The sequence below is a fragment of the Mesorhizobium sp. M0848 genome, assembly GCF_040319805.1.
Classification (GTDB): domain Bacteria; phylum Pseudomonadota; class Alphaproteobacteria; order Rhizobiales; family Rhizobiaceae; genus Mesorhizobium.
The window spans coordinates 110,378-165,892 of the sequence record NZ_JAMYOM010000011.1; the positions used below are offsets into that span (position 1 = coordinate 110,378).

The 55,515-nt window shown below is 62.5% G+C and carries 56 protein-coding genes and 2 tRNA genes (2 of these 58 only partly in view); 26 read left to right on the forward strand and 32 right to left on the reverse strand.

Annotated elements, in window-relative coordinates; genetic code table 11:
• The 4 genes from erpA to NKH95_RS14870 all read left to right on the forward strand — a co-directional run.
• On the forward strand, positions 1-116 hold the final stretch of the coding sequence (gene erpA / locus NKH95_RS14855; RefSeq protein ID WP_013531288.1) for an iron-sulfur cluster insertion protein ErpA. Its footprint begins 232 nt before the window's first position; only the last 116 of its 348 coding nucleotides appear in the window; the start codon falls outside the window, past its left edge; it ends in the stop codon at positions 114-116.
• A 1-nt stretch (position 117) separates the two neighbouring features.
• Entirely contained in the window at positions 118-513 is a 396-nt protein-coding gene (locus NKH95_RS14860) for a VOC family protein (protein WP_128304007.1), read from the forward strand.
• A 17-nt stretch (positions 514-530) separates the two neighbouring features.
• Entirely contained in the window at positions 531-1,325 is a 795-nt protein-coding gene (gene xth, locus NKH95_RS14865) for an exodeoxyribonuclease III (RefSeq protein ID WP_023812197.1), read from the forward strand.
• 89 nt (positions 1,326-1,414) lie between these two features.
• On the forward strand, positions 1,415-1,714 hold the full coding sequence (locus tag NKH95_RS14870) for a hypothetical protein (RefSeq protein WP_023812198.1): 300 nt from the start codon (positions 1,415-1,417) through the stop codon (positions 1,712-1,714).
• 49 nt (positions 1,715-1,763) lie between these two features.
• On the opposite strand, the gene NKH95_RS14875 is transcribed toward NKH95_RS14870, so the two are convergent.
• The 8 genes from NKH95_RS14875 to NKH95_RS14910 form a co-directional block, all read right to left on the reverse strand.
• Positions 1,764-2,624 (reverse strand): tetratricopeptide repeat protein, encoded by an 861-nt coding sequence (locus tag NKH95_RS14875; protein WP_031213511.1) that lies wholly within the window; start codon positions 2,622-2,624, stop codon positions 1,764-1,766.
• Positions 2,611-4,335 carry a dihydroxy-acid dehydratase gene (gene ilvD / locus NKH95_RS14880; protein ID WP_352751376.1) on the reverse strand — a complete coding sequence of 575 codons (1,725 nt, stop codon included), beginning with the start codon at positions 4,333-4,335 and terminating at the stop codon, positions 2,611-2,613. The genes NKH95_RS14875 and ilvD overlap by 14 nt, the downstream gene beginning before the upstream one ends.
• 307 nt (positions 4,336-4,642) lie before the next feature.
• On the reverse strand, positions 4,643-5,863 hold the full coding sequence (locus NKH95_RS14885; protein ID WP_128304005.1) for an OmpP1/FadL family transporter: 1,221 nt from the start codon (positions 5,861-5,863) through the stop codon (positions 4,643-4,645).
• A 357-nt stretch (positions 5,864-6,220) separates the two neighbouring features.
• Positions 6,221-9,004, reverse strand: coding sequence for a valine--tRNA ligase (locus tag NKH95_RS14890; protein WP_128304004.1), 2,784 nt, complete (start codon positions 9,002-9,004; stop codon positions 6,221-6,223).
• A 220-nt stretch (positions 9,005-9,224) separates the two neighbouring features.
• Positions 9,225-10,043, reverse strand: coding sequence for a PopZ family protein (locus NKH95_RS14895; protein WP_128304003.1), 819 nt, complete (start codon positions 10,041-10,043; stop codon positions 9,225-9,227).
• A gap of 214 nt (positions 10,044-10,257) precedes the next feature.
• The gene (locus tag NKH95_RS14900) at positions 10,258-11,649 is read right to left on the reverse strand and encodes a TolC family outer membrane protein (RefSeq protein ID WP_023812204.1); all 1,392 of its coding nucleotides are present in this window, start codon (positions 11,647-11,649) and stop codon (positions 10,258-10,260) included.
• A 181-nt stretch (positions 11,650-11,830) separates the two neighbouring features.
• Positions 11,831-12,499, reverse strand: a complete 669-nt coding sequence (locus NKH95_RS14905) for a protein-L-isoaspartate O-methyltransferase family protein (RefSeq protein ID WP_023812205.1) — start codon at positions 12,497-12,499, stop codon at positions 11,831-11,833.
• Positions 12,500-12,589: 90 nt separating this feature from the next.
• Positions 12,590-12,663: transfer RNA gene (locus NKH95_RS14910), tRNA-Cys, on the reverse strand.
• A 220-nt stretch (positions 12,664-12,883) separates the two neighbouring features.
• Here NKH95_RS14910 and NKH95_RS14915 point away from each other — a divergent pair.
• Positions 12,884-13,087 (forward strand): hypothetical protein, encoded by a 204-nt coding sequence (locus NKH95_RS14915; protein WP_128304002.1) that lies wholly within the window; start codon positions 12,884-12,886, stop codon positions 13,085-13,087.
• Positions 13,088-13,111: 24 nt separating this feature from the next.
• On the opposite strand, the gene NKH95_RS14920 is transcribed toward NKH95_RS14915, so the two are convergent.
• On the reverse strand, positions 13,112-13,369 hold the full coding sequence (locus tag NKH95_RS14920; protein ID WP_023812207.1) for a hypothetical protein: 258 nt from the start codon (positions 13,367-13,369) through the stop codon (positions 13,112-13,114).
• Positions 13,370-13,592: 223 nt separating this feature from the next.
• Between NKH95_RS14920 and NKH95_RS14925 the strand changes: the two genes are divergently transcribed.
• A tRNA-Asn gene (locus NKH95_RS14925) sits at positions 13,593-13,667 on the forward strand.
• A gap of 443 nt (positions 13,668-14,110) precedes the next feature.
• Entirely contained in the window at positions 14,111-14,359 is a 249-nt protein-coding gene (locus tag NKH95_RS14930) for a hypothetical protein (protein ID WP_023812208.1), read from the forward strand.
• Positions 14,360-14,739: 380 nt separating this feature from the next.
• On the opposite strand, the gene NKH95_RS14935 is transcribed toward NKH95_RS14930, so the two are convergent.
• The 4 genes from NKH95_RS14935 to NKH95_RS14950 all read right to left on the reverse strand — a co-directional run bounded on the left by NKH95_RS14935 (position 14,740) and on the right by NKH95_RS14950 (position 16,534).
• On the reverse strand, positions 14,740-14,985 hold the full coding sequence (locus tag NKH95_RS14935; protein ID WP_352891894.1) for a hypothetical protein: 246 nt from the start codon (positions 14,983-14,985) through the stop codon (positions 14,740-14,742).
• 194 nt (positions 14,986-15,179) lie between these two features.
• Positions 15,180-15,476 carry a DUF982 domain-containing protein gene (locus tag NKH95_RS14940; protein WP_352891922.1) on the reverse strand — a complete coding sequence of 99 codons (297 nt, stop codon included), beginning with the start codon at positions 15,474-15,476 and terminating at the stop codon, positions 15,180-15,182.
• Between the two features lie 44 nt (positions 15,477-15,520).
• Positions 15,521-15,976, reverse strand: coding sequence for a hypothetical protein (locus NKH95_RS14945; RefSeq protein WP_023812211.1), 456 nt, complete (start codon positions 15,974-15,976; stop codon positions 15,521-15,523).
• Positions 15,977-16,045: 69 nt separating this feature from the next.
• A complete protein-coding gene (locus NKH95_RS14950; protein ID WP_352891924.1) occupies positions 16,046-16,534 on the reverse strand; it encodes an Hsp20 family protein in 489 nt (162 codons plus the stop codon).
• Positions 16,535-16,818: 284 nt separating this feature from the next.
• Between NKH95_RS14950 and NKH95_RS14955 the strand changes: the two genes are divergently transcribed.
• From NKH95_RS14955 to NKH95_RS14965, 3 genes are all read left to right on the forward strand, one after another.
• A complete protein-coding gene (locus NKH95_RS14955) occupies positions 16,819-17,250 on the forward strand; it encodes a cupin domain-containing protein (protein ID WP_023812214.1) in 432 nt (143 codons plus the stop codon).
• 98 nt (positions 17,251-17,348) lie between these two features.
• Positions 17,349-18,107 carry a copper homeostasis protein CutC gene (locus NKH95_RS14960; protein ID WP_352891896.1) on the forward strand — a complete coding sequence of 253 codons (759 nt, stop codon included), beginning with the start codon at positions 17,349-17,351 and terminating at the stop codon, positions 18,105-18,107.
• Positions 18,104-18,601, forward strand: a complete 498-nt coding sequence (locus NKH95_RS14965) for a GNAT family N-acetyltransferase (protein ID WP_128304001.1) — start codon at positions 18,104-18,106, stop codon at positions 18,599-18,601. The genes NKH95_RS14960 and NKH95_RS14965 overlap by 4 nt, the downstream gene beginning before the upstream one ends.
• A gap of 28 nt (positions 18,602-18,629) precedes the next feature.
• Here the strand turns inward: NKH95_RS14965 and NKH95_RS33455 are convergent, their stop codons facing one another.
• From NKH95_RS33455 to NKH95_RS14990, 6 genes are all read right to left on the reverse strand, one after another.
• Complete coding sequence (locus NKH95_RS33455) at positions 18,630-18,746, reverse strand: MFS transporter small subunit (RefSeq protein ID WP_128304000.1); 117 nt, start codon at positions 18,744-18,746, stop codon at positions 18,630-18,632.
• 109 nt (positions 18,747-18,855) lie between these two features.
• Complete coding sequence (locus tag NKH95_RS14970; RefSeq protein WP_128303999.1) at positions 18,856-20,235, reverse strand: L-lactate MFS transporter; 1,380 nt, start codon at positions 20,233-20,235, stop codon at positions 18,856-18,858.
• Between the two features lie 247 nt (positions 20,236-20,482).
• Positions 20,483-21,505, reverse strand: coding sequence for an acyltransferase family protein (locus tag NKH95_RS14975; RefSeq protein ID WP_023812219.1), 1,023 nt, complete (start codon positions 21,503-21,505; stop codon positions 20,483-20,485).
• Between the two features lie 273 nt (positions 21,506-21,778).
• Positions 21,779-22,576 carry an FAD binding domain-containing protein gene (locus tag NKH95_RS14980; RefSeq protein ID WP_023812220.1) on the reverse strand — a complete coding sequence of 266 codons (798 nt, stop codon included), beginning with the start codon at positions 22,574-22,576 and terminating at the stop codon, positions 21,779-21,781.
• A 90-nt stretch (positions 22,577-22,666) separates the two neighbouring features.
• Complete coding sequence (locus NKH95_RS14985; RefSeq protein WP_023812221.1) at positions 22,667-25,015, reverse strand: xanthine dehydrogenase family protein molybdopterin-binding subunit; 2,349 nt, start codon at positions 25,013-25,015, stop codon at positions 22,667-22,669.
• A gap of 125 nt (positions 25,016-25,140) precedes the next feature.
• Complete coding sequence (locus NKH95_RS14990) at positions 25,141-25,638, reverse strand: (2Fe-2S)-binding protein (RefSeq protein WP_023812222.1); 498 nt, start codon at positions 25,636-25,638, stop codon at positions 25,141-25,143.
• A 264-nt stretch (positions 25,639-25,902) separates the two neighbouring features.
• Here NKH95_RS14990 and NKH95_RS14995 point away from each other — a divergent pair, with 264 nt between their 5' ends.
• The 3 genes from NKH95_RS14995 (at position 25,903) to NKH95_RS15005 (ending at position 29,429) form a co-directional block, all read left to right on the forward strand.
• Positions 25,903-27,087: an FIST signal transduction protein gene (locus NKH95_RS14995; RefSeq protein WP_050592709.1), complete on the forward strand. Its 1,185-nt coding sequence runs from the start codon at positions 25,903-25,905 to the stop codon at positions 27,085-27,087.
• Positions 27,088-27,101: 14 nt separating this feature from the next.
• On the forward strand, positions 27,102-28,442 hold the full coding sequence (locus NKH95_RS15000; protein ID WP_023812224.1) for a hybrid sensor histidine kinase/response regulator: 1,341 nt from the start codon (positions 27,102-27,104) through the stop codon (positions 28,440-28,442).
• A 489-nt stretch (positions 28,443-28,931) separates the two neighbouring features.
• The gene (locus NKH95_RS15005; RefSeq protein WP_352891898.1) at positions 28,932-29,429 is read left to right on the forward strand and encodes a hypothetical protein; all 498 of its coding nucleotides are present in this window, start codon (positions 28,932-28,934) and stop codon (positions 29,427-29,429) included.
• Positions 29,430-29,549: 120 nt separating this feature from the next.
• Here NKH95_RS15005 and NKH95_RS15010 read toward each other — a convergent pair whose 3' ends face one another.
• Positions 29,550-30,233 (reverse strand): response regulator, encoded by a 684-nt coding sequence (locus NKH95_RS15010; protein ID WP_023812226.1) that lies wholly within the window; start codon positions 30,231-30,233, stop codon positions 29,550-29,552.
• 175 nt (positions 30,234-30,408) lie between these two features.
• On the opposite strand from NKH95_RS15010, the gene NKH95_RS15015 reads away from it, so the two are divergent.
• From NKH95_RS15015 to NKH95_RS15025, 3 genes are read left to right on the forward strand one after another with little or no spacing between them, the layout of a single operon-like run.
• Positions 30,409-31,104: a fumarylacetoacetate hydrolase family protein gene (locus tag NKH95_RS15015; protein ID WP_128303997.1), complete on the forward strand. Its 696-nt coding sequence runs from the start codon at positions 30,409-30,411 to the stop codon at positions 31,102-31,104.
• A 4-nt stretch (positions 31,105-31,108) separates the two neighbouring features.
• Positions 31,109-31,759 (forward strand): maleylacetoacetate isomerase, encoded by a 651-nt coding sequence (maiA, locus tag NKH95_RS15020; RefSeq protein ID WP_128303996.1) that lies wholly within the window; start codon positions 31,109-31,111, stop codon positions 31,757-31,759.
• Positions 31,749-32,222, forward strand: coding sequence for a DUF4262 domain-containing protein (locus tag NKH95_RS15025; RefSeq protein ID WP_023812230.1), 474 nt, complete (start codon positions 31,749-31,751; stop codon positions 32,220-32,222). Before maiA ends, NKH95_RS15025 begins: the two co-directional genes overlap by 11 nt.
• A gap of 2 nt (positions 32,223-32,224) precedes the next feature.
• Here the strand turns inward: NKH95_RS15025 and NKH95_RS15030 are convergent, their stop codons facing one another.
• On the reverse strand, positions 32,225-33,466 hold the full coding sequence (locus tag NKH95_RS15030; protein WP_128303994.1) for an MFS transporter: 1,242 nt from the start codon (positions 33,464-33,466) through the stop codon (positions 32,225-32,227).
• Positions 33,467-33,565: 99 nt separating this feature from the next.
• Here NKH95_RS15030 and NKH95_RS15035 point away from each other — a divergent pair, with 99 nt between their 5' ends.
• Both NKH95_RS15035 and NKH95_RS15040 read left to right on the forward strand, forming a co-directional pair.
• The gene (locus tag NKH95_RS15035) at positions 33,566-34,027 is read left to right on the forward strand and encodes a winged helix-turn-helix transcriptional regulator (RefSeq protein ID WP_352891901.1); all 462 of its coding nucleotides are present in this window, start codon (positions 33,566-33,568) and stop codon (positions 34,025-34,027) included.
• Positions 34,028-34,125: 98 nt separating this feature from the next.
• Complete coding sequence (locus tag NKH95_RS15040; RefSeq protein WP_023812233.1) at positions 34,126-35,166, forward strand: zinc-dependent alcohol dehydrogenase family protein; 1,041 nt, start codon at positions 34,126-34,128, stop codon at positions 35,164-35,166.
• Positions 35,167-35,184: 18 nt separating this feature from the next.
• Here the strand turns inward: NKH95_RS15040 and NKH95_RS15045 are convergent, their stop codons facing one another.
• Complete coding sequence (locus NKH95_RS15045; protein WP_023812234.1) at positions 35,185-36,075, reverse strand: DMT family transporter; 891 nt, start codon at positions 36,073-36,075, stop codon at positions 35,185-35,187.
• 104 nt (positions 36,076-36,179) lie between these two features.
• Between NKH95_RS15045 and NKH95_RS15050 the strand changes: the two genes are divergently transcribed.
• Both NKH95_RS15050 and cml read left to right on the forward strand, forming a co-directional pair.
• Complete coding sequence (locus NKH95_RS15050; RefSeq protein ID WP_352891904.1) at positions 36,180-37,583, forward strand: aminotransferase-like domain-containing protein; 1,404 nt, start codon at positions 36,180-36,182, stop codon at positions 37,581-37,583.
• A gap of 231 nt (positions 37,584-37,814) precedes the next feature.
• Positions 37,815-39,011 carry a CmlA/FloR family chloramphenicol efflux MFS transporter gene (gene cml / locus NKH95_RS15055; protein ID WP_352891905.1) on the forward strand — a complete coding sequence of 399 codons (1,197 nt, stop codon included), beginning with the start codon at positions 37,815-37,817 and terminating at the stop codon, positions 39,009-39,011.
• A gap of 49 nt (positions 39,012-39,060) precedes the next feature.
• Here the strand turns inward: cml and NKH95_RS15060 are convergent, their stop codons facing one another.
• Entirely contained in the window at positions 39,061-39,954 is an 894-nt protein-coding gene (locus NKH95_RS15060; RefSeq protein ID WP_023812237.1) for a LysR family transcriptional regulator, read from the reverse strand.
• Positions 39,955-40,081: 127 nt separating this feature from the next.
• Between NKH95_RS15060 and NKH95_RS15065 the strand changes: the two genes are divergently transcribed.
• Positions 40,082-41,521 carry an MFS transporter gene (locus tag NKH95_RS15065; RefSeq protein ID WP_352891906.1) on the forward strand — a complete coding sequence of 480 codons (1,440 nt, stop codon included), beginning with the start codon at positions 40,082-40,084 and terminating at the stop codon, positions 41,519-41,521.
• 55 nt (positions 41,522-41,576) lie between these two features.
• Here the strand turns inward: NKH95_RS15065 and NKH95_RS15070 are convergent, their stop codons facing one another.
• From NKH95_RS15070 to NKH95_RS15080, 3 genes are all read right to left on the reverse strand, one after another.
• On the reverse strand, positions 41,577-42,074 hold the full coding sequence (locus NKH95_RS15070) for a MaoC family dehydratase (RefSeq protein ID WP_352773750.1): 498 nt from the start codon (positions 42,072-42,074) through the stop codon (positions 41,577-41,579).
• A 192-nt stretch (positions 42,075-42,266) separates the two neighbouring features.
• Positions 42,267-42,695 carry a phasin family protein gene (locus tag NKH95_RS15075; RefSeq protein WP_128303992.1) on the reverse strand — a complete coding sequence of 143 codons (429 nt, stop codon included), beginning with the start codon at positions 42,693-42,695 and terminating at the stop codon, positions 42,267-42,269.
• A gap of 110 nt (positions 42,696-42,805) precedes the next feature.
• Positions 42,806-44,101 carry a DUF445 domain-containing protein gene (locus tag NKH95_RS15080; RefSeq protein ID WP_352891908.1) on the reverse strand — a complete coding sequence of 432 codons (1,296 nt, stop codon included), beginning with the start codon at positions 44,099-44,101 and terminating at the stop codon, positions 42,806-42,808.
• A 276-nt stretch (positions 44,102-44,377) separates the two neighbouring features.
• Here NKH95_RS15080 and rirA point away from each other — a divergent pair, with 276 nt between their 5' ends.
• The gene (gene rirA / locus NKH95_RS15085; RefSeq protein ID WP_352627958.1) at positions 44,378-44,842 is read left to right on the forward strand and encodes an iron-responsive transcriptional regulator RirA; all 465 of its coding nucleotides are present in this window, start codon (positions 44,378-44,380) and stop codon (positions 44,840-44,842) included.
• Positions 44,843-44,956: 114 nt separating this feature from the next.
• Here rirA and NKH95_RS15090 read toward each other — a convergent pair whose 3' ends face one another.
• The 5 genes from NKH95_RS15090 to hemP are packed head-to-tail and all read right to left on the reverse strand — an operon-like array spanning position 44,957 to position 49,074.
• The gene (locus tag NKH95_RS15090) at positions 44,957-45,748 is read right to left on the reverse strand and encodes a heme ABC transporter ATP-binding protein (RefSeq protein ID WP_352552414.1); all 792 of its coding nucleotides are present in this window, start codon (positions 45,746-45,748) and stop codon (positions 44,957-44,959) included.
• 6 nt (positions 45,749-45,754) lie between these two features.
• Positions 45,755-46,852, reverse strand: coding sequence for a FecCD family ABC transporter permease (locus NKH95_RS15095; protein ID WP_128303990.1), 1,098 nt, complete (start codon positions 46,850-46,852; stop codon positions 45,755-45,757).
• 11 nt (positions 46,853-46,863) lie between these two features.
• The gene (locus NKH95_RS15100) at positions 46,864-47,772 is read right to left on the reverse strand and encodes a heme/hemin ABC transporter substrate-binding protein (RefSeq protein WP_023812245.1); all 909 of its coding nucleotides are present in this window, start codon (positions 47,770-47,772) and stop codon (positions 46,864-46,866) included.
• 10 nt (positions 47,773-47,782) lie between these two features.
• The gene (locus NKH95_RS15105) at positions 47,783-48,844 is read right to left on the reverse strand and encodes a hemin-degrading factor (protein ID WP_023812246.1); all 1,062 of its coding nucleotides are present in this window, start codon (positions 48,842-48,844) and stop codon (positions 47,783-47,785) included.
• Positions 48,845-48,867: 23 nt separating this feature from the next.
• Complete coding sequence (gene hemP / locus NKH95_RS15110) at positions 48,868-49,074, reverse strand: hemin uptake protein HemP (protein ID WP_023757683.1); 207 nt, start codon at positions 49,072-49,074, stop codon at positions 48,868-48,870.
• Positions 49,075-49,272: 198 nt separating this feature from the next.
• On the opposite strand from hemP, the gene NKH95_RS15115 reads away from it, so the two are divergent.
• From NKH95_RS15115 to hmuQ, 4 genes are all read left to right on the forward strand, one after another.
• Positions 49,273-51,483: a TonB-dependent hemoglobin/transferrin/lactoferrin family receptor gene (locus tag NKH95_RS15115; protein ID WP_352609578.1), complete on the forward strand. Its 2,211-nt coding sequence runs from the start codon at positions 49,273-49,275 to the stop codon at positions 51,481-51,483.
• A gap of 5 nt (positions 51,484-51,488) precedes the next feature.
• Positions 51,489-51,932, forward strand: coding sequence for a hypothetical protein (locus NKH95_RS15120; RefSeq protein ID WP_023812248.1), 444 nt, complete (start codon positions 51,489-51,491; stop codon positions 51,930-51,932).
• A 91-nt stretch (positions 51,933-52,023) separates the two neighbouring features.
• Positions 52,024-53,037: a TonB family protein gene (locus NKH95_RS15125; protein WP_348625595.1), complete on the forward strand. Its 1,014-nt coding sequence runs from the start codon at positions 52,024-52,026 to the stop codon at positions 53,035-53,037.
• 60 nt (positions 53,038-53,097) lie between these two features.
• Complete coding sequence (hmuQ, locus tag NKH95_RS15130) at positions 53,098-53,412, forward strand: heme-degrading protein HmuQ (RefSeq protein WP_023812250.1); 315 nt, start codon at positions 53,098-53,100, stop codon at positions 53,410-53,412.
• Positions 53,413-53,425: 13 nt separating this feature from the next.
• On the opposite strand, the gene putA is transcribed toward hmuQ, so the two are convergent.
• A protein-coding gene (gene putA, locus NKH95_RS15135) for a bifunctional proline dehydrogenase/L-glutamate gamma-semialdehyde dehydrogenase PutA (RefSeq protein WP_023812251.1) crosses the window boundary here: on the reverse strand, positions 53,426-55,515 show its 3' portion. Its footprint extends 1,522 nt past the window's final position; 2,090 of the gene's 3,612 nt are visible here — the last part of the coding sequence; the start codon falls outside the window, past its right edge; the stop codon is at positions 53,426-53,428.

A 55,515-nucleotide genomic window follows, 5' to 3' on the forward strand; every position in this document is an offset into this window, starting at 1 on the left:
TCTATATGGGCGGCTCTGTGATCGATTTCGTCGACGATCTGATGGGCCAGTCGTTCCAGATCCGCAATCCGAACGCCGTCGCCTCCTGCGGCTGCGGCACGAGTTTCTCCATATAGAATGCCTGCTATCGGTGCGGTCCGTCAGATCGCGCTGTCGGCTGGCCGTGATCTCGACGCCACGCTGGCTTTCTGGCGCGACGTGCTCGGCATGGCGGTTCATGCGCGCTTCGACCCGCCGGGCATCGCCTTCATCATGGCCGGCGATATCAGGCTGCTGTTCACCGACGGCATACCGGCCGGAACCGTCTATCTCGACATATCGGGCCTCGATGACTTCCATGCCTCTGCGGTCGCGGCAGGCGTACCCTTCACCGCGCCGCCAACACTTGTCCATCGCGACACAGAGGGCCAGTTCGGTCCAGCGGGGGAAAGCGAATGGATGGCCTTCCTAAAGGACCCGGCTGGCAATACGATTGGCCTCGTCGAACGCCATCCGCCGCAAGAATCCAACTGAACAGCATCGAGACCGCCATGAAAATCGTCACCTGGAACATCAACGGTGTCCGCGCCCGCATTGGCAACCTCACCCATTGGCTGACCGAGAGCGCACCCGACATCGTCTGCCTGCAGGAGATCAAGTCGGTCGACGAGCAATTCCCGCGCGCCGAGATCGAGGCGCTTGGCTACAATGTCGAAACCCACGGCCAAAAGGGTTTCAACGGCGTCGCCCTGCTGTCGAAGCTGCGCTTCGACGAGGTGATCCGAGGCCTGCCCGGCGACGATGCCGATGAACAGGCGCGTTTCATCGAAGGGGTTTTCTCGACTGACAAGGGCGCGCTGCGCGTCGCCTCGCTCTATCTGCCGAACGGCAATCCGATCGATGACGAGAAGAAGTTTCCTTACAAGCTGTCCTGGATGGCGCGGCTGGAGCGCTGGGCCGAAGAACGGCTGAGACTGGAGGAGGCTCTGGTGCTCGCCGGCGACTACAACGTGATTCCCGAGCGGATCGACGCGCGGTTTCCGGAGAACTGGCTGGGCGACGCGCTGTTCCAGCCGCAGACGCGACAATCCTTCCGGCGGCTGCTCAACCTTGGTTTCACCGAGGCGGTGCGCGCGGTCACCGACGCACCCGACACCTACACATTCTGGGACTATCAAGCCGGCGCGTGGCAGAAGAACAACGGCATCCGCATCGACCACCTGCTCTTGTCGCCGGAAGCCGCCAACCGGTTTTCTTCCGCGTCGATCGAAAAGCACGTGCGCGCCTGGGAAAAACCGTCCGATCACGTGCCGGTGGCGATCGATCTCGCACTTCAGCCGGCCTGAGAGAACCCTCGCCGGGCACGTCTGCGCTGGACCTCATATCGCCACATTTCGCGCCGCTCATTGCGGGCCAGCATGGCGGCTGGGGTTCCATGAGCACACGATTTCATCTTTGTCCGATCGGCCTGGCATTTGCCATGGCCGCTCCCGGTGCGGCATTTGCCGACCAGGAATGCCTGGCCAATGGAAAATCCTACCAGCTTGGCCAGGTCGCCTGCCTGACGCTTGCCGACCGGAGCCATCTGGCTCGCTGCGACATGGTGCTCAACAACACATCGTGGACGAAGATCGGGGATAGCTGCCCGGAAAACACGCTGGCGCCACAACCCCATGTCACGCCGATCTCGACGCCGGCGCCCAGCATGGTGCCGACGGAGCCGATCGAGAACTGATCACGATCGAAAATCGAGTGCTGCTGGTGAAGCTGACGCGGCCGCGAGATTACTGATCCGCGTTGTTGCCCTTGGTGAGGATATCATCGGCCAGCGAGATGGCGGTGCGGCGGTCGGCCTCGCCGGCGGTGGCAAATGCCTCTTCCTGCATGCCGCGGATCCAGGGCTGGTCAGCCGGCGAAGCGCGTTCGAGCGCTGCCGTCATCATCGCCAGGCCACGAACGATCTTGCCGCTCTGGAACAACAAATGGCCCAGTGTCGCCTGTGCGCCGGCATGGCCTTTCTCGGCGGCGAGTTGGAACCAGCGCCCGGCCTGCTTGACGCTGGCCTTCACGCCGCCCTCGCCCTTCAGGAACATCTGCCCCATTTCGAACTGCGCGTTCGGATTGCGGTAGTTGGCGGCGGCGCGCATGTAATATTCCTGGGCCGCCACCTCGTTCTCGGCGACCGGGCTGCCGGGAATGCCCGTGCGCAAATAGTCGCCAAGCGCCACCAGCGCGTCGGAGACATAGCTTTCCTCAGGCGAGCCGGGCTCGACGTCCTGATCGACGATCTCGGAGAAGAACTTGAACGCCTCGTAGTCGTCACGCGCCACGCCGTCGCCCTCGGCATACATGCGGGCAAGCTTCCAGGTGGCGCCGATCTGGCCGTTTTCGGCGGCGTATTTGTAGGCCTCGGCAGCCTGTTCCTTGTGGCCGTTCTTGTAGGCGGAGAAGCCGAACTGGAAGACCGCCCATGGGCTGGATTGCGGCTTCACCCCGGTCTTGTCGTCGAACACCTTGTCGTCGAAGGCCATGGCCTGGCCCACGGCGCCAAAGGTCGCGCCAAAAGTGGCGATCACGACCAGTGCCGAAAAGACAGACGACCTCAACAACTCTGGTGTTGACTTCAACAACTCAGATGTCCGCATAACAGTGTGTTTCTTTCGCACCGCCTGGATGGGTCACCGCGCCATCGCGCGCCGGCCCTACCGTCTGTGCATATTTCCATATCGCGCCCGACTGATAATCGGTCGCGCGCGCCTTCCATGTCTTTGCCCTCGCCGCCAGTTCGCTATCGGACAACGCCACGTCGATCGTGCCGTTCACCGCGTCGATCGAGATCACGTCACCATCCCTGAGCAGTCCGATCGGGCCGCCTACGGCTGCTTCGGGGCCGACATGGCCGATGCAGAAACCGCGCGTCGCGCCCGAGAAGCGCCCGTCGGTGATCAGCGCCACCTTGCCGCCCATGCCCTGGCCGTAAAGTGCTGCCGTCGTCGACAGCATCTCGCGCATGCCGGGGCCGCCGCGCGGCCCCTCGTAGCGGATGACGAGAACTTCGCCTTCCCTGTAGTTGCGCTGCGTCACCGCCTCGAAACATTCCTCTTCCGAATCGAAGCAGCGTGCCGGGCCGGAGAACTTCAACTCCGCCATGCCCGCGACCTTCACGATCGCGCCTTCGGGGGCAAGGTTTCCCCTCAAGCCCACGACACCGCCGGTTTGGGTAATGGGTGTGTTGGCCGGGCGGACCACGTCCTGATGCTCATTCCAGACAACGTGCTGCATGTTTTCGGCCAAAGTGCGGCCAGTCACGGTCATGCAGTCGCCATGCAGATAGCCGTGGTCGAGCAGCGTCTTCATCAGCAGCGGAATGCCGCCGGCCTCGAACATGTCCTTGGCGACATATTTGCCGCCCGGCTTGAGGTCGGCGATGTAAGGCGTCTTCTCGAAGATCTTGGCCACGTCGAACAGGTCGAACTTGATGCCGGCCTCGTGGGCGATCGCCGGCAGATGCAGTGCCGCGTTGGTCGAACCGCCGGTGGCCGAGACCACGGTCGCCGCATTCTCCAGCGCCTTCAGCGTGACGATGTCGCGCGGCCGGATGTTTTTCGCGATCAGTTCCATGATCTTTTCGCCGGAGGCGAAATTGAACCGGTCGCGCATTTCATAGGGAGCCGGCGCGCCGCAGGAATAGGGCAGCGCCAGGCCGATCGCCTCGGCGACGGTGGCCATGGTGTTGGCGGTGAACTGGGCGCCGCAGGAACCGGCCGAGGGACACGCGACCTGCTCGATCTCAAGCAGTTCGTCGTCGCTGATCGTGCCGACCGAGTGCTGGCCGACCGCCTCGAAAACATCCTGCACGGTGATCTGGCGGCCGCGATAGCTGCCGGGCAGGATCGAACCGCCATAGATGAAGATCGACGGCACGTTGAGCCGCACCATGGCCATCATCATGCCGGGCAGCGACTTGTCGCAGCCGGCCAGCCCGACCAGCGCGTCGTAGCAATGGCCGCGCATGGTGAGTTCGACCGAATCGGCGATGACCTCGCGCGACACCAGCGATGACTTCATGCCCTGGTGACCCATGGCGATGCCGTCGGTGACGGTGATGGTGCAGAATTCGCGCGGCGTGCCGCTGGCCGCAGCGACGCCCTTCTTGACCACCTGCGCCTGGCGCATCAGCGAGATGTTGCAGGGCGCCGCCTCGTTCCAGCAGGAGGCGACCCCGACCAGCGGCTGCGCAATCTCGGCCGCCGACAAACCCATCGCATAGAGATAGGAACGATGCGGCGCACGCGCCGGACCGACGGTCACATGGCGGCTGGGGAGCTTAGCCTTGGAGATGACTTTGGCGTCCATACTCTTCCTTGCCCCATCTTCCCTGCAAATGGGGCGGAGCGGCCTGCCCCCTCGCCGAGCCTTTTGGCGCGTGTCCCGAGACAAGATCGAGGTGCGCCGGGTTTATGGCGGGAAATGGGCAATTTCCTCAGCCCGGCTTCCAGCGCAGGGGTTGTTCAGAAAGTGTTGCCAAAACGTCACAACCGCACGGGGCGAAAGAGGTGCGGCTAATATGCAACGCAGCTTGGATACGGGGCGCACGGGCGATGCCGGCTCAAACGAAAAAGGCCGAGCAACGCCCGGCCTTTTGCTTAGAATTTTCAGTTGCTTAGAACTTGATCTTGATACCGCCGGAAATTGCCGTGACCAGATCGTTGCCGAAGTCATAGCTGTCATCGGTGCCCGCGATATAGCCGTTCTCGCCAGCCAACTCCCCTGAATGGCCGCTGGTCAGCACACCGACCGCACCTGCCAGACGAACCTCGATATTCGGCCTGGGCGTATAGGCAACGCCACCACCCAGCGTCCAGGTATCGGTCTGTGCACCATAGCCATGCGACGTGCCACGATCCCAGGAAAGCTGCCCAGCGGCACTCCACTGATCATTGAACTTGTGACCGATACCGCCCGTGACAGTCCAGCCATCACGATACATCAGGTCGAGTGAAGTTAGTTGGCCCAGACCATTCGTGACGCAGAATGAGGAGGGTGTACCCTGGGCACAGATCGGAACGCTTTGCAGGACGCTCCAATTGACCCACTTGATCGAACCGAAAGCGAGCCAGCCAGGTGCGATGCCCGACTGCAGTTTCAATTCGAGCGAATCCGGCATTGACTCCGTCGCACCATAAATCGGTACAGAGACGACGCCGCCGATGTTCAGAGTACCAGAGATATTGTCGAGCTTCACTTGCGAATTGTAGACAAGGCTGGCGCGCAGCGCGATATCTGGAATTTCATAAGCGACGCCCGCACGCCAGCCCCAGCCATCGGCCTCCAGATCGACACGACCGACCATCGTGCCGAAGCCAATATCTGTGTAGTTCTCCTTGAAGCCATAGATCTTCTGGTAGAAAACACCGCCTATGAACCGAAGCTGGCCTTTGCCGGCGTCCATCTTGTAGGAGCAGGTAGCCGCGTAGTTGTCGCTCTTGATGTCGGTTTCGATATTCGAAAACGCGCCGTTCCACGCATTTCCCGGCGCGGTATGTGCACCCCAGGGCTGCGAATAATCGACCATGCAATCCACGCCTTGCACGACCTGGACCTTGGCTCCAATGCGTGGAACCCAATAGCCCTCGGCTCCGTCGGCCGAGGTGCCCAAACCGAGATCGGCTCCGCCCGGGCCGCGCGCATTCTTGTACTTGCGGTCCGGCATCACATAGGTCGCTTCCGCTTCGGTCGCGAACGGAGCCGGATCAAACAACAGGTCGATATCGTAGCCAGCACGCTCCAGGCCGCCGGCATGTGCCGGGTTCATCGCCGTCCCGATCAAAGCCAGCGAAAAGCAGCCCGCCCCAAGCAGCGCTTTCAGTCGCAGAATAGTCATGAAATGTCCTCCCCGAATTCGAGTGCATCAAGCTAGAACCAATTCGGGTTAACGGTGCAACAACGAATTCAAGAGCGTACATGTACACATTCGCCAGGCGCATTTTCGAGGAAATGCAACCGGATGCGGCAAGGCCGAAAACGGTCCGTGATGGCGGATCTGCTTCCAAAAAACAGAGGAAACCCATCCAAAAAGGTTCGAAAACAGCGTTTTTTGCGGTCCGGGAGCCCCATTGTTACATTATGGCAACAATGGGGCTAAAACTTCCGTTTACGTCAAAATTAACGCAACGGCATGCTGATTTTCGAGGCGGAAAACCAGCAGTTTAGAGAGGGCTAAAGTCTCGCGAATCTATCCTTAGCCGGCGTCGCGAACCCTGGCCAACGCGACTGACAGCTTGCCCTGCGCATCGCGGTATTCGGCGAGCTTTTCACGCTCGGCATCGACGATCTCGGCCGGCGCGCTGGCGACGAACCTTTCGTTCGACAGTTTCTTGTGCAGGCGCGCGATCTCCTCGGTCACCTTGGCCAGTTCCTTCTGCAGCCGTGCCGCCTCGGCGGCGAGGTCGATCAGGCTGCCAAGCGGCAGGCAGACCGTCGCCTCATTGAGCACGATCTGCGCCGAGCCCTTGGGCGCGACATCGGCAAGCGAGATGTCGCCGACCCGCGCCAGCCGCTTGATCGCCGAATCCTCGCGAACGAGGCGCTCGCGTGTCACATTATTGGCGCCGACCACGACGAGCGGTGCAATGGCTGCCGGCGGCACGTTCATCTCCGAACGCACGGAGCGAATGCCGGAGACGAGTTCGACCAGCCAATTGATGTCCGCTGCGGCCTCGGCGTCTTCGAAATCCGGTGACGGCCATGCCGCATGACACAGCAGCGAGAGGCGTTGCTTGCCTTCGCCAGCGGTCTGCGCCCACAGTTCTTCGGTCATGAACGGCATCATCGGGTGCAGCAGCTTATAGATCTCATCCAGCACGAAGGCGACGCAGGCGCGGCTTTCGGCCTTGGCCGCCTCGTCGGCGCCCATGAACACCGGCTTCAGCAATTCCAGATACCAGTCGCAGAACAGGTTCCAGACGAAGCGGTAGGCGGCACCCGCCGCCTCGTTGAAGCGGTATGAGGTGATGCCGTCCGTGATTTCGCGCGCCGCGCGCGTCAGTTCGGTCAGGATCCAGCGGTTGACCGCCAGCTTCGCGTCATTCAGCCAGAACTCGTCATTGCGCGCGACCTCGTTCATTTCGGCGAAGCGCGTGGCGTTCCACAGCTTGGTGCCGAAATTGCGATAGCCGGCGATGCGCGCCGGGTCGAGCTTCACGTCGCGGCCTTGCGCCGCCATCACCGTCAGGGTGAAGCGCAGCGCATCGGCCCCGTATTCGTCGATCAGGTCGAGGGGGTCGACGACGTTGCCTTTCGACTTCGACATCTTCTGCCCGTTCTTGTCGCGCACCAACGCGTGCATGTAGACGGTGTGGAACGGCTCCTCGTCCATGAAGTGCAGGCCCATCATCATCATACGGGCAACCCAGAAGAAGATGAGGTCGAAGCCGGTCACCAGCACGTCGGTCTGGTAGTAGGTCTTCAGCTCCGGCGTCTCATCAGGCCATCCCAATGTCGAGAACGGCCACAGCGCCGACGAAAACCAGGTGTCGAGTACATCCTCGTCGCGGGTCAGGATCTCGCCCGGCTGGAAATTCTCCAACTTGTCCTCGACCCAGCCCTTCCAGGGTCCTTCCAGAGCCAGGTAGTATTCGATCGCGGCGCCGAGCGCCTCTTCCTCGGTCTTCTCGACGAAGACGCGCCCATCCGGCCCGTACCATGCCGGGATCTGATGACCCCACCACAGTTGGCGTGAGATGCACCAGGGTTCGATATTTTCCATCCACTGGAAATAAGTCTTTTCCCAATTCCCGGGTATGATCTTGGTGCGCCCCTCGCGCACCGAAGCGATCGCTGGCTTGGCCAGTTCCGCCGCATTGGCATACCATTGCTCGGTCAGGAACGGCTCGATCGGCACGCCCCCGCGATCGCCATGCGGGACGGCGTGGCGATGCGGCTCGACCTTTTCGAGGAAGCCGCCCTCTTCCATCAGCTCGACGATCTTCTTGCGCGCGACGAAGCGGTCGAGGCCGTCGAGTTCGTCCCAGACAATTTGGCGCTCCGGCGTCACCTCGAGGCCGGCAAGGAAATCCTCATTATCCCTGAGACTTACCGCCGCCTCCGTGGTCAGGATGCTGATCGCCGGCAGCTTGTGGCGCTTGCCGACCTCGAAGTCATTGAAATCGTGCGCGGGCGTGATCTTGACCGCGCCCGAACCCTTTTCCGGATCGGAGTACTCGTCCGCCACCACAGGAATCCTGCGACCGACGATCGGCAGGACGATGTTCTTGCCGACCAGATGCCGGAAGCGCTCGTCGTCAGGGTGCACGGCGACGGCCGTATCGCCCAGCATCGTCTCCGGGCGCGTCGTCGCCACGGTGATGAAGGTTGTTGGGTTTTCCGGGTCGAAGACCTGGCCCTCTACGGGGTAGCGGAAGTGCCAGAGATTGCCGTTGACCTCCTGCTGCTCGACCTCGAGATCGGAGATCGCGGTGAGCAGCTTGGGATCCCAGTTCACAAGGCGCTTATCCTTGTAGATCAGCCCTTCCTTGTAGAGCGTGACGAACACTTCGAGCACGGCCTTGGACAGGCCTTCGTCCATGGTGAAGCGTTCGCGTGACCAATCGGCCGAGGCGCCGAGCCGCTTTAACTGGTTGAAGATCGCGCCGCCGGATTCGGCCTTCCACTCCCACACTTTCTCGATGAACTGCTCGCGGGTCAGGTCGCGGCGATGGATCTGCTTTTCCATCAGCTGCCGCTCGACCACCATCTGCGTGGCGATACCGGCATGGTCCATGCCCGGCTGCCACAGGACATTCTTGCCGCGCATGCGCTCGAAGCGCACCAGTATATCCTGCAGCGTGTTGTTGAGCGCGTGTCCCATATGCAGCGAGCCGGTGACGTTCGGCGGCGGGATGACGATGGTGAAGGCTTCCGCCCCCTCCTCGGCCCCGGCACCGGCGCGAAACGCGTCGGCCTCTTCCCAGACTTTGGCGATCTTCGGCTCGACGGTTTTGGCGTCGTAGGTCTTTTCAAGCATGGGAAAATGGTCCGCGCTGTCGGGAGTTTTGCTGGTCCGCTGTAAATCGGAAGGCTTTGACCAAGTCAACCGCAAGGGCTGTCTCGGACCCTCACAACCAGATAGGCGCGGCCTTGGTCATTTCAACGGAAAGCGATCCGTCGTCCTGCCAACAAGCTGACCTCACCAAAGGAAACGGCGCCACGAGGGCGCCGCTTCCTTTGGTGATCGGCATGGGGAACTACTGCGCCCCGCGCGCCACGCGCTCGATCTCCTCGCGCACCAGCCTTTCGACCAGTGTCGGCAGATTGTTGTCGAGCCAATCCTGCAGCATCGGCCGCAGCATCTCTTCGGCCATTTCGTCGAATGTCTTCTTGCTGCGGCTGGCAAACGCGTCGGAAAGCTCGCCAAAGGCAGCCGCGACCTGCCGGCCGGTGTGCTCGGAAACGATCGCCGGACGCGGCGCGTCGCTGGCCGCCACCGGTCGCACCACGCTTGCATCCGGACGAGACGGCTCGACGGCTGCTTTCGCGGTCGGTTCGTCACTTGGAGTCTCCACGGACGGCTGGGCAGCGGTCTTGGGGGCTTCGCTCCGGTCCGACACCGCCCTCGCCTGCTCACCGACCGCGGCGATCTCGCGACGCCAATCGGCGATGGAAGCGTCGGCGACAGGACGCGATCCCGGCGCTTCAACCGTGATTGGCTCGGCGGCGACGCGGGCGCTGACCTCGGCAAGTGTCATCGATGGCTTTGCCGGGCCGGGATCGGGGCGCACCGGCGTTTCCATGCGTGCGGCCACCGGCTCGGCCGCCGGCAACTGTGCCTGGACTTCCGCCAGCGTGACCGGCTTCCTGCCGTCGGGGGCGGCATGCAGGTCGGCACGGAATGCTTCCACGTCGGGGGCTGCATAGGCGCTCGACGCGCGCTCCAGATCCTGGCTCAACTCATCGGCGTCGCCCGGCTGCTTGCGGCCGCCGTCGCTGTCCTCGATGATCCGCCTGATGGAAGCCAGTATCTCTTCCATGGAAGGTTCGCGCTGTGCGCTGCTTGCCGTTGCCATCGTCACATCCGCCGCCCTTGTGACCCCTGTTGGGTTTTCCGATCCGGCAGAGCCGGATCGAATCATGGCGACAGCGTAACCGACGGATCGCCGCACGAGAATCCCCAATCTGGGGACTTGTGGGATTTCAACAGATTAGCGCGATCTGAACCCGAGAGCGCAGTACGAAAGATCCTGCTCAAACGAGGAGCACGGCCAGTCCTGGCCGAACGCTTCAGCGGCCGTCCGGCGTGCGCAGGCCGTACCACTTGTCCTTGACCGCGTTGTAATGCTCTTCAGGCTTGTATTTCGCTACCTGCAAGCCAAGGCGGTCGACGGACAGACGGCCGGTCGCCTGCAGGATGGCGTAGCTCGCCACCACCACATCATGTTCGTAACCGGCCTGGTTGATCTGGGCGGTGATGACCGTCGCCTGCGCGTTGAGGACGTCGAGCGTGGTGCGCTGGCCGACATTGCGCTCTTCGATGACACCGTTCAGTGCCAGCTTCGCGGCCTCGATCACCTGCCTGTTGGCCGTCAGCTGCTGCTGCGCGGCGGTGTACTCGGTCCAGGCGGCGGTGACGGCCTGGCGCACCTGGTCGCGGCTGACGTCGACCTGGATGCGGGCCTGGCTGAGCGATTCCTTGTCCTGGCGCACGATCGCCGAGGTGCGGCCACCCGAATAGATCGGGATGGTCAGCGTTGCCCCGACACTGGCCGAATTGGTCGTGCCATCCTGCGAACCGACGCCCGGCAAAGGCGAGGTATTGCGATAGGCGCTCGAAACGCCGGCGGAAGCCGACAGCTGCGGCAACAGCGCGCCTTCGGCCGACTTCACCGAAAACGCGGCCGCGTCGACCAGATGCTGCGTGGCAAGGATGGCCGGATGCTCGTTCGAGGCCACCCCGACGGCGGCGGCGAGGCTCGACGGCAACAGCTTTGCCACCGGCGAAGCGCCCTTGAGCTTGCCCGGCTCGTCGCCGACGATCTGGCGGTAGATCGCCGCACTTGCCAGCGCCTGCGCCCGGGCGGCACTCAGCGATGCCACGGCGGCGGCCCGCGAAGCATCGGCCTGGGCGACATCGGTGCGCGTGCCTTCGCCAACTTCGAAACGCGAACGCGCCGCGCGCGCCGTTTCGGTCAGGAACTGAAGGTTCTGCTCAGTCAGCACGGCGACCTGCCGGTCGCGAATCACGTTCATATAGGCTTGGGCCGCGCTGAACAGGATACCCTCTTCGGTGTTGCGCAGGCTTTCGACGGAAGCGCGGACCTGCGCTTCGGCGGCAGCGACATTGTTCCTGGTCTGAAAGCCATCGAACAGCATCTGGTTTATCTGGACGCCAAAATTTCCGGTGGTCAGCCTCACGCTTGAATTGGTGCCATTGAGATGGCTGCTCGAATAATCAATATCCGCCGAGCCGGTGACAATCGGGCGGTAGCCCGACTTGGCGATGGCGACACCCTCGTCGGTGACACGAACGCCGGCGCGGGATGCATTCAGCGAAGAATTGTACTGATAGGCCTTTGCAAGCGCGCCGGAGATGCTTTCGGCTGAAGCCGCCAGTGGGGACAGCATGGTCGCCGAAACGAGGACGGCGGTGAAAAGTGACTTGCGTAAAGACGGCACGGTTAAACCCTCATTCGTTTTCCATGGGAACCGCGCCGCGCCTGCTTCTCTCATAGATCAGCCGGCGCCGCGTGTTCGATGTTCCCTGCTGCTCACCCCAAAGTGCCCCCAGTCTGGGATCCGCAGCGATCGTTCAAATGCAAGCGACCATGACACAGCCTCTCCTGCAAGGCCAAATCATTCAGAATTCGAAAGCACGAATGCGTTCAAACCCCGGTAGTGGCTTAATTGCCGCATTAAATGCACGTCTTCCGGTTACAACCCCCCCGGCCTTGAAAAAGAGACGGGCCACGCCGGAATTGCCCTGCCCTTCGACGGCGACAAGGCGGCCGCCTTCGGCGAGTTGGTCCAGCAGCGCCACCGGCACTTCCGCGACGCTGCCACCGACGAAGATGACGTTATAAGGCGCCTTAGCGGCATGCCCCTGCGGCAACGCGCCCTGGACGACGGTCACATTGCCGCAGCCCAGCGACGAAAGCGTCGATCTGGCGGTTTCCGCCAGCGCCGAATCACTTTCGAGCGCCACCACGGACCTGGCCAGTCGCGACAGGATGGCCGAGGCGTAGCCGGTTCCGCAACCGACATCGAGCGCCGAATCGGTCGGGTTGATCTCCGCCAGCTGGATAAGCTTGGCCAACGGCGATGCTTCCATCAGGTAGCGCGCGCCGTCCGCGCCGGCGGCAATGCGGATGTCCTCGTCGATATAGGCCAGATCGCGCTGGGCGGCGCCGACAAACATCTCTCTTGGGACGACAAGCATTGCATCGAGCAGCGGCGCGCTGGTCACATCGGTGGTGCGGACCTGGCCGTCGACCATCTTGACGCGTAGTTCGGAGAAATCAGCGCTCATGTCCCAACCAATCCGCTTGCCGCGCCAGAACCGCGGTCCATTGTGTCAGGAACTTCAGGCCCCTGCGCTGCCGCGCGGGGGCCCGGGCATTGGAGGCCTCGCCCGGAATCGAACCGGGGTGCAAGGATTTGCAGTCCTCTGCGTAACCACTCCGCCACGAGGCCTCATTGCTCCCGGCGTTCCACCCGGTTCCAATAGGTTGCGGCGAAAATGACGTCAAGCGGCCACCGTGCATTCCGAACGGTTTCCTCGCGTCAGTCCGGACGGCACCCGGCAAATCGTCGGATCGGGCCTGACCGCTCCATTAGCGGACAATTAAGCATAGCCTGCCCGGAGAAGAAACTCATCGGCGGCCGTGCGTTGGACATGGCAGGAGGAAGAGCCATGCACCGGACAGTGGCAGCAAATACAAGTGCCTCGTCCGGCCTGTCCCTGCCACAATGCGGAGAGCCTCTGCATTACGCAATCGACCGTCTGTCCATCGAAGGTGCGGACAGCCTGTCGCCGCATGACAGGGCAAGGCTTGCCTCGGCCGCGGCGATTCTCAAGCAGATCCGTGAGGCGCTGGAAGAGCACGCCGCCCGCTGAACACCCGCCTTGCGCTATCGGCGGTCAATCGGGCCGGCGACGCCGTTCCCACCAGACGACAAAGCGACGCCGGTGACGGCGAACCATGGCGAATTCATAGGACAGCACCAGCAATCCGAGCGGAACCATCCAGAAGCCGAGGATCGGCAGGAAACCGAGGACGCCGCCAACGGTCAGCAGGATGCCGATCGTGATTCTGAGCCCGCGCGAGCGCGGCATTTTGAACTCGCGCCCGAAAACGGAGATTTTCCGCGCCGGCATCTGGTTGTCTTGTGCTGTCATCGTCTCGAAAGATTGACCCGTTTGATTGTTCGCAAGCATGCTTGAACCAAAGCAGCCGCCGCGCTTTCGGTTCCATATCCCCGCCAAGACGGCTAATATGAGGGCTTCCTTCGACGATTGCGAGAAACGCCTGCGCGAAAAAGCCTCGGAAAAATGTGAAAAGCTTCTTTGCAAAGCCGAAAAGGGCAGCTATAGGCTGCGCCACTCACATAAGAGCATCCGTTCCCCGGTAGCTCAGTGGTAGAGCAACCGGCTGTTAACCGGTTGGTCGCTGGTTCGAATCCGGCCCGGGGAGCCAATCTTTTCAAAGCCTTGAGACGGTCAGGTCGCCCATAGGGGCTGATCTATGGCATGTCTGCAAAATCGCGGTCAGCAGGTTGATTCTCAACTTGACCTGGCCCCGCTGTCCAGCGCCGTCGATGACGCCGCGGCATCGGGACGGTTCGCGGGAGCAGGCATAAGGCCTTGCTTCGATCTCGGCGATCTCATCTCTTGTCGCCGTTCGGGTTGGGTGCCGGTGCCTCTCGCACATCTCGCGGTGGCGGGTCGACATGCTTAAGCTCTGGCGGGACTTCTTTGTCCCGGCGTTGCACAGGTATCTTCTCCGGTGCGGGCTTCGATGGTGGCTCTTTGATCTTGCTCGGCATAATCGAGTTAACCGCCCTGCCGGTCTCTTGTTCCGTAGCGAGCAGAAAACCTGAATGCGTGGGGAACCGGGAACATCGAAGAGCGTTTTCTCGCATGCTGAAGAAGATCGCCCTCGCCGCCGTGCTGGTCCAGGTTGCCGCGTTTTCGGCTCTCATCACCCAGACGGTCCTCTTCGCGTCCACGGCCACACAGGCCGCCGACGCGAAGCCCGGCGACGCAGTCGCCGTCACCATTGAGAACGAACGGGACAAGGCGGCGCAACCTATTGTTGCCGGCCAATGTCCAACGCGGCTTGTGGCGAGCAAGGTCTTCACGAGGAACGTAATTACGGCGCAACAATAGCTCGCCATCGATGCCGGCCATCCGTCGATCCCCCCAATTTAAGTCAGGCAATGTGCTTGAAAGCACAATGATTCCTGTTACTTGCGACGTAGGGCGAGTGCGTTTGGGTTGGGCAAGAATTAGTATGATTTCATCGAATATGGAATGCCCGCGCTGTCATGGCAGCGGCAGGGTTTTCGACTGCTCCAAGTGGTATGCGTCAAACGGGCACTGCTGCCCGCAGGGAACCCATCGGGGTGGCTGCCCTGGAAAGACGGGCGCCTGCGCGGAATGCGACGGCCTGGGGACGATGGCGGAGCCTCCGCTGAGAGCCGTGGCGTAATCTGCGAGAGCCGCGCATGCCGCTGATGACGGCGCGGAGGCGCCCGAACGAGCATATTTTACTCTGTTGGTGTTTCTACGGGTGGTGCGGTCAAAACCGTGATGTCCATCCTGGCGATCTTGGATGCCGCGCGGCCTTGCGCGCCAGCATCCATATCGCCGCCTGCGGCAACCATGATTTTGGCCAGATGTCCCACGGCGTCCGCGCTGCGGCCCGGCGAAAATCCTTCCCCGGTTTGCGGCTTCCCCACTGCCGTTTGTTTTTCCGGGACATGCGGATGTTGACTTACGATAGCGGAAACCATTGAACCTCCTGTGGCGACGCTTCGAACATTATATTAGCGTTGACTGTTGCGAGGCTGACCTAGCCAGTCGCCAAAAACCGCACCAGGGAGTTCGAACAAAAGATCGAGCCGCCCCGCTACAAGGTGAACTGGTAGGGCAGCTCACCGACGATGCAGGCCCAGCCGTCCTGGTAGCGCCGCCCCTTTTATCAAGGCTAAGCGGTAATCCCACCGCGACCTGACCTTGTGTCCATCCAAGGGAACTGAGCAAGCGGGTCCTGCATGATCTTGACGGATCTTGCGAAGCCGGCGACGGCATCGCGCGCCACCGTCAGCGGAACCTGGCCGTCGTAAGCACGCTGGCAGGCTCGAAAGGCCGTTTCGAAAATCGGACCCCGCCTTTCCCTTGGCCACTCGTCAAAGAAGTCAAAGGCGTCGTCGAGGCACCCTATTTCTTGAATGAACTCGCCATTCTTGACCAGGACCGGTTGGTCGAACGTCCTGTCACTCATGTAATCCTCCATTCGGCACGGTGGGTTGTTGCTGGTTCGGGTCATCATGCGATTGCATGCTCCGGCTCGGCCAACATGCCGCCACCTCCACGCCCAGGCGGTACCGTTGCAATGGCCGGGATTGGCGGCGGATCATCGTCGTCATCTCGCCAGGGGTGCCGCATCCAACCGAGGCGGCTCTTCCTGCGGCGCCGGTCGAAAGACGGGCTGACGGTGCCCGGCATCTTTGAAATACGCGGTTCCCGCCCGGATTCGTCCAGGAGGTGGAGGGCGCGAAGTATGTCGCTGACTTCCACGATGGCGCCGTTGTCCAATTGCCGCAACGCGGGATTGTCAGGAACCGCATGAACGTCGGAAGCCCAGAAAGCGAGCAAAGCCCGCTTTGCGCCGATTGTCATCGTCTCCTCGTTCAGGACGTCATCTGGCGTCCGCAACTCAGCGGATTCCGCGGCAAGATTTTTCGGTTCGGGTTGGTAAAAACTGTAAGCTTCGGTTCTCATCTCCATTCTCCGCGAGCTGTGCCTCCCGGCCGAACCGGGAGGCGGACCGTAGATCTAGGTTCCAGGGAATCAGGCGACCTCGCGCTGAGGCTCCGCATCGGAATCGATCAACTGCTTCTTGCCGGGTTGCTCGAGCGAAACCGCCTTGGCTTCGGACCCTATCTCAATGCGCCGAGGCTTGAGTTCCTTGGGCACTTCGCGGATCAGGTCCACCGACAGCAAGCCATTCTCGAGGTTGGCCGCCTTGACCTTTACGTGATCGGCAAGTTTGAACACCTGCTTGAAGTTGCCCGTCGCCAAGCCGCGATGAAGGACCTCCCGATTTTCCTGGTCGGGTTTCCTTTGGCCGATGACAGACAATTCGGGGCCGTTCTGTATGAGTTCGACTTCATCGAGAGCGAAGCCGGCGATAGCCATCGTAATGCGATAGTCGTTCTCGCCAATCTTCTCGATATTGTAGGGAGGCCAGTCGGAGCGCCCGCTTTTCTCGAGCATATCGAAGAGACGGTCGAAGCCGACCGTTGTGCGGTAAAGAGGGGTATAATCAAAGCTTCTCATAGCCATATCCTCCGTGAAGCAACATGGGTTACGAGGCTGTCGCAGCGCCGCTGCGACGCCAATATGTCGAGCCGAAGCCTCGACGGAAAACGATCTGGTAATCGTGTTTTTTTCCGTCAAGAGGGGCGTAAAAAATTTTCTGGCCGGCAGGCAGATCCAGCGAGCCATGCTCTTCGGCGGGGAATTCCGCCACACCGTACGAGGTCCGCTGAAGCGGGTGCCCAAGGCGCTGCCTTGCGTGCTGGCGGTCACTGCGCGATGTTGGCGGCGGGGTGGAGCGAATCATGCGAAAAATTTTGATGTCCGGACTGCTGCTCGCGGTGGCCTTTTCCGCGAACCCGGCCCACGCGCTGGACAGCAGCGGCACGCCTGTCGTCGTGACCCCTCTTGCGTCGCGCACGACGACCGCGTCCGGCCAGCCGATCACGCTGCCGCAGAAGAACGTGCAGGTGCTGGTCTCGAGCTACGACATCGCGTCGGGCGCGACCTTGCCGGTCCACAGGCACCCCTTTCCGCGCTACGCCTATGTCCAGGCCGGCACGCTGAAGGTCACCAATGTCGAGACCGGCATCAGCAACACCTACAAGGCTGGCGATTTCATCATCGAAATGATCGGCCAGTGGCATCAGGCCACCAATATCGGTGATGTCGAGGTGAAGCTTCTGGTGATCGATCAGGTCGAGCAAGGCGCCAAGAATACGGAATTGCGCCAATAACCGCGAAGTCTGTGCCCGAAGGCGGAAGGCTGTTCGCGCTTTCGCAGCAGCCGGCCCGGTGCTAGGGCTGGCCGGGAAATCATGGACTGGATCGCCCCTTGACCAAAGCTCTCCGCCTGCCGCTGATCGAAATCTGTGTCGAAGGCATTGACGGCCTGCTCGCGGCGCGAGCCGCTGGCGCCGACCGGGTCGAATTATGCGCCAGCCTCATCGAAGGCGGCATCACGCCGAGCCTCGGCACGGTCCGCGCCGCCATCGAGCAGGCAAGCGTGCCGTTTCACGTCATGGTGCGGCCGCGCGGCGGCGATTTTCTCTACAGTGAGACCGAATACGCCTCGATGCTGGCCGATGTCTCGGCACTGCGCGAACTCGGCGTGCCCGGCGTGGTGTTTGGCTGCCTGAACGCCGATGGCACCATGGATGAGGCGCGCATGAGCGAACTGACACAAGCCGCTGGCCCCTTGAACGTCACCTGCCATCGCGCCTTCGACATGACGCGCGATCCGGCCGAGGCGCTCGAATCGCTGATCCGCAGCAAGGTCGGCCGCGTGCTGACCAGCGGCCAGCGTGACACTGCCGTCGAAGGCTTGCCGCTGTTGGCGGATCTGGTGCGGCAGGCCGGTGACCGCATCGTCATTCTCGGCTGCGGCGGCCTGGATTTGCACAACATTGCCGAAGTGCGCAGCAAGACCGGCCTGTCCGAAATGCATTTTGCCGCCCTCAAGGATGTGCCGAGTGCCATGGACTACCGCAATCCCCATGTCGGCATGGGTGGCTCCGATCTCGATCGCGAGTATCGTAACACGCTCACCGACACACCACTGGTGGCGGCAACGATCGCGGCGGCGAAGGCATGACCTCGACCCCTGTCCCGATAGCCCGTGTAGCGGCCGCAGACGAAGCGGCGATCCTGGCGCTCAACAACGAGCATGCCGCCGAACTGTCGTGGCTGGAGGCTGAGCGGCTGTCCTTCCTGCTTGGCGAAGCATTCTATGCGCGCCGCATCGGCAATCTCGAAGCCTTCATCATGACCTTCGACCAGGACGCCCGCTACGACAGCCCGAATTTCCTGTGGTTCCGCGAGCGCTATGAGCGGTTCGTCTATGTCGACCGCGTCGTCGTGGCGGCGCATGCGCGCGGCCGCGGCCATGCCCGCCGCCTCTATCAGGATCTGTTCGGCCATGTTGAGCGCGCCGGCTACAATCTGGTCACCTGCGAAGTCAACACCGACCCGCCGAACCCCGCCTCGGATGCCTTTCACGCCGCCCTTGGCTTCACTGAGGCCGGCGACGCCGTCATCCATGGCGGCAAGAAAGCGGTCCGCTATTACATCAGACGAACCTCCGTCTGAGGCCAGGCGGATCGAACTGAAGACAGGGCTACTGGAACAAGGCTGTCGCACTCACCAGCGTCATCCAGAACCCCCAGACCAACGGGATGCCGACCAGCAGCCAGGCCAGCGTCAGTTTGATCGAATTGCCGTTGTCTTGCGCCATGGTCGGTCTCCTCAGAGCATGATCCCGAAATTGGGCTCCGGTTTCGGAAAAGATCATGCTCAAACAATACGATAGAGCCCATCCCGATTCTATCGGGATGGAACTGGCTCTAAGCCACCGCTGGTTCGGTCTTCATGTGGAAGCGCGCATTGATCGGCCGCATCATCAGGTTGAGCAGGAGGCCGATGACCAGCAGGCCGGCCATGATGTACATGGTGACCGTGTAGGCGTCGGCCTTCGCCACGCCGCTGTCGATCTGGTACTGCCTGATATAATTCACCAGCACCGGGCCAAGCACGCCCGCCACCGACCACGCGGTCAGCAATCGGCCGTGGATGGCGCCGACGTAACGCACGCCGAAGACGTCGCGCAGGTAGGCGGGAATGGTGGCGAAGCCGCCGCCATACATGCTGAGGATGATCCCGTAGAACAGCACGAACAGGAAGACGCTGCCGGTCTGGCCGGTCCAAGGCACCGCCGCATAGAGGACGACGCCCAGCGCGAAGAAGATGGCATAGGTTGTCTTGCGGCCGATATAATCGCTGGTCGAGGCCCAGAAGAAGCGGCCGAGCATGTTAAAGATCGACAACAGGCCGACGAAACCGGCGGCAGCGGCCGGCGAGATGCGTCCCGGGAACATCTCCTGGCTCATGGCCGAGGCTTGCCCGAGCACGCCGATGCCTGCCGTCACGTTGAGGCACAGCACACCCCATAGCAGCCAGAACTGCGGCGTCTTCAACGCATCGTCGAGATGGACATTGGACGTCGTCACCATCGCATTCTGTGCCGCTGGCGGCGCCCATCCGGCGGGCCGCCAGCCCTCCGGCGGCACCCTGACGATAACAGCCCCAATCAGCATGAAGACGAAATAGACGATGCCCAGCACGAGGAAGGTTTCAGCGACGCCGATATGCTCAGGCGTCGAAAACAGCTTCATCAGATAAACCGACAGCGGCGAGGCGATGAAGGCGCCGCCGCCGAAGCCCATGATCGCCATGCCGGTTGCCATGCCCGGCCGGTCCGGAAACCAGGTGATCAGCGTCTTGACCGGCGAGATGTAGCCGAGGCCGAGACCGATGCCGCCCAGCACGCCGTAGCCGAGATAGATGATCCACAACTGGTGCAGATAGACGCCGAGCGCCGAGACAATGAAGCCGCCACCGAAACAGCAGGCAGAAGCGACCATGGCTTTGCGCGGCCCGACACGATCCAGCCAGCCGCCGCCGAACGCCGCCGCAATGCCCAGGAACAGGATCGCGATCGAGAAAATCCAGCCAAGGCCGGTCAGCTTCCAGTCGTCGGGCGCCGAGTCGGTGATGCCGACCAACTTCGACATCGGCAGGTTGAAAACGCTGAACGCATAGGCCTGGCCGATGCAAAGGTGTATGCAGAGCGCCGCTGGCGGCACCATCCACCTGCTGAAGCCAGGTTCGGCGACGGTGCGTGAGCGGTCGAGCCAGCCGCCCGCCCTCTCCCCGGTCGTGTCCATTCCATCCTCCCAGATGCGTCTTCGAACCATCTTCTCAGATGTGTCCTGCGAACAAACTAGGAGGGTGAGCCGGTGAGGCAATAAGGAATGCCCGTCATAAGACCAATGTCTAATGAGACTGGCCTATATCGAAAGCAGGTCATTACTTTCCAAAAAATTATATTAGAGATAATTAATTGATTGTCTGCTTATGAAGCGCGATCCACTCCACCTGCACTCGCGATCATCTGGCCGGGCACGACGGCATTCACCAGTTGCGGTTGAGCCATTCGCGCGCCGGGCGCTCGATGAGGTAGTAGCTGCAGAGCGCGCAGGCAAAAACGCCGGCCAGCATCGGGATCGGCGCGCTGCCTTGTTCATAGACGAATTTGTAGAACGGCTGCTGCCACAGATAGAGCGAGTACGACCACAGGCCCAGCGTCGCCATCGGCCAGGAGGACAGCAATCCGGAAAAATACCGTGGGCTGAAATCGAGTGCGTTGACGGCCAGCGCCAGCAGCGGCACCGCGAAGAGATAGTGGATCGGCGTCGGCACCTGATCCAGGAACAGGACAACGGCACAGAACGTTGCCACCAGGGCCACATGCTTGCCTCTCAAAAACGCAGGCAGCCTGCCATCGGCCTTGAGCAGGCAGATCGAAGCCGACAGCAGGATCGACGCGATGTGCACGTCGGTGCGCCAATAAGTGGTTTCGTAGTCCATCCCGAAGACCCAGTACGAAACCGCGCCATTGGCCATGGCCAGCAAGGCCAGCGCCAGGAGCAGCACGACCACGCGAGAGCGACTTGAGACGATGACGCTGATCAGCGCCAGGATGATGTAGGCGTGCTCCTCGATGCAGAGCGACCAGATATGGTCGAGCGCCCCTGCCCGCGTCAGGAGAATGCCGGCATAGTTGTAGGTGAATGTCAGCGCCGTCAGCGCCGCCTTCCATTTGAAGGCGATGAACGTGCCGGCCAGCGCGATCATCGCGACGACTACGAAGACCAGAAGAGCTGGATAGATGCGGGAGAAGCGGCGTTTGAAGAATTTTTTCAGCGGGTAGCGTTCGATGAACAGGATCTCGCCCATCAGCCGGCCGCTGAGCACGAAGAAGAATTCGACGCCCAGCACGCCAAGATTGATTCCCGGAACCGGAAAGAAATGGCCGATCAGCACCAGCGCGATCGAAAGGCCGCGCCAGCCGTCGAGATAGGCCAGTCTTGTTCTGGTTGATCTGTCGGCGGCGGATCGGGACGGAACGACATGCGTCGCGGAAATGTCGGTCATGCCGATCCTCTCGCAATAGGTATGCGAAGGGTACGACGGTACATTTCGAACCCAGCTCGCATTCCCGCCCAAATCCATATTGCAGTGCAATATGGATTTGTGCAAGTGCGAGATTGCCGCCGGTGCAGTTCCAGGTGAAGTGTCGGCGGAAGAAATTGCTCAGGCAAACGATTGGTGCGGGGGGCGATTCCATCAAAATTGGACAACTACAGGTCGTCCCAAAAAGGAAAAGGGGCCGCATGACCCCTTCTCCCGTGTTCACAACTGACCGTATCAGGCGTTGGCGGCAGCCACCGCGCGCTTGGCCATCACCGCGATCAGATTGGCGCGATAGTCGGCCGAGGCATGGATGTCGGTCATCAAATTCTTCGCCGGCACTTTTACCCCTTCGAGTGCCGAGGCCGCGAAGTTCCCGGCCAATGCTGCCTCGATCTCCTTCGAACGAAAAACGCCGTCGTCGCCGGCACCGGTGACGGCGACGCTGACGCCATCCTTGCCCTTGGCCACGAACACGCCGACGATGGCGTAGCGCGATGCCGGATTGCGGAATTTTTCATAGGCCGCCTTGGCCGGCGCGGTGAAGGTGACGGCGGTGACGATTTCGCCATCCTTCAACGACGTTTCGAACAGGCCTTTGAAGAATTTGTCGGCTGATATCTGGCGCTTGTTGGTGATGATGGTGGCGCCCAGCGCCAGCAGCGCCGCCGGATAATCGGCCGCCGGATCGTTGTTGGCGATCGAGCCGCCGATCGTCCCCTTGTGGCGCACCGCCGGATCACCGATCAGCGATGCCAGATGAGAAAGCGCCGGACAGACCTTCTTCAGCTTCTCGTCATTGGCAACAGCGTGATGCGTGGTGGCGGCGCCGATGGCGACGGTCTTGCCCGACACCGTGACGCCCTGCAGCTCCGTGATCCGCGACAGGTCGACAAGGTCGGACGGCGCGGCAAGCCGCGTCTTCATCGCCGGGATCAGCGTCATGCCGCCCGAAAGCAGCTTGGCGTCGCCGGTCTTGATCAGCTTGGCGGCATCGGCGACCGAGGCGGCGCGGTGATAGTTGACTGCGTACATTTGTCTTTCTCCCCTGGGTGAAAGAGCGAACAGGAAGTAGCGAACATCGCGTTCTCCCCCTATTCGCTACTCCCTATTCGCCATTCGCGTTCAATGTTTCGTCGCGCGGATCGCGGCCCACACGGTGGACGGCGAAGCCGGCATGGCAAGATCGTTGCTGCCGATGGCATCGGTGATGGCGTTGATCACCGCCGGCGGTGAGCCGATGGCGCCGGCCTCGCCGCAGCCCTTGATCCCCAACGGATTGCCCGGGCAAGGCGTGTTCGAGGTCGAGACCTTGAACGACGGCAGATCGCCGGCGCGCGGCATGGTGTAATCCATGTAGCTCGCGGTCAGCAATTGTCCGCTGTTGTCGTAATAGGCGCCTTCGAGCAGTGCCTGGCCAATGCCTTGCGCCAGCCCGCCATGCACCTGGCCCTCGACGATCATCGGGTTGATGATGTTGCCGAAATCGTCAGCGGCGACGAACTGGACGATCTCGGTGACGCCGGTTTCCGGGTCGACCTCAACCTCGCAGATATAGCAGCCCGCCGGGAAGGTGAAATTCGACGGATCGTAGAACGCCGTCTCCTTGAGCCCGGGCTCCATGCCGCCCGGCAGGTTGTGGGCAGTGTAGGCGGCCAGCGCCATCTGGAACCACGGCACGTTCTTGTCGGTGCCGGCCACCTTCAGCGCGCCGTTCTCGATGATGATGTCGCCTTCGTCGGCCTCGAGCAGGTGCGCCGCGATCTTCTTGGCCTTGGCCTCGACCTTGTCGAGCGCCTTGACGATGGCCGACATGCCGACCGCACCCGAGCGCGAGCCATAGGTGCCCATGCCCATCTGCACCTTGTCGGTGTCGCCATGGACGATCGAGACCGAATCGAGCGGCACGCCGAAGCGCTCATTGACCAGTTGCGCGAAGGTCGTCTCATGGCCCTGGCCGTGGCTGTGAGAGCCGGTCAGCACCTCGATCGTACCGACCGCGTTGACGCGCACTTCCGCCGATTCCCAAAGGCCGACACCGGCGCCGAGCGAGCCGACGGCCGCAGACGGCGCGATGCCGCAGGCCTCGATGTAGCAGCTCATGCCGATGCCGCGCAGCAACCCCTTGTTGGCGGCGGCGGCCTTGCGCTTGGCGAAGCCGGCATAATCCGACGCCTGCATTGCCGCATCGAGCGAAGCGGCATAGTCGCCGGCGTCATAGCACATGATGACCGGCGTCTGATGCGGAAACGCTGTGACGAAGTTCTTGCGCCGCAGCTCAGCCGGCGAAACGCCGAACTGGCGGGCCGCCGTCTCCATCATGCGCTCCATGACGAAGGTCGCTTCCGGCCGCCCCGCCCCGCGATAGGCATCGACGGGCGCGGTGTTGGTGTAGATCGCCTTCACATTGGCGTGGATGGCCGGGATGTTGTACTGGCCCGACAGCAGCGTCGCATAGAGATAGGTCGGCGTCGCCGATGAAAACAGCGACATATAGGCGCCAAGATTGGCTTGGGTTTCCACCTTCAGGCCGAGGATCCTGTGGTCCTTGTCGAAGGCCATTTCAGCATGGGTGTGATGGTCGCGGCCATGCGCGTCGGTCAGAAAACTTTCGGTCCGGTCGGCCACCCATTTGACCGGCACGCCGGTCTTCTTTGACGCCCACAGGCAGACGATCTCTTCGGGATAGATGTAGATCTTCGAGCCGAAGCCGCCGCCGACATCGGGCGCGATCACGCGCAGCTTGTTTTCCGGCGCGACATTGTAGAAGGCGCTCATCACCAGCCGCGCCACATGCGGATTCTGCGAGGTCGTCCAGCAGGTATAGTGATCCTCGGCCTTGTCGTAATGGCCAAGTGCGGCGCGCGGCTCCATGGCGTTGGGCACCAGCCGGTTGTTGATGATGTCCATCTTGACGACATGGGCCGCCTTCCCGAAGGCCGCCGCGGTGTCGTCGGCATTGCCGATGTCCCAGTCGAAGATCAGATTGTTGTCGGCTTCGGGGTGGATCTGCGGCGCACCCTTGTCCATCGCCTTGGAGGCATCGACGACGGCCTTCAACTCCTTGTAGGTGATCTCGACCGCCTCGGCGGCATCACGCGCCTGCCCCTTGGTCTCGGCGACGACGATGACGACGGCGTCGCCGACATAACGGACCCGGTCGAACGCCAGTGGCGACCATGCCCCCATCTTCATCGGCGAGCCGTCCTTGGAGTGGATCATCCAGCCACAGATGAGATTGCCGATGCCGTCGGCCTTGAGTTCCTTGCCGGTCAGCACGCCGATGACCCCGGGCATGCCCTGGGCCTTCTTCACATCGATCTTCTTGATCTGCGCATGCGCGTGCGGACTGCGCACGAACGCGGCGTGCTTCATGCCGGGAACCACCATGTCGTCGACATAGCGGCCGGCGCCCGTGATGAACCGTTTGTCTTCCTTGCGCGCGACCCGAGCGCCAACACCTTCAATGCCCATCAGAAATTCCTCCGGAATTTATGGGAGTAGGGCAGTAGGGGAGTAAGGGAGTAGGGAAAAAGAGGCCTCGTTGCGTTGGCCTTTTTGCCCTACTCCCCTACTGCCCTACTCCCTTATTCCCTTGCCTAAGCAGCTTGTTTCGCCTTACCCTTCGACCCCTTCATCGTCGTCGATGCGGCGAGGATCGCCTTGACGATGTTGTGGTAGCCGGTACAGCGGCAGATGTTGCCGTCGAGCTCGGCGCGCACCGTCGCCTCGTCGAGCCCTTCGGGGTGGCGGCTGATCATGTCGGTCGCCGTCATGATCATGCCCGGCGTGCAGAAGCCGCACTGCAGCCCGTGATGTTCCTTGAAGGCGGCCTGCACCGGATGCAGGTCGGCGCCATTGGCCAGGCCCTCGATCGTCAACACGGTGGAGCCGGAGGCCTGCACCGCAAGCATCGTACAGGATTTGACCGCCTTGCCATCAACGTGGACGACGCAGGCACCGCATTGCGAGGTGTCGCAACCGACATGCGTGCCGGTAAGACCGAGATTTTCCCGTAGGAAGTGAACCAGAAGTGTTCGGTCCTCGGCAGCACCGCTGACCCGCTTTCCGTTCACCATCAACGAAACGTCCGACATGGTCCCTCCCTGGGTATCAACCTTGGTATCCACGCTGCCGACGCGGTATTCGCGCTTCGGTGGTGCATTATTCGTACACCGCACATCGGACAAAAAACAGCACGTCGCAAACGCGGAACATTGTACTTTCGGTCATGGCCGCGCCCAAACATGCGGTGCCGGTGGCCCCATTGCCAAACCGCCGATTGAAGGCAACAATGTCGGTCGACGCCCGCGCGCCAGAAGCATTTAAAAACAGCCGCGCACAAAAAAGCGTCGGAGGAAATGCGGAGAACATCGCTGGCCAATTCACAGACGCGCTATGCATGCGGCCTGTCGGCGCTCACCACGGACGAGCCCGACATGGAGGCGTTCGCCAAGGCGATCGCACTGGAAGCAGCCGCCATCGACGCAGGCTTTGCCCTGCTGTTCTTTTCCCAGAGCCTAGTCGAAGCCAGCGCCCTTTCCCAGGCGCTCATGACCCACGCACCGGCGCTCCACCACGCCGGCTGTTCGACTGCCGGCGAGATCACGCCGCAAGGTCTCGAGGATGGTCATGTGCTGGCCATGCTGCTTCCGTCCACCGCGTTCACCGCCGTTAGCGTGATGGTCGAAAATCTGTCCTCGTCGGGTATGGACAGGATCACCGGCGAGGTGGAGACCCTGCGGCGATCGCTGCGCGCGCGCCTCGGTTGCGATCGGACCAAAGGCACTTTCGCGCTCTGCTTCATCGACGGGCTCTCTTATGCCGAAGAAGCGGTGAGTTCAGCCATCCACTGGGGCCTCGATGACATACCGCTGCTTGGCGGCTCCGCCGGCGACGATCTGAAATTCGAGACGACGCGCCTGATCTCGAACGGCAAGGTCACCTCCGACAGCGCCATCATCGTGCTGATATCGACCGAAATTCCCTTCCATGTCTTCAAGACCGACAACTTCGTTCCCACCGATGAAAAACTGGTGGTGACGGCTTCCGATCCCGATCACCGCATCGTGCGCGAATTCAACGCCACCAATGCAGCGCAGGAATATGCCGCGTCCGTCGGCATCGTCGCGCAGATGCTGACGCCACTGAGCTTCGCCTCGCATCCCGTGGTGGTGAAGGTGGGCGGCCAATATTATTGCCGATCGATCCAGAAGATGCATGCCGACGGCTCGCTGTCGTTCTTCTGCGCCATAGACGATGGCGTCGTGCTGTCGATCGCCCAACCAAAGGACATGGTCGAATCGACGCGCGCCGCCCTGCGCGATGTCGAGGAGAGGCTTGGCGGCATCGACATGATCCTCGGCTTCGACTGCGTGCTGCGCCGGCTCGACGCGCGCAATCGGCAGGTGTTTCGCGAGATTTCGGAACTCTACCGGGTCAACAATGTCATCGGCTTCGGCACCTATGGCGAACAGTACCGGTCGATGCATCTGAATCAGACTTTTACCGGCATCGCCTTCGGCGAGCGCCAGGCGGCGGAATAGGACGGCGCAACAAGATGCCGCTGAGGGACATAAACGATCTTGAAAAGCTGAAGAAGATCAACGCGGCACTGGTCAGCCGCGTCGAGCGCTCTATGGACCAGCAAGGCAACGCCTTTTCGCTGTTCCAGACCGCGATTTCGCTGGAAAACCGGGTGCGCACCCGCACCGAGGAACTGCACTCGACCTTGCGCCGGCTGGAGCAGTCGAACATCGACCTCAGCGCCGCCAAGGAAAACGCCGAACTGGCGAACCTGTCGAAAACCCGTTTCCTCGCCGCTGCCAGCCACGACGTGCTGCAGCCGCTGAACGCGGCCCATCTCTCGGTTTCGGCGCTCGCCGAAGTTCAGACCAGTGACGAGGGCAAGAAACTGGTGCGGCAGGTCGAGCGCTCGCTGGAAACGATGGAGGACCTGCTGCGAACCCTGCTCGACATCTCCAAGCTCGATGCCGGCGTGGTGCAGCCCGACATAAGCGATGTCAGCCTGGAGGCGCTGTTCTCGTCGCTTCGCTCGGATTTCCTGCCGGTGGCGGAGATGAAAGGCCTGTCGCTGAAATTCCGGCCGGTCCATGCGGTGGTCCGCTCCGACCGCACGCTGCTGCGCCGCATCCTGCAGAACATTCTTTCCAACGCGCTGGGCTATACACGCTCGGGCGGCGTGCTTGTCGGCACCAGACATCGCGGCGACACCATCCGCATCGACGTCGCCGATACGGGCTGCGGCATTCCCGACGACCAGCGCGAGGCGGTATTCGAGGAGTTCCATCGCGGCACCTCGCCGGCCAATGCCGAACTGGACGGTGGCGGTCTCGGGCTCGGGCTTGCCATCGTGCGCCGCATGGCCAGCGCGCTCGGCCATCCCGTGACATTCTCGTCGAAGGTCGGACGCGGCACGATCTTCCACATCGATGTTCCCGTCGGCATCGGTGCGCCAGCCGATGCCATCGCTAGCGTTGCCGATATGGAACGGCCGCGCGGCTATGGCCTGTTCGGCACCAAGGTGCTGCTGGTCGAGAACGATATCGAAGTGCTGCAGGCCATGACCTTCCTGCTCGAACGCTGGCAATGCCTGGTGCGGGCCGCGACCTCGACCGACGATGCGCTCGACATGCTTGGCGACACCGACTGGGTGCCCGACATCGTCATTGCCGACCAGCATCTCGACGGCGGCGATCTCGGCACCACGACCATCGCCGAAGTCCGCGATTATCTCGGCCGCGCCGTGCCGGCGCTGATCGTCACCGCCGACAGTTCGGAAGCGGTCGCCAAAGCCGCCCGCTCCGGCGGCATCGAACTGATGCGCAAGCCGCTGAAGCCGGCACAGCTAAGGGCGCTGCTGGCACATTTGCTGGCTTAGACAATAACCAATTCGATGCTTAACTACTTGGAAAGACGGAGGCGTCACTTTTGAGATCGCCACCGTTTAAATATTGGAAATTCCGAAAAAAAGTTGACGATGATCTTCCGGAAGTCCGCATACATTACGTATCCGCACGCAGTAGTTTGACAATTTGGATCGAGACCTCTTGGACATTCCTTTTCATCCAGTCGCAAGGACGTGCTTGATAATTTTGGCGTCCCCATAAAAAGCGGCACGGCAGATGGGATAAGGAAGGTAACGCTCATGCGCGCTGACGCGGTGCCGTGATTATGAGGGGCATCGTCCAGGCGCGACTGTGAGATCCGGCAATTACGGTGACAGTGCACTCTTAATATGTCCTCCCGGCCCATAGTGCATACTGTCAACGCATTTGATAGCGCAAAGGTGATGATTGAAAGAGGAGCTACCTATGTCCGATGACGACACGCATTTAGTTCAAGCCAAGGAAGCCCTCCACAGGGTGAAGTGGAGAAAGCAATATCAATTCTCTTAGACGCAATGAACTATGAGAGCAAGAAAGCGGCGGCGGCGTATTCTCTGGGGATAGTTTATGACAGTAATACCGATTGTCACGATGATGATCTGGCGGTAAGTTACTATTCGATTGCAGAAAGTGGCGGAATCGAAATGGCAACTTATAGAATTGCTGGGTTGAAACAAAGAATTGGCGACAATATTGAATCTTTAGAGCTGTTTAAAAAAATCTCCACCCGGAACCCGTCCGCCGCCTACTGGTGCTATCGCTTGATACAGAAAAATGAACCGACTGATCCGGATGCTGAAATATTTCTAAAAAGCGCTGCATCTCAAGGCCACATTCTTGCGAAGAGGGATATATTAATGGAGAAACTGAAAGGAAGGCGAGGCGCTGCTCAAATGGTTATCGGCGCGTTTGGTATGATAAGACTATTTAGAGAAACGATGGCTGCATATGCGGCGAGGGATGAGCTACTGTACCAATAGATGTAGAGGCCGAAATTGTTGCGATTTTCGAATTACGGTGACAGTGCACTTTTACCACGTTCGCCCAGCCAGTGTTGAGCGTGGTGGTGACAACCCTACTTGGATGAGGGACGGCGAGCCTCAAAACCCAGCCTGATCCCGAAACAGCTCCGCATTGTCCAGCTTCGAAACCTCGATCACCGCCTGCGTGCGGCTGTAGACATTGAGCTTGCGCAATATCTCCGAGACATGCGCTTTCACGGTGGTCTCTCCCACCTGCAGCTCGTAGGCGATCTGCTTGTTGAGCAGGCCCTGGCGCAGCATCTGCAGCACGCGCAGTTGCTGGGGCGTCAGCGTCGACAGGCGCTGCACCATGTCGGCGCGGTCGACGCTTTCAGCGTCGGGTGTGCGGCCTTCATAAGTTTCCGGCACATAGATCGCGCCTTCCATCACCGAGCGTATGGCGGCGGCGAGGTCGCTCTTGCGCGCCGATTTCGGGATAAAGCCGGCGACACCATAGGACAGCGCCTCGGAAATGATCTTCGGCTCCTCATAGCCCGAGACGATGACCACCGGCAGGCGCGGATAGCGGGTCCGGAGCTGCAGCAGGCCTTCAAAGCCATGCACGTCGGGCATGTTGAGGTCGAGCAGCGCGAGATCGAACGGCTTGGCGCCGGCCAGAAGGTCCAGCGCCTCGGTGATCGAGCGCGCCTCCACGGTGTCGACTTCCGGGTAGGCCATCTGCACGGCGCTGTGCAGCGCCTCGCGAAACAGCGGGTGATCGTCGATGATCAGGAACCGGGCGCGATCGTGGGTTGCGGTCATAGGGGTTCATTTCAGTTCGTGGGCGATTAGAATAGCCTCGTCAGCATGGCCAGATTATTGCCAAATAGTATATCGCCATCTCCGGCGGAAAGTGCCGCCGGCACTTTCTCGACCAAATCGCCTTGTCCAGGCCCCCAAATCGGTCGAATGTTCCGGCAACCAAGCAGAGACCCACATGACAGAATTCGTCCTTCCCTTGCCCGCAACCGCATCGGTGGCCATTGCGGGCTCGTCCGATCGTTTCGCGGTGCGCCGTATCTACTGCGTCGGCCGCAACTACGCGGCGCATGCCCGCGAATTCGGCAATGACGAGCGTGATCCGCCCTTCTTCTTTACCAAGCCGGCCGACGCGGTGGTCGATTCCGGCACCGCTATCCCCTACCCGCCGCTGACGGCCGATCTACACCACGAGATCGAATTGGTGGCTGCGATCGGCAAAGCCGGCTTCCGCATTGCCCGCGACAAGGCGCTGGACCACGTCTGGGGCTACGGCGTCGGCATCGACCTCACTCGCCGCGATCTGCAGGACGAGGCCAAGAAGGCCGCCCGTCCGTGGGACTGGTCGAAGGCCTTCGACCGCTCCGCGCCTTGCGGCCCGCTGGTGCAAGCGCAGGAATCCGGCCACCCACGGAAGGGCCGCATCTGGCTCGCCGTCAACGGCAAGGTCAGGCAGGATGCCGACCTCGCTGAACTGATCTGGCCGATATCGGATATCGTGTCGATCTGCAGCGAGGCGATGGAGCTCGAGCCCGGCGACCTGATCTTCACCGGTACGCCGGCAGGCGTCGGCGCGGTTGGCCCCGGCGACACGATGACCGGCGGCGTGGACGGCATCGGGACCATCGAAGTGACCATCGGCCAGCCGAAGTGAGGCCATGAGCGAACTCGTCCTGCACAATTACTACCGCTCCTCCACCTCCTATCGGGTGCGGATCGCGCTGGAGATGAAGGGGCTGAGCTACGACTACGTCCCGCATCATCTGCGCCATGGCGAGCATCTGGAGCCCGCCTATCTCGCGGTGAATCCGCAAGGGTTGGTGCCGGCGCTGGTGCTCGGCGACGGCACGCTGCTGACGCAATCGCTGGCGATCATCGAATTCCTCGACGAGACCAGCCCGGAACCACCGCTGCTGCCGAAGGACCCGGCCGGCCGGGCACGCGTGAGAATGCTGGCGCAGATGATCGCCTGCGACATCCACCCGGTGAACAATCTGCGCGTGCTGACCTCGCTGCGCACGCTGTTCGGCGCCGGCGACGAAGACATCGCCAACTGGTTCCGCCATTGGGTGAACGAGGGCTTTCAGCCGCTTGAAAAGATCATGGCGTCGGCGGCGGAGAGGGGTACATTCTGCCATGGCGACGCGCCGGGCTTGGCCGACATCTGCCTCGCCGCGCAGATTGCCAGCAACGCCCGCTTCGGCGTCGACTTGACCCCCTACCCGACGATCGCGCGCATCAATGCCGCCTGCATGGCGCTGCCGGCCTTCCAGAAAGCCGCGCCCCGGAACCAGATCGATGCCGAGTAGAAAAGCCACCGACCCAGGTGAAGCCAAGGCGCTGGCCGATATAGAGGCTTATGGCTGCCACATCTTGCATGTGCTGGAGGAAGGCGACGATCCGCCTTTCACCTATTCGGTTGGAATAGAGCACAACTTCAAGGCGCCGGAACTCATCGTGATCGGCCTGAAGCCGGAAATCTCCCAGTTCATCATCAACGAGTATTGCAGCCGCGTCCGCTCCGGCGAGGTTTTCCAACCAGGGCAGCGATCGTCCGGTTTTATCGAAGGTTTCGACTGTCAATTCGGCGCCGTTCATATCGAACACTATCGCGAGCATTTCGGCTGGGACCTCTGGTTCTACGACGGCCTGGATTTCGGTGTTCTCCAGCTGATCTATCCCACTGTGGACGGCATCTGGCCGTGGCAGGCCGAGGCGAGCGACTGGTTCCGAGCCTGGCAGCCGCTTCTCGACACCGCGCCGTGGCCATAGGCTTATCTGCCGACGCGCAGCGTCAACGCCCAGAACAGCAGCGCCAACAGGCCGATGCCGGCGCCAAGCACACAGACGCCATTCCAGCCCATTGCACCATAAGCCATGGTCGAGGCGATGGAGCCCAGGGCGCTGCCGACCGAGTAGAAGATCATGTAGCCGCCAACCAGTCGGCTGCGCGCATCCGGCCGCCGGGCGAAGATCAGGCTCTGGTTGGTGACGTGGACGGCCTGGATCGCCAGATCCAGCATGACTATGCCGGCGACGAGCAACCACAGAGACATGCCCATGAAGGCGATCGGCAGCCAGGCCGCCATCATCAGCAGCAGGCTGAGGCCGGTGACCAACTGGCCGCATCCACGATCGACGAGGCCGCCGGTCCAGCGCGCACCGAGCGCGCCGGCGACGCCCGCAAGGCCGAAAAGCCCGATCTCGGTATGCGAAAGTGAAAATGGCGCGACGCTCAACGGCAGTACCAGCGGCGCCCACAGCACGTTGAAGCTGGCGAAGATCAGCATGGCCAGCACCGCCCGCACGCGCAGCAGCGGCTCCTGCGCGAACAGCAGCAGCACCGAAGCGAGCAGGCGTGGATAGGATGTGCGTGGCCGCTCCGCCTCGTGGCGCGGCAGGATCAGGTAGAGAACCATCGCCATGACGAGCGTCAACATGGCCGAGACAAGATAAACCCAGCGCCAGCCGGCGAAATCGGCGACGACCCCCGAAGCGAAGCGGGCAAGCAGGATGCCCAGGATGACGCCGCTGGTGACGGTGCCGACCGCCCGCCCCCGCTCCGATGCTACAGCGAGGTCCGCAGCGAAGGCGACCAGCACCTGCACCACCACCGCCAGCAGCCCGACGACCGCGAGGCTCGCCAGCAGCATCGCCGCGTTGGGCGCGATCCCGACCGCCACCAGCGCCACGGCAGACAGAATCGCCTGCCCGGCAATCAGCTTGCGGCGATCGAACAGGTCGCCCAGCGGCACGATGAAGAACAGGCCGAGCCCATAGCCGATCTGCGTGACCGTCACCACGATGCCGACCGAGGCCGGCGCGATTGCAAAATCATGCGCTATGGCGTCGAGCAGCGGATGAGCGAAATAGATATTGGCGACGCTCAGGCCGCAGGCGATGGCGAAGATCAGCGCGGTCAATCGTGACAATCCCGTAGGCGGCGGCGCCACCCGATGCGGCCCATCGGATTGCTCGAGGCTTGTTGCACCGCTGTTCGCCACCTGCATGTTCATGTCTCTCTCCACAAAAGGTTTCAACTTGAAACCTCTTGCTGGATAGGCGGAACAGTTTTATGTTGCAACCGAAATTAGAGCATTGGACCAACGACTGCCATGGTGAAACGAACGAGCCACCACGAAGCGGATTGCTTCATAGCGCGACCACTGGACGCGATTGGCGACTGGTGGTCGCTGCTCATCGTGCGTGACGCCTTCGACGGCTTGCGGCGCTTCGGCGAATTCCAGAAGAGCCTCGGCGTCGCCAAGAACATCCTGTCGTCGCGGCTGCGCAATCTTGTCGCGCATGGCATCCTCGAAACGGTCCCGGCGCCCGACGGCAGCGCGCATCATGAATATGCGCTGACGCAAAAGGGACGCGGCCTGTTCTATGTCCTGGTTGCCCTGCGGCAATGGGGCGAGACCTACTTCGCCGGACCGGGCGAACCCTATACCTTCATGGTCGACAATCTCACCAGCCGGCCGATCAAGCGACTGGAAGTACATGCCGAGGACGGGCGGCAGCTTGCCCCCGGCGAAACCCGGCTTGCCGACTTTCGCAACCGCGGAACCGGTTAAGAGCTGCTGCCTGCCAACAGGCCAGGCGGAATCGATTTCTGCTCGACCAGACAGGGAATCGGCTATCGTTTCCTGCAGCACAGAGGGTGGAGTGACCGATGAAAGCCGTCGTCTTCGAGAAATTCGGCGAAGCGCCGAGGATCCAGACCGTTCCTGATCCGAAGCCGGCCGCTGATGGCGTCGTCATCAAGGTCGAGGCGACCGGTCTGTGCCGCAGCGACTGGCATGGCTGGATGGGTCATGACGACGGCATCACGCTGCCGCATGTGCCGGGCCACGAGCTGGCCGGCGTCGTTGTTGCCGCCGGCAAGCAGGTCACCCGCTGGAAAGCCGGCGAGCGCGTCACCGTGCCGTTCGCCGTCGGCTGCGGCCGCTGCTTCGAGTGCAATTCGGGCAATCACCAGGTCTGCGAACACCAGACACAGCCTGGCTTCACCGGCTGGGGCTCGTTCGCCGAATATGTCGCCATCGAACACGCCGATACCAATCTCGTGCGCTTGCCCGACGAGATGGAATTCGCCACCGCCGCCAGCCTCGGCTGCCGCTTCGTCACCTCGTTTCGAGCCATCGTCGACCAGGGCCGGGTGAAGCCGGGCGAATGGGTCGCGGTGCATGGCTGCGGCGGCGTCGGCCTGTCGGCGATCATGATCGCCAGTTCAATGGGCGCCAATGTCATCGCCATCGATCTCACCGACGAGAAACTGGATTTCGCCAAAAAGATCGGCGCCGTCGCCACCATCAATGCATCCACGACACCGAACGTGGTCAAGGCGGTCAAGCAGATCACCAATGGCGGCGCGCACATGTCGATGGACGCGCTCGGCCACCCCACCACCTCGTTCAATTCGATATCCAATCTGCGCCGGCGCGGCCGCCATGTGCAGGTCGGCCTGATGCTGGGCGAGCATGCCCGGCCGCAGGTGCCGATGGACAAGGTGATCGCCTTTGAACTCGAAATCCTCGGCAGCCACGGCATGCAGGCCTACCGCTACCAGGCGATGATGGACATGATCCGCAACGGCAAGCTGAAGCCCGAACTGCTGGTCGGCAAGAGGATCAGCCTCGACGAGGCGCCCGCGGCCCTGATGGCGATGGGCGGCTTCGAGGGCATTGGTATTGGGGTGGTCACGAAGTTTTAGGCGAGGACGGTACCGTCGTCAGGCGATCGCGCGTCGTGGCAATTCCTGCTTCGCGAATCGCTTGGCGCCGACGACGCAAAGCACGACGCCAAGCGTGACGACCACCATCAGCGGGCTGACCTGCTCGTGCAGCAGCGTCGCTGCCAGTGCCAGTCCGAAAAATGGCTGCAGCAGCTGCAACTGCCCGACCGCGGCGATGCCGCCTTGCGCCAGCCCGCGATACCAGAACACGAAGCCGATCAGCATGCTGAACAGCGAGACATAGGCAAGCCCTATCCACGCACTGACGCCGACGCCGTCGAACGACGGCGGCATGGTCATCAGCGTCAGCACCAGCATGATCGGCAGCGACAGCACCAGCGCCCAGCAGATCACTTGCCAGCCGCCAAGCTTGCGTGACAGCGCGGCACCCTCGGCATAGCCCAGACCGCAGGCGATGATGGCGGCCAGCATCAAACCATCACCCACCGGCGAGGCCGTCACGCCCTGCGTCAGGGCAAAACCCGCGACCAGCGCGCTGCCGATGCATGAAAACAGCCAGAACGCCGGGCGCGGCCGATCGCCGCCGCGCAGCACGCCGAAAATCGCAGTGGCCAGCGGCAGCAGGCCGACGAAGATGATGGAATGGGCCGTGGTGACGTGCTTGAGCGCCAGTGCGGTCAGCAAGGGAAAGCCGACCACCACGCCAAGCGCGACGATCACCAGCGACAGCAGGTCGCCGCGCTCCGGACGCTTTTGCCGAAACAGGAGCAGCAGTGCCAGGCCAAGCAGTCCGGCAATCGCCGCTCGGGCCGAAGTCAGGAATGTCGGATCGAAATCCCTGACCGCCACGCGCGTTGCCGGCAGCGAGCCGCTGAAGATCAACACGCCGATGAATCCATTCATCCAGCCGCTCGCGGTCTTGTCCATCGTATGCTCCGTTTGTCGGCTCCGTATCGCGCGGAGCCGGTAGTATCGCCAGAGACAATGCGGTACAATTACACACAACTGTCATGCTTAGAAGAGCAGTACGGATGGACAAACAGACAACAGGAAGCGAGAGCAGCGGAACGCTGGTCGAAGGCGTCATGGCGACGATCCGCCAGCGGATCGCGGCGCGCAGCCTGACGCCGGGAGCGCAATTGCCGTCGATCCGCACCTTTGCCAAATCCATGCGAGTGTCCAAATCCACCGTGGTCGAAGCCTATGAGCGGCTCGCCGCCGAAGGTGCGATCCGCTCGCGGCCGGGCTCCGGATTCTATGCCGCCGGATCGCTGGCGCCGCTGTCGCTGGCCGAGATTGGTCCTCGCCTCGACCGCGCGGTCGACCCCCTCTGGATCTCACGCCAGTCCCTGGAGGCCGGCGACGACATGCTGAAACCCGGCTGCGGCTGGCTGCCGGCCTCGTGGATGCCGCAGGCAGGTCTGCGCCGGGCACTGCGCACGGTAGCGCGTGCCGACGATATCGCACTGGTCGATTACGGCACGCCGCTCGGCCTGCCACCGCTGCGGCAATTGCTGGCGCGGCGTATGGCCGGGCACGGCATCGAGGCCTCTCCCGGGCAGATCATGCTGACGGAATCAGGCACGCAGGCCATCGACCTGTTGTGCCGGTTCCTGATCGAGCCCGGCGACACCGTGCTGGTCGACGACCCCTGCTACTTCAACTTCCACGCTCTGTTGCGCGCCCACCGGGCCAAGGTCGTCAGTGTCCCCTACACGCCGTCGGGGCCGGATATCGATCTGTTCGCGCAAGCGTTGGCCGAGCACCGGCCGCGCCTCTACATCACCAATTCCGCCATCCACAACCCGACCGGCGCGGTGCTGTCGCCAGTCACCGCCCATCGGCTGCTCAAGCTCGCCGAGCAATCGGATCTGACCATCGTCGAAGACGACATCTTCGCCGATTTCGAACATGCGCCCGCCCCGAGGCTGGCGGCGTTCGATGGTCTCAACCGCGTTGTCCACATCGGCAGCTTCTCCAAAACGCTTTCGGCGTCGGTTCGCTGCGGCTTCATCGCTGCACCGCGCGACTGGATCGAGCCCCTGACCGACCTCAAGATCGCCACCACCTTCGGCGGCGGCCGGCTCGCGGCCGAACTGGTGCTGACGCTGCTCAAGGACGGCAGCTACCGCAAGCATATGGATTTGCTGCGCGCGAAGCTTGCCCGCGCCATGGGCGAGACCAGCGTTCGTCTGAAGGCGATCGGTATCTCACCCTGGATCGACCAGCCGGCCGGCCTGTTCCTGTGGTGCAGCCTGCCGGATGGCGTCGATGCGGCTGAAGTGGCCCGCCGCGCTTTGGCCGACAACATCGTGCTGGCGCCCGGCAACGCATTCAGCCTGTCCGGAACGGCCAGCCGCTTCCTGCGCTTCAACGTCGCCCAATGCACGGACGAGCGGATTTTCACGGTGATCGAAGCTGCGATGGCGCGTTGATGCCCATTAAGCTGATCCTGTTGCCTGGGCAACCTTCGGCTGCTAGGGAACCGCGAGCGCACTCGAGAGAATGTCCGCGCAATCTTCCGGGATAGTGGTTATGGGAACCAGCAAGTCAGCAGACAAGTAGGCCGCAACAGCAGTTCGTTGTTGCGGCGGCCCGTCATTTCCCATTTTCAGTGAGAACGGCAGATCGCCGCCAAATGTAGCCATTTGAGCGGATGTTCAATCATGCCTTGTCCAAAAAACCCGACATGGACCACTTCCCTGCCAGCAGCCATGGTGCTGATGGCGCCCTTCGACATCCTGGCCTCGCTGGCCATGGATATCTACCTCCCGATCGTCCCGGCGATGCCGGGAATCCTCAAGACATCGCCTGATGTCATCCAGCTGACGCTGAGCCTCTACATGATCTGTCTTGGGCTCGGCCAAATCGTCTTCGGCCCGATTTCCGACAGGATCGGCAGGCGTCCGGTGCTGATCGGCGGCGCGCTTTTATTTGCAGGCGCTTCCGTCCTGCTCGCCTGCACCTCGCTGGCCATGGTGTTCGTCGCCTTGCGGGTCGTGCAGGCCATCGGTGCATCCGCCATTCTCGTTGCGACCTTTGCAACGGTTCGCGACGTTTATGCGCAGAGGCCTGAAAGTGCCGTCATCTACGGCCTGTTCAGTTCGATGCTGGCCTTCGTGCCGGCGTTGGGGCCGGTTGCCGGTGCATTGATCGCCGACAATCTCGGCTGGCGCGCGATCTTCCTGACGCTCGGCGGTCTGGCGGTAGCCGCCACCCTCAACGCATGGCCGAGATGGCATGAAACACGGCCCATCAATGGCAACGACAGGCGAATGGCGTTTCGTCCCATTCTCTCCAGCTTAGCCTTCTGGACCTATACGCTCGGCTTCAGCGCCGCCATGGGCGCCTTCTTCGTGTTCTTTTCGACAGCGCCACGGGTGCTCATGGATCGCGCCGGCTTTTCACAACTCGGTTTCAGCCTTGCCTTTGCCACCGCGGCACTGGTCATGATCGTGACCACCCGCTTCGCCAAAAGGTTCATTGCACACTGGGACATCGCGGGCAGCGTCGCGCGCGGCATGGCGATGTTGCTGCTCGGCGCGGCTCTGCTGGCGGCCGGGCAACTGTTCGCGGCGCCGTCCTTCGAGACATTCGTCGGCCCGATGTGGATCATTGCCGTGGGCATCGTCTTCACTGTTTCGGTCACCGCGAACGGCGCACTCGAGGCCTTCGGCGATGTCGCGGGAACCGCCGTCGCGCTCTACTTCTGCATCCAGAGTCTTGTCGTCGGCACCCTCGGCACGCTGTTCGTCATCGTGCTCGGCGGAGACACGGCGTGGCCATTGGTGGGCTACTGTTCGGTCATGGCGACGCTCACACTGAGCGCGCTGAGATATTTGCGAAAACGCCAAACCGAATAAACGGGACGGATGAGAAGCCTGGGCGATTGGCGCAGGCTTCTCATCGTTGTCAGCGAGACGCCGCGCAGATCTCCCGCACGCAGTCGCGCAGCCAGCGTTGCGCCGGATCGGCATCCAGGCGCGGGTGCCACAGCATGGAGATGGTGACCCCAGCCGTGGCAACAGGCAGGGCAAAACTGTGCATGCCGACGCGTGCGCCCTCGGTGTGCCGCTCCGGAACGCTGGCGATCAGGTCTGATGTGCGGGCCATGGCAAGGGCTGCCGAGAACCCGGACACCATGCACACGATTGTCCGCTGCAGCCCGAGCCGGTTCAAAGCCTCGTCGATCGGCCCTTTCTCGCGGCCACGCCGTGAAACGCTGATGTGCCGGCCTGCGGCATAGCGCTCTGGCGTCACCGTGCCCTCGCTCAACGGATGGCCCATTCGCACGGCGCCGATGAAGCGGTCGCGAAGCAATGCCTGGATGCGCACCTCCGGTCCGGTCTCGCCAGCGACGCCTATGTCCAGGTCGATCGCCACATCGCGCAGCGACATGACGTCTCCATCGGACTTCGGTGCAAAGCGGAGCCGCACGCCGGGCGCATCGGCCTGGATACGGGCAACGAGACGAGGGGCGAACTCTTCGACGAAGCTCTCATTGGTGCGCAGCGTGAAGACCCTGTCCAGGCTCGGGAGATCGAGCAAGGTGGCAGGACGCAGCAGCGCCTCCGCATCCTGGACGACACGACCAGCCTGTTGTCGCAGTTCTTCCGCACGCGGCGTCGCCACCAAGCCGCGACCGGAGCGAACCAGCAGCGGATCGCCCGTCGCCTGGCGCAGCCGCGCCAGCGTCCGACTCATCGCCGAGGGGCTGAGGCGCAGGCGGTTGGCGGCGCGCGCCACGCTGCCTTCGGTCAGCAGGACGTCGAGAGCGAACAGCAGATTGAGATCGGGCGATGTCATCGGCGGATCATGGCATGATATGGCGCCAAACGCACGAGTAAGATGCAAACGCTGCGCCTTCCGCCACATCTGCCAAGGGACTAGATCTCCAGCAGTTCCGGTTATGGACTGATGGAAGGGGATCGCCGTGGCAATTGCCGAGCAAAATCTGGACGGGCGCGCATCGGCGCCGCCACGGATGCAATCCGCCCGCTGGGCGCTGGCAAGCCTGTCGCTCGCCACGCTGCTGTCGTCGTTGGGAACCAGCATTGCCAGCGTCGGGCTACCGTCGCTGATGCAGGATTTCGACGCGACGTTCCAGTCCGTGCAATGGGTGGTTCTGGCCTATCTGCTCGCCATCACCACACTGATCGTCAGCGCCGGACGGCTGGCCGACATGTTCGGGCGCAGGCCGTTGCTGCTTGGCGGTATCGCGCTGTTCACATCGGCATCGGTGCTCTGCGGCCTGGCGCCGACACTCTGGCTGCTGATTGCCGCACGCGCCGTGCAGGGACTTGGCGCGGCGCTGATGATGGCGCTGACGCTGGCCTTTGTCGCCGAAACCGTGACCAAAGACAGAATTGGCAGCGCCATGGGCCTGCTCGGCGCCATGTCCGCGATCGGCACGACACTTGGCCCTTCGCTCGGCGGCCTTTTGATCGCCGGCTTCGGCTGGCGAGCGATCTTCCTCGTCAATGTCCCGCTGGGTGTGCTCACCTTCGCTCTCGCCTGGCGTGCCCTGCCGGCACACAGCAAGACAGCGCAGCAGGTCGACCGAGGCACGTTCGATGTCGTGGGCACCGCCTTGCTGGCCTTGACGCTGGCCGCCTATGCACTGGCCATGACGTTTGGCCGAGGCAATTTCGGCGCACTCAACATCAGCCTGCTGATAGCTGCCGGCATCGGCGTGTTTCTCTTCGCCGCCGCGCAGGCGAGAGTGAAAAACCCCTTGATCCAGCTTGCCAGCTTCCGCGACCTCCAACTGAGCGCCAGTCTCGCCATGAGCCTCGTCGTCGCCACGGTGATGATGGCGACCCTGGTGGTGGCCCCGTTCTACCTGTCGCGAGGACTTGGGCTCGATGCCGCAATGGTCGGCCTCGCGCTGTCGACCGGGCCGCTCGTCTCGACCTTGTCGGCGCTGGTGGCCGGACGCCTGGCCGACCGCTTCGGCGCCCACAGGATGATGGTCGCAGGCCTGCTCAGCCTCGCGACAGGCACGTTCCTGCTGTCGCTCGCCGTGACCAAACTCGGCATTGCCGGCTATGTCGTTGCGATCACCGTCACCTGCATCGGCTACGCCCTGTTCCAGACATCCAACAATGCAGCCGTCATGACCGGTATCGAAGGCAGCCAGCGCGGCGTCGTTTCCGGCTTGCTCAACCTTGCGCGCAATCTCGGCCTCATCACCGGCGCATCGGTGATGGGCGCCATATTCGCCGTCGCATCGGCCGAAAAGCACCAAGGCATTGGTCTTTTGGGTTCCGAGGCCGCCGCCCGGGGAATGCAGGTCACATTTCAGACGGCGACGGTGCTGGCGCTGATCGCGCTGGTCCTCGCGCTGCTCTCTGGCCGCCACAGGCCGCACTGAATCCAGGGGTTCGTGACGCGCCACACCGCTCAGAGAGCCGAATTCCCAAACAGGCTCAGGCGCCTGCCCGCTTGCGGCGCTCATAGAGCATGACCAGCGTTTCAGCCATTAAAGCAGGCTTTTCCTCGCCTTCGATCTCGACCGTATTGGCTGCCTTCATGAGATACTGGCCGGGACCCCTGTCCTCCATGGACAGCAGCGTGATGCGCAGCCTGATGCGCGCGCCGACCTTGACCGGTGCCAGGAAGCGTACCTTGTCGAAGCCATAATTGAAGGCGGCCTGCGTATTCTCGGGCACGATGCCCATGCCGAGCGCCAGTGCGCCGATGATCGACAGCGTCAGATAGCCATGCGCGATCGTCGTGCGGAACGGGCTTTGCCGCCGCGCCCTTTCAGGGTCGACATGAATCCATTGATGGTCGCCGGTGCATTCAGCGAACTGGTTGATGCGGTTCTGGTCGACCGTCGTCCACTCCGACACGCCGAGTTCCAGCCCAGCCATCGTCCTCAACTGCTCGTAGGTAGGCGGCGTTTTAGGCCGTATTTCGTTCATTCCTGGTTTCCCGATCGCTTCCAGAGCCTCCGGACCACGAACTGACGGCCTCTGTCAATTCGCTCTGCGCGAATCCGTTCCGTCGATTTCGGCCGCAATCGTGCCACGCCGCCGGCGCAGTCGCAGGTCAAATCGGGCTTTCCGGGCTTCAGGGCGCTGTCGGCAGCAATGAGCCGGCCCCGGCCACATCCGCTACTTCTTCTCGTAGCCGGCGCGGATTTCCTCCATCGCCTCCTTGATGCGGGTGCGCAGGATGTCGACCGATTCGGCACCGGATTTCTTGACCAGTTCAGCCACTTCGCCCGCATTCTTCAACGCGGCCTCGAAGGACTTCCTGGCAAACTCCCTCCGTTTGGCCATCAGTTCCTGCGGATTGCCCGGCGCCCTGTAGCTTTGCGCGATATCGGTGACCTCGCGCAGCGTATCCTGCAGCATCTCGCGCTGCCGGGACAACAGCGAGGTGGCGCCGGCGGCACCGGCTCGTGCCGATTTCTCCAGCGCTTCGATGTTCTTGCGATGATGGGCGAGGATCGCCTCGACATCGACATTGGGCACCTTCAGGTCGCGGCCGAACCTGCCGAACATGTCCATGAAAGAATCGGATTCCGGTTGTTTTGCCATGCTCGTTTGCTCCCCTTTGCCGCATGATGCGGGCACCCTCGGCGGGAGAATAGCACTCGCATGCCGCGAGTCCATGAACGCGGAGGAATGAGCGCCAGTCGGGCCGCGCATCAATTCACGAGGAACAGCCGCTCGGCCACATAGAGCACGACACCGGCGAGGCCGCCGATGATCATGCCGTTGAAGCGGATGTATTGCAGGTCCTTGCCGATGTTCATCTCGATCAGCCGCGTCAGCTGGGCAAGGTCCCAGCGCTTGACCTGGTCGGCGATGAATGTCGACACGCCGGCCTTCTGGCTCTCCACGAACGACGCCAGCGCCACCACGAACCCCTGGTTCATGTCGGCCCGGATCTGCGCATCGCCGGCAAGATGGCGGCCGACCTCGACGAACATGTTGGCAAGATGCGCGCGGACAACCGAATTCGGCGCCTTGGCGTCCTGCTCGATGAACTGGCTGAGGCTTGCCCACATGTCGCCGGCCAATCCCCTGACTTCCGGCCGGGCCAGGAAATCGCGCTTCAGCTTCTCGGCACGTTTGGCGTATTGCTTCGATGTCCTCAGCTTTTCGATGAAGCCTTGAGCGAAATGGTCGAATTCGGCGCGCATCGGGTGATCGGGATCGGCCCTCACCTCGTCGAGCAGCGAACCGGCCGAGGCGACGATCTTCTTCAGGAGATAGGCGTCGGCGCGGAACAGGTTGAACAGCGACGGCAGTTCCTCGCGGATCTTTTCGCCCATCGTCGCCAGGGCCTGCTCATCGCTGAGGAACCGGCCGATCACCTTGGTGAACTCATCGAATAGCTTCTGGTGGCGGCGATCGTCGGTAAGCGCGGAGAGCAGCTCGGCGGCCAGCGGCGCCAGCGGCACCTTTTCGACCTGTTCGAGCATGCGGCTGGTGACGAAGCCACGCAGGCCGGATTGCTCTACGGCGGCCAGGGTCTGCGGCACCAGTCGCACGACGAAGCGCGACAGGCCGGCGGCGCGCTCGGTATCGGCCAGCCAATCGGCGACCAGCGCCGAAAAATCGACCTCGGCGAGCTTTTCACGCACCGGTTCAGGCGCCAGGAAGTTGACCTCGATGAAGCGGCCGAGATTGTCGGCGATGCGGTTCTGGTTCTCGGGGATAATGGCGGTGTGCGGGATCGGCAGCCCCAGAGGTCGCCTGAACAGCGCCACGACCGCGTACCAGTCGGCGAGGCCGCCGATGGTCGCCGCCTCGGCAAAGGCAGCGACGAAGCCGAGCCACGGATGGACGTACTCGAATGACTTGGCGAGCGCAAACACCAGCACGCAAAGCGCCAGTGCGGCCGCCGCGACGAATTTTGTCCGCCGCAACGCGGAAAGCTTGGCATCCGCTTCGGCATCGAAACGGACAGGCGCCAGGGACGAAGCTGATTGTGACATGGGTGAGCCGCTCCTCGTCGATCTCAGGCTATTTAGTGGTTTGACAGCCAAAATACCCGCGACAGCCGGTTTCGCGCCGAATCTTGCTCGGGCGCGCACACAAAGTTGAGGAGATAATTCAGCTATCGCGCGAAGCTAGTCTGGAATTATTCCAAGGTATAGGCCATATTCCGCCGAGGCCAATGCGGCGAATCCGGAATTTCGGGTCAAAGCCGCATCAGCAAAAATTTCCAGATCTGGCGTGGTTGCACCGCACCAGTGCCTTGTGAGGACAAAATGCGGCTTACGCGCCAGACCAACTATGCCATGCGCATCTTGATGTATTGCGCGGCTAATGACGACCGTTTGAGCCGCATCCCCGAGATCGCGGCCGCCTATTCGGTGTCGGAACTTTTCCTGTTCAAGATCCTGCAGCCGCTGGTCGAGCACGGCCTTGTCCAGACCGTGCGTGGCAGGAATGGCGGCGTCAAGCTTGGCCGTGCTGCCGAAGCCATCAGCCTGTTCGATGTCGTGCGCGTGACGGAAGAGAGCTTCGCTATGGCTGAGTGTTTCGAGAACGACGCCGCCGAATGCCCGCTTGTCGACAGCTGTGCGCTGAACTCGGCGTTGCGCGAGGCGCTGAACGCGTTCTTCGCGGTGCTGGAGCGCTACACGATCGCCGATCTGGTGGCGGCGCGGCCGAATGTGCGCAACCTGCTCGGCATCGACATGCTGATGGAGCGCCGCGCCCCGGCTGCCTGAGCGTCTTCTCCCCATTCTACGGGGAGAAATGCCCGGCAGGGCAATGAGGGGCGGCGCCGACTTCCACAATTGGCGCGCCCACAATTGGCGCGCAATGCCGGCCTCACCTGAATATCAACCGACCGAAGATTGCGGCAGCACGAACGGCATGTTCCCCGCCGGCAGGACGCCGACTTTTAGCCGGCAGTCGAAAACCTTCTCGATCAGGTCATCGCTCAGCACATCCCGCGGCGACCCGGTGGCGGCTAGCCTGCCGCGGTGCATGACGAAGATCCGGTCGGCATACATGGCCGTCAGATTGAGGTCGTGCAGGATGGCGACCACGCCGCCGCCCCTTCTGGCGAAGTCGCGGGCAATGTTCATGATGATCAGCTGGTGCTTGATGTCGAGACTGGAAACCGGCTCGTCTAGGAACAGAAAGCGCGGCTTGCCGTCGAGCACTGGCGCCCAGACCTGGCACAGCACGCGCGCGAGCTGGACGCGCTGCTGCTCGCCGCCGGAAAGCTCCTGGTAGAAACGGCCGGCAAAGCCGTCGAGATCGACACGCGCCAATGCCCGTTCCGGCAGCCGCGAATCCTCGCCCGGCAAGACGCCTGAGCGGCCGCCGACAAGGCCAAGCTTGACCACTTCCCGCACGGTGAACGGGAACGACAGCGTCGTCGCCTGCGGCAGCACAGCGCGATGGACGGCCACCTCGACCGGCTTCATCGTCGAGAGATCTCGGCCGTTGAGGGCAACGCGCCCGGTATAGGCGAGTTCGCCGGAGAGCGCTTTGAGGAAGGTCGTCTTGCCCGAACCATTGGGGCCGACGATGGCGGCGATCTCGCCGGGCCGCGCGTGGAAATCGATACCGCTGACGATAGGCTTGCCGGCGATATCAACCGAAACATCCTTGGCCTCGATCATCAAGCCTCACAAATCAACCACGCCGCGCTTGCGCAGCAGGATCCAAAGGAAAAACGGCGCGCCCGCTATCGCGGTGACGATACCTATCGGCAGTTCGGCCGGCGCAACGATGGTGCGTGCGACCGCATCGGCCAGAAGCAGCAGCGAGGCACCGAGCAGCGCCGACGCCGGCAGCAGATAGCGATTGTCCGGACCAATCAGCAGGCGCAGCAGATGCGGCACCACGATGCCGACAAAGCCGATGCCGCCGCTAACGGCGACGGACGCTCCGACCGCCGCCGAGACGCCGACGATGGCCGTGTATTTCAGCCGCTGCACCGGAATGCCGAGATGGCCGGCGGTCGCCTCGCCCAGCGCCAGCGCGTTGAGGCCGCGTGCCAGGAATGGCATCGCCGCCAGCGCCAGCACGATGATCGGCCCGACGGAAGCAATCTTCGCCCAGGTCGCGCCGCCGAGCGATCCGAGTTGCCAGAAGGTCAGGTCGCGCAACTGGCGATCGTCGGCCATGAAGATGAGAATGCCGGTCAGCGCCATGGCGAGCGCCGCCAGCGCGATGCCGGCAAGCAGCATTGTGGCAACCGAGGTTTGCCCCCGCCGCGTCGCGACCTGATAAAGCACCAGCGTGGTGGCGAGCCCGCCACAGAAGGCCGCCAGCGGCAATGCGAGCGTGCCGAGCAAGACGGTCACCGGAGCCAATATCGTGGCGCCGAGCACGATGACGGCAACCGCGCCGAGGCTGGAGCCGGCCGAGACGCCGATCAGGCCGGGGTCGGCCAGCGGATTGCGGAACAGTCCCTGCATGACCGCGCCGGAGACCGCGAGCGCCGCGCCGACCAGCATGCCGAGAATGATGCGCGGCAGGCGGATGTCGTAGACAATCAGGCTGTCGCGGGCGCTCACCGCGGCGTCATCAGGCACTGTGCCGAACAGCCAGTCGCCAATGACGTTGACGGCCGAAGCGTCCGAAGCCCCCGATGTCAGCGACAGAAAAATGGCAGCCGCGAGCCCCAGGCACAGCAGAAGGATGACGATGCGGGCGCGGCCCGACCGGTCGCCTTCGGATACGCTTGCCATCACCGGGCCGGCGATCGATTGATCGACCATGATCCGCCCGTTCAGTCCGTGACCTGCCCGCCATAAAGCGAGACAGCGAGGTCGTGGATGGCATCGGCCGTGCGTGGCCCGAAGCCGAGCAGATAGGCACCGTCGATGCGGATCAGCTTGCGCGCCGTTCCGGCCGGCGTCGAGGCGATCGACGGATTGCCGAACAGTTCGTCGTCCGACACCGGAGGCCCGGCATTGCTCATCATCAGGATCACGTCCGGTCTGGCGGTTATGATCGCCTCGTCGGACATTTGCTTGTAGCCGGAAAAGCCCTCGACCGCGTTGACGCCGCCAGCCAGCTTGACCATACCGTCGGCCGCGGTCTCGCTGCCGGCCGCCAGGATCTTGCCGCCCTGTATCGACAGCACGAACAGGATGCGCTTGCGCTCCTTGATCGACGCCGTCTGCTTCTCAGCTGCCGTGAGCTTGGCATCGAGCTCCCCGGCGAGCACCTCGGCCTTGGCATCGACGCCGAGCGCCTTGCCGACGATACGGACCTTTTCGAGGATGCCTTCGTGGCTATAGTGCTCGGGCACTTCGATGAACGGGACGCTCGTCTTCTTCAAGACATCGACGGCTTGCTTGGGACCGCTGCCATGCAGCGCCAGGATGCCGGTCGGGTTAACCGACAGCACCCCCTCCGGCGACAGCCCGCGCATGTAGCCGACATCGGGCAGCTCAAGCGCCGCCTTTGGGTACCGGCTGGTGGAATCGCGAGCCACCAGATGCTTTTCCTCGCCGAGCGCATAGACGATCTCGGTGATCGAGCCGCCAACGGCCACGATTTTCGAAGGATCGGCAAACACGGCCGTGCCTTCCATGGCGCTGGCGGATTGCAGTGCGATAACAGCCATGGAGAGACCGATCACCGGCCCGAAAATAGATCCGCGCACGGTCGACAATCTTGGGAAAAAACGCATCGCATTTTCCTCAGGCTGCGGTCGGGCTTGGGATGCGCGGCAGGTTTTCCGCCAGGAAGCGCCAGTCGTCCCGCTCGCTTTCGCCTTCATGACGCTTGCCGAAGAACTGGATGAACATCTTGCCGTCGGCGTCATAGACCTCAAGCGAGGTGACATGACCGTCCTTGGTCGGCTTGCGCACCGCCCAGACCTCCTGGATGTGGTCGGTCCGCAAATGCAGGTGGAAGGTTTCGTCCAGCACGTTGATCCATGGCCCCATCGGCTTGATCGACTTGATCGGACCGGAATGGATCTGGATGCATCCGCGGTTTCCCACAAAGCACATGATCGGCATCTCGCCCTCCGCGGCGTGATGGAACATGGCACGGACGCCATCATTGTCGAGTTGCCAGGCATAGTCTTGCCCGACCAGGCGGACCGCCTGCCGGCGGCTCAGCTTCAGCGTCTTCAGCATGCCGAAGAACTGGTGCACGTCGGTCAGCCGGCTCCAGCGGTCGCGCAGATCGTCGAGATTGGCGCTCGCTTCGTCGCCATGGATCTCGTCATCGGGGAGTGGTCCTGAAATGTCGACCGTCGGCTCCTGATTGGACGATTCGAGCGCGGCAACCAGTTTCTGATAGGCATAGAGGCTGGAGGCCGGACGCAAATGCACCTTGTGCACGGCCTCGCCCGCCGCATCGAAAAACTGCAGGCTGCGGCGGATTTCGTCGCCGTCTCGCTTCTCGACGGCAAAGCCGTGTGCCCAGACCTTCGGGAAGATGCGCAGGTCGATGTTTTCGCCAAGCACCATGGCATTGTGGTTGCCGGTGACGACTTTGTCATAGACGCCGATCTTCTCGTGCACCGCGCTTTCATTGCGGGTCAGCGCCATGACCTCGCCGACGGCTTCGAGACCGGTCAAAAGATCGTTGACGCGTGGCTCGACACGGACGACGCCGTCGCCGCAGTGGGCTGCGACCAGCTCGGCCTCCGAAATGCCGAGCTGGGCGGCGAGATCACGCTCGCGCGTCTTCGGATTGTCTGTCCGTGCCCGCCGGATTTCATGCGGGGCGGGTTTTACGCGCTGGTCCATGTCTTGGTCCCTGTGGCCTTGCCTTACTTGTTGAGAATGAGCTTGCCCTGGCGGGTGATCTTCAGCCGATAGAGCGCGCCATGATGCTCGATGCCGATCTCGTGCTCGCCCTGGAACAGGGTGTTGCTGGACAGGGTTCGCACCGCCAGCGGAACCCGGTCGAAACGGGCGGAGGCATCGTCGGAACGGCGGACGCGATAGCGAAAATCGTTGGGATTGTGGGTGTTCATCTGGATGGATCCCTTTCCTGTGCCGGGCGTCTGGCTAGGCGTTGCGTAATCCGATTCATTTCTTGACTTGAATAATCATGTTTACTAGTCAGTGCAATACCGGATTAAATGAGTCAACATTTAAGACCCCGGACATGATCAAAAATGCCAGCCAGCCCCGGGCCAGCCAGCATGAAACCTGGACTTTGGAGTTGGGGCATGGGGTTTGTGACTTGGGAATGGCGCGGCCGGTCGGCGGCGAACGGCGCAGCGGCTTTGCTGGCAAGCGTGGCGGCGATCGCCTTGTCGGCGCAGCTGGCCAACGCTCAGCAGGCGGCGCAGCCGGCGGACCAGCAGACAGATCAAACGAAGAAGGCCGACGAAGAAAAGGCGGCACAAGCGGGCGCAACGCTGCTCGACAAGATCCTCGTCATCAGCCGCACCGGCGAAACGGCGATCGAATCGCTGGCATCGACCAGCCATGTCGGCCAGGAACAGCTCGACCGCCGCATGGCGACGACGCCGAACGAGATGCTGCTCGGCGTGCCCGGTGTCGCCGCGCAGGCCGACGCCAGGCGTGTCAGCACCAGCATCAACATCCGCGGCTTGCAGGATTTCGGCCGCGTCGCGGTCATTGTCGACGGCGCGCGCCAGAATTTCCAGCGCTCAGACCACGGCACGCAGTCGACCTTCTACATCGACCCCGAACTCGTCAAATCCGTCGACGTGATCCGCGGTCCTGTCGCCAACACCTACGGCTCGGGCGCCATCGGCGGCGTTGTCTTCTTCGATACCAAGGACGCCGGGGATTTCCTCAAGCCGGAAGAAACATGGGCCGGCTCCGTCACGGGACGCTATGAGAGCAACGGCAAGGGCTGGACAACAAGCGCATCCGGTGCCTACCGCCTCAACGAGAACTGGGATGTGCTCGGCAACATCGTCTACCGCAACTATGACGACTACAAGGATGGCGGTGGCGACACGGTCAAGGGCACCGGCTTCGATGTGCTGAGCGGTCTGCTCAAGACCACCATCCGCCCGACCGACAACAGCGAACTGAAGCTCGGTTGGGTCGGCTCGAGCGACGGCTGGAACGAGATCAGCGGCGGCGTGCCGGTCAATGACGTCGACCTGAAGTCGAACACCTTCACCGCCCGCTACAACATTACGGATGAGGACAAGAGCTGGCTCGATCTCCATATCAACACCTCCTACAACAAGACCAATCTCGATCTGACCAGCCTCGTGCCTCTCAACCGGTTTGATCCGAGCACCGGCCTTCCAGTTGTTTTGCCGGCTGGCTCGACATCGACATTCGACATCGGCACGACCAGCATCGACATTTGGAACACGTCCAGATTCGAGACCGCGGGAATCGCGCACGAACTGACCTATGGCGGCGACTGGGCCGGCGATAACGTCGAGACCGGCGGCACGGCCGGTGGCGACAGCTTCTATACGCCTTCCGGTAAGCGGAACGTCTCCGGCGCCTATGTCCAGGACAAGCTCACCTGGGAGTGGCTCGAAGTCATCGCCGGGCTGCGTTACGACAATTACAGCCTCAAGGATGACACACACGAAACGTCGGGGGACCGGTTGTCGCCGCGCATCACCGTCGGCGTCTCGCCTTTCGACAGCGCCAGCCTTGCCGGCCTGCAATTCTACGGCACCTATGCGGAAGGATACCGGTCACCCTCCCTGTCGGAAACACTGATCAGCGGTCGCCATCCGGCGGGTGTCACCTTCCCGTTCCTGCCCAATCCCAATCTGCGGCCGGAAACCGGAAAGACCGTCGAATTCGGCGTCAACTACAAGCAGAATGATATCCTCGAAGCCGACGATGCGCTGCGCATCAAGGCAGCCTATTTCAACAACGATGTCGAAGACTACATCGATGGCGTTACCCTGTCGCGGTTTGACCCGACAGCCGGCTGCCCGAGCGGACCCGGTATCCCGATATGCTTCCAGTACCAGAATTTTGCCAAGGCCAAGATCGACGGCTTCGAACTTGAGGGCGTCTATGATGCCGGATGGGGCTATGCCGGGCTTTCGGCTTCAATCACCAATGGTCATACCATTTCCTACAGGGACGTTCGGGCCGATCTGCTGACCATCCCCTCATCCCAGGTCACCGCGCAGCTCGGCTTGCGCTTCCTCGAGGACAAGCTAACCGTGGGCGGCGAAGTGCAATACAATGGCAAGCCCAAGGGCAACCCGATCGCCGAGGACTACACGCTGGTCAATGCTTTTGCCAGCTACCAGGCGACGGACAATTTGAAGATTGATTTCCGCGCCGACAATCTGTTCGATGTCAAATACGCCAACCCGCTCAACCTGACCACGGCCGGCCAGCCGCCGCAGCCGGTCTTCGCGGCCTACGAGCCCGGCGTCACCCTGAAGCTGGCGGCGACGATGCGATTTGGAGGCTGATGACCATGACGAGCTTGATGACATCCCTTCGTCTGCTGACCTCGATGCTGGCGATGTCGCTTGCGATGGTTCCGGCGTGGGCACAAGAGTCCGCGCCGGTCCCCGCACTCACCCTAGAACTCAATGGTGCGCAACCTTCCGACAAGGGTTGCCGCCTGACGTTCGTGGTCAACAACAATCTCGGCGCCGACCTGTCCAAGGCTGCGTTCGAGATCGCCTTGTTCAACGAGGCAGGCGTCGTCGACCGGCTGACCGTGCTCGATTTCAAGGAATTGCCGGCGGGCAAGACCAAGGTGACGCGTTTCGATCTGGCCGGCACCGAGTGCTCGAAAGTCAGCCGCGTGCTGATCAACAGCGCGACCGAATGCACCGGTACCGGCGTCGAACCGAACGCCTGCATGCGCAAGCTGAAGACGGACACCAAGACCGGGATCGCTTTCGGAGTCTAAGGTGGGACTGCATCCCGCATTCCTGCAAAACAATGCGGCGTGGCCAGTTGCCGGCCACTGCCGACTGCCGCTGCGAGCGAACGATCTTGATTTGACAATTCTGCTCTTGTCGCTGCAGGTCTCGCGGCGAGACATGCAGGATATCAGTCCCCTCCCCGAAGCCAGCGCCGAGCTGGCGATAGAGCCAACCGAGCCGCTCGCGCTACCGCGGCCATCGGCCTGGAACCGCAAGTGGACGGCGGCGATCGTCGTCTCCTGCCTGCTCCATGCCGCGGTGGCAGCGGCCTTTCTGATCTCCCCTACGGGGACTTCCAGTTTCCAAGATGCCGAGCAGCCGGAAGGCAGTGAACAGTCGGGCACCAACGTGGTCGGCAGCGCGCTGGACAAGGACCCGACGGCAATAAACGTTGCACTGGTGCCGAACCCGCAACCCGCCAAACCACAGCCGGCAACGCCGCCCAAGCCAACGCCGCCAACAGAGCCTTCGCAACCCGCGAAGGACGCAGCAAAGCCGCTCAAGCCTTTGCCGGAACCTGCCAAACAGCAGACGGTGACGCCCGACATATTGGTGGCCGGCGCCCCTCGCCCCGATGACCAGAGCGTGGCTCCCAAGGCCGAAACGCCGGCGCAGCCGATCGTGCAGGCCGAGAGCGCCGAAGTGCCTGTCGCCGTTCCAGAGCAGCCACCGATCCCCAGCGCCAGGCCAACGTCGGCAGCTGCCCCTTCAAAGACGGCGGATGAGAAGCGCGGCACGGCGAATGGCGAGGACCGGTCGGCGCAAGCAGCCAGCAAGGGCAAAAGGCAAAAAGAGGCAGGCACGGCCGCGGAAGACAATTACCGCGGCGATGTTTTTAGAAAACTCGGCAGCGTCAATCGCACCCTCCCGCCTTCCCTACAGCTGGCGGCACGCAACAATGCGGTTGTCACATTCGTCATAGGCAGGAAGGGCAACATAAACGAGTTGCGCATCCTGGAGACCTCAGGGTCGGCGGCTTTCGATCAGGCGGCGCTTGGCATTGTCCGCAAGGCAGCCCCCTTCCCTCCAATTCCACCACAGGCAGCAAGCGCAAATTTGGAGTTCGAGACCGAAATCGGCCCATTTTGAATGTGCGCAGAACAAACGCTGCAGCCGCCAATCATCAACATCCGCACGAAAGGAACCGCCATGTACATCGCCATGAACCGCTTCAAGGTGCAGACCGGCTCGGAGAACGATTTCGAAGCCGTGTGGAAGAACCGCGATTCCAGCCTCGCTGAGATGAAGGGTTTTCGGGAATTCCACCTGCTGCGTGGCCCGGTCAACGAGACCGAAGGCTACACGCTGTTTGCGTCGCACACGGTGTGGGCGAGCCACGAGGATTTCATCGCCTGGACCAAGTCGGAGAATTTCCGCGCCGCCCATCGAAATGTCGGCACGACGAAGGTCCACTATCTCGGTCACCCCCAGTTCGAAGGTTTTTCGGTCGTCGAAGGCGCTTAAATACTGGCCGGGCTCAAGCTCCGGCCAGCAGGCTCGCATTGCCGCCGGCGGCGGTGGTGTCGACGCAGACAGCCCGTTCATGTGCATAGGCCGCCGGGTTCAGTACCTCGCTGACCAGCGGCACGATCGGGCCGGAGCGGTCGGCGATGACCTTGCGCACGATGCGTGCAGCCTCCGGCGTGCCCGAAAAGGCGACGACATCGACGCGCAGTGAGCGTGCTTCGACCGGATCCGGCCGACCATCGATGGCGGCCAGCGGCAAGCCCTTGCCGGTCAATGGGGAAAGGGCAGCCGGTGCGCCGGGCGCCACGGCCAGCACCGCATTGCCGGCGGCGAGCGCCTGGATCGTCTGCGCCAGCAGCGTATCGCCATCGGGACCGAGGCACAGCACCCGTCCGCGTGGCGAGAGCGAGAGCGTGTTGGCCTCGCCGGTCGGCCCGGGCAGGTCGATCTGGCCGAAATCGATGCCGGCGGCCGCACCTATGGCCGCAGCACCCTTGCCGCGCAGATGCTTCCTCAGAATGGCGATCCGGTCCGGACGCGTCGACCAGCCGCCAAGTGTGGGATCAGGCAGATTGTCGGCAAGCTCGGTCGCCGTGACCTTATGGCCATCCTGCAAATGGGTGCCAGCCTCCGGCCCTTTGCGGAACCGGCGGAGGTAGTGCGGGCCGCCGGCCTTCGGCCCGGTGCCTGAAAGCCCCTCGCCACCAAACGGCTGCGAGCCGACCACGGCGCCGATCTGGTTGCGGTTGACGTAGATGTTGCCGGCATGGATGCCGTCGACGAAATGCTGCACGCGGCCCTCGATACGGGTGTGCAGGCCGAAGGTCAGGCCATAGCCCTTGCGGTTGATGGCGGCGATGACCGCGTCGATTTCGTCGGCGTCGAACGTAGCGACATGCAGCACCGGCCCGAACACCTCGCGCTCCATGTCCTCGATGCCCTTGACGCGGAAAACATGCGGCGCAACGAAGCGACCTTCCTTCGGCGCTTCGAGCTTGGCAATCAGCCGGCCCTGCAAGCCCATTTTCGTGCAGTACTCGCGGATAGAGCTTTGCGCCTCGTCGTCGATGACAGGGCCGACATCGGTCGAAATCCGCCAGGGATCGCCGATGCTGAGCGCCTCCATGGCGCCCTTCAGCATCTCCAGCATTTTCTTCTCCACGTCCTTCTGCACATAGAGCACGCGCAGTGCCGAGCAACGCTGGCCGGCACTCTGGAATGCCGAGGCGAGGATGTCGCGCACCGCCTGTTCGGGCAGCGCGGTGGAATCAACGATCATGGCGTTGAGGCCGCCCGTCTCGGCGATCAGCATGGCGTTGGGCGCGGCCGTCTTGGCCAGTTGCTTCTCGATCAGCTTGGCGACCTCGGTCGAGCCGGTAAAGCAGACGCCGGCGATGCGCGGATCTGATGTAAGCGGCCCGCCGACCGACGGGCCGTCGCCAGGGAGCAACTGGATGACGTCTTCCGGCACACCGGCCTCGCGCAGCAGCTCGACAGCCCGGAAGGCGATCAGCGGCGTCTGCTCGGCCGGCTTGGCGATGACCGAATTGCCGGTGACAAGTGCGGCCGCGATCTGGCCGGTGAAGATGGCGAGCGGGAAATTCCACGGCGAAATGCACACGATGGCGCCGCGCGCTTGCGTGCCCGCCTCCGCATTGGCCGCCTCGGTGGCGTAGTAGCGCAGGAAGTCGACCGCCTCGCGCACTTCGGCGACGCCGTCGGCCAGCGATTTGCCGGCCTCGCGGGTGGCGAGTGCAAAGAACTCGACGGCTTTGGATTCATAGAGAACGGCGGCACGGTTGAGGATGGCAGCGCGCTCGGCGACGGAACGTTTTGCCCATGCCGGCTGCGCTTCCACCGCAAAGCGCACGGCGGTCGCGACTTGCTTGGCGGCGGCTTCGCTGACCGTACCGACCACTTCGGAAGGCTTTGCTGGGTTGACTATGGGACGCTGCTTGCCGTAGCCGGCGGCACGGGTGATCGGCTTGGCATGCCAACGATCCGGCCCAGCGAAGGCCACCCTGGCCTTGTCGATCGCCGCCAGCGTCACCGTGTCGGTGATGTCGAATCCTTTCGAATTGCGACGCCCGGCCCCAAAAA

Coding starts and splice junctions, on each gene's coding strand:
- NKH95_RS14860 (WP_128304007.1), top strand. CDS start 118: ATGCCTGCTATCGGTGCGGTCCGTCAGATCGCGCTGTCGGCTGGCCGT.
- xth (WP_023812197.1), top strand. CDS start 531: ATGAAAATCGTCACCTGGAACATCAACGGTGTCCGCGCCCGCATTGGC.
- NKH95_RS14870 (WP_023812198.1), top strand. CDS start 1,415: ATGAGCACACGATTTCATCTTTGTCCGATCGGCCTGGCATTTGCCATG.
- NKH95_RS14875 (WP_031213511.1), bottom strand. CDS start 2,624: ATGCGGACATCTGAGTTGTTGAAGTCAACACCAGAGTTGTTGAGGTCG.
- ilvD (WP_352751376.1), bottom strand. CDS start 4,335: ATGGACGCCAAAGTCATCTCCAAGGCTAAGCTCCCCAGCCGCCATGTG.
- NKH95_RS14885 (WP_128304005.1), bottom strand. CDS start 5,863: ATGACTATTCTGCGACTGAAAGCGCTGCTTGGGGCGGGCTGCTTTTCG.
- NKH95_RS14890 (WP_128304004.1), bottom strand. CDS start 9,004: ATGCTTGAAAAGACCTACGACGCCAAAACCGTCGAGCCGAAGATCGCC.
- NKH95_RS14895 (WP_128304003.1), bottom strand. CDS start 10,043: ATGGCAACGGCAAGCAGCGCACAGCGCGAACCTTCCATGGAAGAGATA.
- NKH95_RS14905 (WP_023812205.1), bottom strand. CDS start 12,499: ATGAGCGCTGATTTCTCCGAACTACGCGTCAAGATGGTCGACGGCCAG.
- NKH95_RS14915 (WP_128304002.1), top strand. CDS start 12,884: ATGCACCGGACAGTGGCAGCAAATACAAGTGCCTCGTCCGGCCTGTCC.
- NKH95_RS14920 (WP_023812207.1), bottom strand. CDS start 13,369: ATGACAGCACAAGACAACCAGATGCCGGCGCGGAAAATCTCCGTTTTC.
- NKH95_RS14930 (WP_023812208.1), top strand. CDS start 14,111: ATGCTGAAGAAGATCGCCCTCGCCGCCGTGCTGGTCCAGGTTGCCGCG.
- NKH95_RS14935 (WP_352891894.1), bottom strand. CDS start 14,985: ATGGTTTCCGCTATCGTAAGTCAACATCCGCATGTCCCGGAAAAACAA.
- NKH95_RS14940 (WP_352891922.1), bottom strand. CDS start 15,476: ATGAGTGACAGGACGTTCGACCAACCGGTCCTGGTCAAGAATGGCGAG.
- NKH95_RS14945 (WP_023812211.1), bottom strand. CDS start 15,976: ATGAGAACCGAAGCTTACAGTTTTTACCAACCCGAACCGAAAAATCTT.
- NKH95_RS14950 (WP_352891924.1), bottom strand. CDS start 16,534: ATGAGAAGCTTTGATTATACCCCTCTTTACCGCACAACGGTCGGCTTC.
- NKH95_RS14955 (WP_023812214.1), top strand. CDS start 16,819: ATGCGAAAAATTTTGATGTCCGGACTGCTGCTCGCGGTGGCCTTTTCC.
- NKH95_RS14965 (WP_128304001.1), top strand. CDS start 18,104: ATGACCTCGACCCCTGTCCCGATAGCCCGTGTAGCGGCCGCAGACGAA.
- NKH95_RS33455 (WP_128304000.1), bottom strand. CDS start 18,746: ATGGCGCAAGACAACGGCAATTCGATCAAACTGACGCTGGCCTGGCTG.
- NKH95_RS14970 (WP_128303999.1), bottom strand. CDS start 20,235: ATGGACACGACCGGGGAGAGGGCGGGCGGCTGGCTCGACCGCTCACGC.
- NKH95_RS14975 (WP_023812219.1), bottom strand. CDS start 21,505: ATGACCGACATTTCCGCGACGCATGTCGTTCCGTCCCGATCCGCCGCC.
- NKH95_RS14980 (WP_023812220.1), bottom strand. CDS start 22,576: ATGTACGCAGTCAACTATCACCGCGCCGCCTCGGTCGCCGATGCCGCC.
- NKH95_RS14985 (WP_023812221.1), bottom strand. CDS start 25,015: ATGGGCATTGAAGGTGTTGGCGCTCGGGTCGCGCGCAAGGAAGACAAA.
- NKH95_RS14990 (WP_023812222.1), bottom strand. CDS start 25,638: ATGTCGGACGTTTCGTTGATGGTGAACGGAAAGCGGGTCAGCGGTGCT.
- NKH95_RS14995 (WP_050592709.1), top strand. CDS start 25,903: ATGCGGAGAACATCGCTGGCCAATTCACAGACGCGCTATGCATGCGGC.
- NKH95_RS15000 (WP_023812224.1), top strand. CDS start 27,102: ATGCCGCTGAGGGACATAAACGATCTTGAAAAGCTGAAGAAGATCAAC.
- NKH95_RS15010 (WP_023812226.1), bottom strand. CDS start 30,233: ATGACCGCAACCCACGATCGCGCCCGGTTCCTGATCATCGACGATCAC.
- NKH95_RS15015 (WP_128303997.1), top strand. CDS start 30,409: ATGACAGAATTCGTCCTTCCCTTGCCCGCAACCGCATCGGTGGCCATT.
- maiA (WP_128303996.1), top strand. CDS start 31,109: ATGAGCGAACTCGTCCTGCACAATTACTACCGCTCCTCCACCTCCTAT.
- NKH95_RS15025 (WP_023812230.1), top strand. CDS start 31,749: ATGCCGAGTAGAAAAGCCACCGACCCAGGTGAAGCCAAGGCGCTGGCC.
- NKH95_RS15030 (WP_128303994.1), bottom strand. CDS start 33,466: ATGAACATGCAGGTGGCGAACAGCGGTGCAACAAGCCTCGAGCAATCC.
- NKH95_RS15035 (WP_352891901.1), top strand. CDS start 33,566: ATGGTGAAACGAACGAGCCACCACGAAGCGGATTGCTTCATAGCGCGA.
- NKH95_RS15040 (WP_023812233.1), top strand. CDS start 34,126: ATGAAAGCCGTCGTCTTCGAGAAATTCGGCGAAGCGCCGAGGATCCAG.
- NKH95_RS15045 (WP_023812234.1), bottom strand. CDS start 36,075: ATGGACAAGACCGCGAGCGGCTGGATGAATGGATTCATCGGCGTGTTG.
- NKH95_RS15050 (WP_352891904.1), top strand. CDS start 36,180: ATGGACAAACAGACAACAGGAAGCGAGAGCAGCGGAACGCTGGTCGAA.
- cml (WP_352891905.1), top strand. CDS start 37,815: ATGCCTTGTCCAAAAAACCCGACATGGACCACTTCCCTGCCAGCAGCC.
- NKH95_RS15060 (WP_023812237.1), bottom strand. CDS start 39,954: ATGACATCGCCCGATCTCAATCTGCTGTTCGCTCTCGACGTCCTGCTG.
- NKH95_RS15070 (WP_352773750.1), bottom strand. CDS start 42,074: ATGAACGAAATACGGCCTAAAACGCCGCCTACCTACGAGCAGTTGAGG.
- NKH95_RS15075 (WP_128303992.1), bottom strand. CDS start 42,695: ATGGCAAAACAACCGGAATCCGATTCTTTCATGGACATGTTCGGCAGG.
- NKH95_RS15080 (WP_352891908.1), bottom strand. CDS start 44,101: ATGTCACAATCAGCTTCGTCCCTGGCGCCTGTCCGTTTCGATGCCGAA.
- rirA (WP_352627958.1), top strand. CDS start 44,378: ATGCGGCTTACGCGCCAGACCAACTATGCCATGCGCATCTTGATGTAT.
- NKH95_RS15090 (WP_352552414.1), bottom strand. CDS start 45,748: ATGATCGAGGCCAAGGATGTTTCGGTTGATATCGCCGGCAAGCCTATC.
- NKH95_RS15095 (WP_128303990.1), bottom strand. CDS start 46,852: ATGGTCGATCAATCGATCGCCGGCCCGGTGATGGCAAGCGTATCCGAA.
- NKH95_RS15100 (WP_023812245.1), bottom strand. CDS start 47,772: ATGCGTTTTTTCCCAAGATTGTCGACCGTGCGCGGATCTATTTTCGGG.
- NKH95_RS15105 (WP_023812246.1), bottom strand. CDS start 48,844: ATGGACCAGCGCGTAAAACCCGCCCCGCATGAAATCCGGCGGGCACGG.
- hemP (WP_023757683.1), bottom strand. CDS start 49,074: ATGAACACCCACAATCCCAACGATTTTCGCTATCGCGTCCGCCGTTCC.
- NKH95_RS15115 (WP_352609578.1), top strand. CDS start 49,273: ATGGGGTTTGTGACTTGGGAATGGCGCGGCCGGTCGGCGGCGAACGGC.
- NKH95_RS15120 (WP_023812248.1), top strand. CDS start 51,489: ATGACGAGCTTGATGACATCCCTTCGTCTGCTGACCTCGATGCTGGCG.
- hmuQ (WP_023812250.1), top strand. CDS start 53,098: ATGTACATCGCCATGAACCGCTTCAAGGTGCAGACCGGCTCGGAGAAC.